The sequence below is a fragment of the Humitalea rosea genome (assembly GCF_003253705.1).
Lineage (GTDB): Bacteria > Pseudomonadota > Alphaproteobacteria > Acetobacterales > Acetobacteraceae > Humitalea > Humitalea rosea.
Genome location: NZ_QKYU01000031.1, coordinates 1 through 51,803, shown reverse-complemented (window position 1 = coordinate 51,803; position 51,803 = coordinate 1). Strand labels below are relative to the sequence as shown.

The window sequence follows — 51,803 nt, the reverse complement described above, 5'->3', positions numbered from 1 at the left end:
GCGGGGGCGCGCAGCGCCCGCCTTGAACCGAACCGGGATCCCGGCAAGCATCAAAAGGCAGAACGACCATTGACCAGCAAGACAGTCGCTTAGCCCTGGCGCGCCTTCAAACGGGGGTTCTTCTTGTTCAGGACATAGGTCCGGCCGCGACGGCGCACGACGATGCAATTCTTGTCCCGCAGCTTGGCGGTCTTGAGGCTGTTGCGGATCTTCATAACACCAGTCCGGATGCGCGTTTCGGGGCCGGCCCCAAAGTGGCGCCGTGCGGAGGCCGGGGTGTATGGGGCGGAAGGCCCGGAGTCAACCGCACCCCTACTCCGCCGCCGCCCGAACCGCCTGTTCGGCCGCCTCCGCCCGCATCCAGCCATCCCGCGTCTGCGGCATGCGGATGCCGAAGATCCGTTCCGCCACCTGCGTCCGCAGCACCTGGCCGGTGCCGCCGGCGATGGCGAACATCCGCGCGTCGCGCACATGCCGCTCCATCGGATTGTCGCGGGAATAGCCGGCGCCGCCCCAGACCTGCAGCGCCTGGTTGGTCACCTCGATCCCCACATCCGCCGCGATCACCTTGGCCTGGGCCGCCGCCATCCGGTCGGGGAAGCCATCCGGCCCCAGCATCCGCGCCGCCCGCCAGATCATCTGCCGCGCCGATTCCACCCGGATCGACATATCCGCGACCATCCAGGCGAGGCCCTGGAACTCCGCGATCGGCCGCCCGAACTGGCGCCGGGCGAGGGCATAGTCCCGCGCCTCGTCGAAGGCCCCTGCGGCGATGCCGAGGGCCGCCGTCGCCGCCCCGACCCGCTGGCTGTTGTAGGCATCCATCAGCCGGCCAAAGCCGCGCTGCCAGCCGCCGGGCCCGCGCAGCACCATCGAATCGGGCACCTCCAGCCCGCGCATATGGATCTCCGCCTCCGGCATCCCGCGCAGCCCCATGGTCGGGATGCGGCGATGGATGATGAGCCCCGGCGCGTCGGAAGGCTCGTCGCGCACCACGATGAAGCCGCCGATCCCCTGGTCCTGCCCATCCTCGATGACGCGGGCGAAGATCAGATGCAGGCGGGAGACGCCGCCGCCGGTGATCCAGGTCTTTTCCCCATCCAGCACCCAGGTATCGCCATGGCGCACCGCGCGCGTGGCCATGCCGGTCGCGGCGGAGCCGGCCTCGGGCTCGGTGATCAGGATCGCGGGCTTGTCGCCCGAGAGCACGGTGCGGGCGGCGATCTGCTTCTGCGCCTCGGTGCCATAGGTCATGATGGCGCCGATCGCGCCCATGTTGGCCTCGACCGCGATGCGGCCGCAGACGGCGCAGCCGGCGGCCATCGCCTCCACCACCAGCGCCGCCTCCATCCAGCTCGCCCCCTGGCCGCCATAGGCGCGGGGGATGGTCAGCCCCATCAGCCCGGCCTCGGTCATGCGGCGGACCATGGGCCAGGGGTAGGCCTCGGTGCGGTCGATCTCGGCGGCGCCGGCACGGGCCTCGGCGGCGACCTCGATCGCGCGGGCGCGCAGGGCGCGTTCGGCGGGGCTGAGGGCGGGGTCGTTGGTCATGGCATTTCGTCTCCGGACAGCCGCGCTTCGATCCTGGCAGCGGTTTGCGGGGCAAGATGCAACGCCGCGGCGAGCCGGTCGAGGAAGCCGCGCTCGGCCGGTGTCACATCGGCGGCGATGGCGGCCGCGGCGGCGTAGATCTGCGCGCCCAGCAGCGGGTCATCCACCTCGGCCGCCAGGGCCTCGGGCGTCGCGGGGCGGTCGAGGTCGGCGAGCACCAGATCGCGCTCCTCGGCCGAAAGCCCGGCGCCGTCGAGCTGCCTGGCGATGACCCGGCGTTCCTCGGCATCCACGGCGCCGTCCACGGCGGCGGCGGCGAGCATGGCGCGGATCAGCAGCAGCGCCTCGGCCTGTTCGGCCCGGGCGGCCGGGGGCGGGGCGGCGGGCGGGGCGGCGGGCGGGGCGGCGGGCGGGCGGATTTCGGGCAGGCGCCGGGCGGGGGCCGGGGCGTGGGTGGGGACACCCCAGGGCCCCGGTGCCGCGGTATCCCGGCGCAGATCGGTGACCTCACCCTTGGCCGGCTTGCGCGGCAGCGGCGCGCGCGTGGGAGCCGGCGCGCTCTGGTGTCCAGCCGTCTGGCGCCCTGCCGTTTGGCGCCCAGCCGTTTGGCGCCCACCCCCGAGGGCCTCCACCGCCAGACCGGCCAGCGAGGCCAGCGCCCGCACCGTCCGCGCCTCGGCCGAGCGGCTGCCGCCGAAGGGCGAGACGCTGCGGGTGCGGCGACGCGGGGGCCGCGCGGCGCCGCCAAGCAGCGCCTCGGCCAGGCGGTTCAGGTCGAATGCCATGGCGATTGCTCTCCCCGGGCCGGATCGGTCCATGAATTTTTTGCGCTGCCCGGGCCAGAACGGCAAGCGACCCGGCGCCGGTCTTCACCGGATGCTTACCTGTGGAACGGCAGGATCGCGGCATGCGCCTCCTGCTTCTCCTGCTGCTGGCGGCCCCCGCCCCGCTGGCGGCGCAGCCCGCCTGTGGCGCCGAAACCCGGGGCCAACTGGCCTGCATGGCCGGGCGCTCCTGCCTGTGCCGGCATGAACAGGGCGGCAGCCTGACCGGCATCCCCCCCGGCTGGGCCTGGGACTGCGGCGCGCTGCGCCCGGATTGCCCGCCCCCGGCAGCGGCGAAGCAAGCGGCGCCCAATCTCTTCCTCGGCCCCCTGAGCCGCCCGCAACGCAGCCCCGCGCGCTGAGCTTTTCCCTTGACCTGGGCGGCCGGGCGCCGCACGCGCTGCGGCATGGCACCACCCCTTCTGCTTCTCAGTGACATCACCCTCGGCTTTGGCGACACCAAGCTCCTCCAGGGCGCGACCCTCTCCGTCTCGACGGGGGAGAAAGTCGCCCTGGTCGGCCGCAACGGCTCCGGCAAATCCACGCTGCTGCGGATCGCCGCCGGCACCGTGCAGCAGGACAAGGGCACCCGCTTCGTCCAGCCCGGCGCGACGCTGCGCGTGCTGGCGCAGGAGCCGGACATGTCCGGTTTCGCGACCGTCGAGGACTATCTGCTGGCCGGGCTCGACCCAGGCGCCTCGCCGCATCGGATGATCGCGATGCTGCACGGCCTTGGCCTGGACGGCAGCGAGGACCCCAAGCGGCTCTCGGGTGGCGAGGCCAAGCGCGCGGCGCTGGTCCGCGTCATCGCCCCCAACCCCGACATCCTGCTGCTGGACGAGCCGACCAACCATCTCGACCTGCCCGCCATCGAATGGCTGGAGGAGACGCTGCTGGGCTTCCGCGGCGCGCTGGTGCTGATCAGCCATGACCGGCGCTTCCTCGAACGGCTGTCGCGCAGCATGGTCTGGCTGGACCGCGGCACCACCCGCCGCCTGGAACAGGGGTTTTCCGCCTTCGAGCCCTGGCGCGACCAGGTGCTGGAGGAGGAGGAAACCCAGGCCCACAAGCACGCCCGCAAGATCGCGCGGGAGGAGGACTGGCTGCGCTACGGCGTCACCGCCCGGCGCAAGCGCAATGTGAAGCGCCTCGCGGATCTGCACGAGTTGCGGAAGGTACAGAAGGAGCGGCGCGGCCCCACCGGCGTCGCCCGCATCACCGCCGCCGATGGCGCGGGATCGGGCAGCCTGGTGATTTCCGCCGAGGAGATCACCAAGGCCTTCGACGGCCGCAAGGTCATCGACCACTTCTCCACCCGCGTGCTGCGCGGCGACCGCATCGGCATCATCGGCCCGAATGGCGCCGGCAAGACCACGCTGCTGAACCTGCTGACCGGGCGCATGGCGCCGGATGAGGGGCAGGTGAAGCTCGGCACCGCGCTGGTGATGGTCACGCTCGACCAGACCCGCGCGGCACTGGACCCAAGCAAGGGCGTGGCCGAGACGCTGACCGGCGGCCAGGGCGACATGGTCGAGGTCGGCGACCAGCGCCGCCACGTCATCGGCTACATGAAGGACTTCCTGTTCTCCCCGGATCAGGCGCGCACGCCGGTCTCCGCACTTTCGGGCGGGGAACGCGGCCGGCTGCTGCTGGCGGCGGCGCTGGCGAAACCCGCCAACCTGCTGGTGCTGGACGAACCGACCAACGACCTCGACCTCGAAACCCTGGATCTGTTGCAGGAGGTGCTGGCCGAGCATCCGGCGACCATCCTGCTCGTCAGCCATGACCGCGACGTGCTGGACCGCGTCGCCACCAGCACCATCGCCTGGGAGGGCGAGGGCCATTGGCAGGAATATGCCGGCGGCTATTCCGACATGGTCGCCCAGCGTGGTGCCGGCGTGACCGCGCGCGGCGCGGTGACGCGGGAGAAGGCCGCCGCGGCCGCCCCGCCGCCGCCGCCACCGCCCTCGCGCCGCCGGCTCTCGCCCAAGGAGCAGCACGCGCTGGCCACTTTGCCCGCCCGCATCGCCGGGCTGACCGCGATCGTCGCGCGCCGCCAGGCGGCGTTGCAGGCCGCCAGGCCCGCCGAGATGGCCAAGGCCGCCATCGCGCTGAACGAGGCCCAGGCGGCGCTGGATGGGGCCGAGGAGGACTGGCTGCGGGTGGAGCTGGTGCGGGAGGAAGTCGAGGGGTAGCCACCGCACCCCGGCGCGCGCCCGTCTCGACACGGTTTCGGCGCGGTGGGACGATGGGCTGTCGCGGCTGCGCGGCTTTGGTGTTGCGCGGCACGGTCCCTGCATCAGCCGCGGCGCCAATGATCCCGGAGACGAGTTTATGCCCACACCCTTCCACCTCGGCTGGTTCCTGCAAGGCTCGTCGGTACAGGCCTGGGGCGAGCCCTGGACGGGCGATATCGGCCGCGACTGGAGGGTGCCGGACCTGTTCTGCGACATGGCCCGCAGCCTGGAACGCGCCCGCTTCGACTACATACTGATCGAGGACAGCAGCTACGTCGGCGAGAGCTACGGCGGCTCGCGCGAGATCTACCTCAAGCACGGCCTCTCGGTGCCGCGGCAGGACCCGTCGGTGATGGCGACGCTGATGGCGGCGGCGACCTCGCGCATCGGGATCGTGCCGACGCTCTCCACCTTCGCCTATCCGCCCTATCTGCTGGCCCGGCTGATCGCGAGCCTGGACCAGGTCTCGCAAGGCCGCATCGGCTGGAACATGGTCACCGGCAGCAGCGATGTCGCGGCGCGCAACTACGGCATGGACGGGCTGCCCGAGCACGACCTGCGCTACGACATGGCCGAGGACTACATGGCCGCGGTGAATGGCTTGTGGGACTCCTGGGAGCCCGGCGCCATCGTCAACGACCGCGCCGGCGGCATGCTGATCGACCACACCAAGGTGCATGCCGTGGACCATGTCGGCCCCTGGTACAGCACCCATGGCCCGCTGAATTCCGGCCCCTGCCCGCAGGGCCGGCCGGTCATCGCCCAGGCCGGCGGCAGCGCCCGCGGCAAGCAATTCGCGAGCCTGCATGCCGATACCATCGTCGCCGGCGTCAAGGGCACGCCCGGGATGCGCGCCTATCGCGAGGATGTCCGCGCCCGCGCCGTGGCCCAGGGGCGCGACCCGGACAAGGTGAAGGTGCTGTTCCTGGTCAGCCCCGTGCTCGGCGACAGTGCGGAGGAAGCGGCGCTGCGCCAGCGCCAGCGCATGGCACGGGCGGAGGCGCAGGTGCCGCAGTTGCTCGCCTTCTTCGGCAAGATCACCAACATCGATTTCGCCACCTACGATCTCGACACGCCGGTCAGCTCGCTGGAGCTGCACACCAACGGCCATCAGCAGTCGCTGGACGACTTCAAGCGCGTCGCCGGCAAGAAGTCGCTGCGCGAGGCGATGCTGTCCTATCGCGGCAATTCCGGCTCGGTCGAGCTGGTCGGCACGCCGGACACGGTCGCGGGCCGGATGGAGGAGGTGATGCAGGAGGTCGGCGGCGACGGCTTCCTGATCTCGGTCAACGACGTGAGCCGGCGCAGCATCGCCGAGGTCGCGGACGGGCTGGTGCCGGCGTTGCAGGCCCGCGGGCTGGTGCGGCGCGAGTATGAGCACGCGCAATTCCGGGACAATCTGCTGGCATTTTAAGCGGCAGGCTTCAGGCCAGGGCGTTCACCAGCCCGGCCAGTTCGCGCAGCGTGCGGGTGTCCGTCTTCATCAGCAGCACGCGGATCTGTGAGCGCACCGTCAGCACGCTGGTGCCCCGCCGCTCCGCGACCTCCTCGGCGGTGAGGCCCTGGGCGGTCAGCAGCGCGACCTCGGCCTCCGCCAGGCCAAGGCCGAAGGCCTGGCGCAGCGCGTCGGCCGAGGGCTGGCGGGTGCCGAGCAGGCGCAATTCGACGAGCACCGGATAGCGCCCGTAACGGTCCCGCGCCGCGGCCGTCTGCTCCGGCAGCCGGGTCGCCTGGAGGAAGAGGCGCCCGAGCGGGGTCGCCTGGGACAGCACCATCACGCCCCCCGGGCCGCCGCCGGCGGTGGCCGCGATCAGGGTCCGCAGCCGCGCCGCCGCCTCCGGCACGATGAAGCCAAGCCTGCCGCCGCCGAGGCGCAGCCCGACCTCCGGCGCCATCCGCTCGGCCGCGGGGCTGACCAGCAGCAGCCGCCCCTGGCCATCGACCACCAGCACCGCGCCCAGCGCGTCCCGCATCAGATTGGCGGCATCGGCCCGCGCCTCGGCCTCGGTCAGGCGGTGCCAGAGCCGCACGGCACTGGCGAAATGCGGGAAGATGGTGACGAGGGTCGCCTCATCCTCGGCGCTGAAAGGCAGTGCCTCCGGCGGCCGCAGCAGCCCGATCATGGCGTCGCCGCCGACATGGGTGCTGAGCCGGCTGCCGACCAGATGGAAGCCCCGCCCGTACCGGCCTGCGAAATCATTCCAGTATTCGGACCGCAGGACCAGCTCCTCGTCGAGCAGCTCGCCGCTGACCGTCACCGCCCCGACCGGACGCTCCTGCAAGAGGGTGGCGTAGGGGTCGACCTGCTTGAAATGCGCGACGTAAAGCGCCGCCTCCTCAAGGCTCGTGCCCGGGGCGGCCAACAGATTCGTGCCTTTGATATTGTGCGGATCGGCGATCTGGAACCCCGCCTGAGTGGCACCGACCACCCCGGCCAGGGAGGCAACCGCCCCCGCCCAGCCAACCTCGGGGTCAGCCGCCTGGTAGAGATTCCCGATCACGTCGGAGAGAACAGGCCGCATGCAAGGACTTCCATCGATGTGGCAGAAGCCTGGTTTTCAGGCAAAGGCCCAGGGGCGGCCTGGTGCGGGCGCGAGGACCATCGTCGCTGCGCGAGGCTCCCATGTTCGCACTGCATAATCAATGTTAACGAGAGGCGTTCAGGCAAGATCAGCCCCGACTCGGGTGGACTGACCGGCCCTCCGCAAAAATGCGGCGGGATAACCAACTAGAACGATGGAAATAAACCCTTGTCGCAAGGAAATTGCGCTAGCCCTCCACCCCATGCTGTTCGCGCAATTCCACGAAACGGAGCGCGGGGTGCTCCTCCTCGGCCCGCTTTCGCCGCCAGTCGCTGGTAAAAAAAGCAACGAGATTGCGATCATGGTCCTCGGCGATGTCATGACTGTTCGTTCGCCGAAATTTTTCTTCGGCGATACGATCCTCGGTCACCACCCAGCGCATCAGGTCAAAACCCGTGCTCTCGAACCGCGCCTTCACGCTGTATTCCGCCGCCAGCCGCGCGCCGAGTACATCGAGCTGCAAGGCGCCGACCACGCCGACCACGACACCCGCGCCATCCAGCGGGCGAAACAACTGCACGACGCCCTCCTCGGTGAGCTGTTCCAGCGCCTTGTTGAGCTTCTTCGCGGCCATGGCGTCGTCGATGATGACGCGGCGCAGGATTTCCGGGGCAAAACTCGGCACGCCGCGGAAGTTGATGTCCTCGCCCTCGGTCAGCGTATCGCCGATCCGCAGCACGCCATGGTTGGCGATGCCGACGACATCGCCGGGGAAGGCTTCCTCGGCCACCTGGCGGTCACGGGCGAAGAAGAACAGCGGCGCATTGACCGGCACCGCCTTGCCGGTGCGGACCTGCTTCAGCCGCATGCCCTTGAGCAGCCGCCCCGAACATATCCGCAGGAAGGCGACGCGGTCCCGGTGGTTCGGGTCCATATTCGCCTGGATCTTGAAGACGAAGCCGGTCAGCGCCGGCTCCTCCGGCTCGACCACGCGCAGGTCGGCCGCGCGGCTGCCCGGGGGCGGGGCGTAGCGAGCCAGCCCGTCCAGCAGATGCCCGACGCCGAAATCGCGCAGCGCCGAGCCGAAATACACCGGAGTCATGGTGCCCTGGAGGAAGGCCTTCTCATCGAAGGTGGAAAGCGCCGTGGCCAGCTCCGCCCCTTCGCGCAGGCCCTCGACCAGATTCTTCGGCACGGCGGCATCGAGCCTGGGATCGTCCAGCCCGCTCAACGCCAGCGGCTGCGAGCCATCGGCCATCAGATGCAGCGAGGGCCGCAGCAGATCATAGGTGCCGATGAACTCCCGCCCCAGGCCCACCGGCCAGGCGACCGGGGCGACATCCAGCGCCAGGGTCTTCTCGATCTCCTCCAGCAGCTCGAACACGTCCCGCCCGTCGCGGTCCATCTTGTTGATGAAGGTGACGATGGGGATGTCCCGCATCCGGCAGACCTCGAACAGCTTTCGCGTCTGCGCCTCGATGCCCTTGGCGGCGTCCAGCACCATCACCGCCGCGTCCACCGCGGTCAGGGTGCGGTAGGTGTCCTCGGAAAAATCCTCATGGCCCGGGGTATCGAGCAGGTTGAAGACGACATTGTCGCGCTCGAAGGTCATCACCGAGGTCGCGACCGAAATGCCACGATCCTGCTCGATCTTCATCCAGTCCGAGCGGGTGCGGCGGCGGTCGCCCTTGGCGCGCACCGCGCCGGCGAGCTGGATGGCACCGCCGCGCAGCAGCAGCTTCTCCGTCAGCGTGGTCTTGCCGGCGTCGGGATGGGCGATGATCGCGAAGGTGCGGCGGCGCGCGGCCTCACGCGCCACCTGGGCGGCGACCGCATCGGGGGGGGTGTTGTGGCCGGGTCCGGGGGGGATGGGCTGATCCATCCCCGGCTTCTGGCGCCCCGCGCCCCCGGGCGCAACCTCAGCTGCTGGGGGGCACGTCCGCCGGGCGCGGCGCCCGCATCATCGTGCCGGTCATCGGGATGAAATAGACGCCCACATCCTTGCGGCTGCGGACCCGCCCATCGGCATCCTTGGTATAGACATAGAGGAATTGCCCCCGGCGGAACGGCTGCCCGATCGGAATCACCAGCTTGCCGCCCGGCTTCAACTGCTGCACCAGCGCCGGCGGCACGTATTGCGCCGCACAGGTCACGATGATGGTGTCGAAGCCGCCCGCGACTTCCGGCCAGCCGAAGAAGCCATCGCCGACACGGGTTTCGACATTGGCATAGCCGAGCGGGCCGAAGATCGGGCGAACGCCGCGGCCCAAATTCTCGATGATCTCGATCGAATACTGCTTGGCCACGATCCGGGACAGCAAGGCCGACTGGAACCCCGAGCCGGTGCCGATCTCCAGCACCACATGCTCGGGCTTGGGGGCGCAGACCTGGGTCATATAGGCCTGCCCCAGATAATCGGAGAGGGCGGAGCCATAACCGATGGCCCAGGGCTTGGCATCGGCCTCATAGGCCGCATCGGCGAAGGAGCGGCGGCCTTCGTACATGTAGTGGAAATACTCGCGCGGGACCTCGGCGAAGGCGCGCATCACGACCGGGTCGGCCTCGGGGAAGCGGCGGCCGAGATAGGCGCCGATCCGCTCCATCATCGCCGGCTTGCGGGCCTGGATAGCGCGGAAGCCGGCCTCGGAGATCTCCACCGGGCGCCCGGAGTCGCGCATCGCCTTGAGGTAGGCCTCCCGCGTCCAGGCGTCGGGGGCGGTGGTCTCGGCCCGCGCCAGCGCGGGGGCGGCCAGGACGCCCAGAAGAATAGCGCGGCGATGCAGGCTCATGCGGGGCTCCGTGGCCATAGGATTCCTGCAAGGAAGTAACAGATCATGCCGGCAACAAGAACCGGCACCAGACCGAATCCATGCCCGAGCAGAGTCGCGAGCGGCGTCGCCAGCACCGAGAAGGCGCCGTTCAGCGACCAGGCCCAGGGCAACATCGCCGGACTCTCCCGCTGGAAGCGGTCCAGCCCCAATGGGAAAGGCAGGCCGAGCGCGAAGGACAGCGGCGCCAGCGCCACCACCACCAGCCCCGCCCGCGCCCACCAGCTGAGGCCAAGCCCCGCCAGCACCCCCGCATGCAGCCCCGCGACGCCCAGCGCGCAGCACAGCACCACCGCCAGCACCGCGAAGCCCAGCGCCCGGTCCGGCCGCGCCACCCGCCCCGCCAGCATCGCCCCGGCGCCGGAGAAGACCAGCATGGTAGTCAGCACCAGCGAGAAGCCCGCCGTGCGGTCGCCAAGCAGCAGGGCCGCCTGTTCGATGGCGACGATCTCGATCATCAGGAAGCCGAGACCGAGGGCCGGGAAATACACCAGCGCCCGGCCCATGATCCGCGCCGGCACCCGCAACGCCCCGCGCGCCACCAGCGGCAGCAGCATCACGATCAGCGCCAGCACCGCCGCCTGGGCCAGCACCGCGGCATTCACCAGCAGCCCGATCTCCGACTGCGGCAGCACCTCGATCCGCGCCAGCGCCAGGGGCAGTGCCGCGAAGCGCACGATCGGGCTCAGCCAGGGGCGGTCGGCGGTGATCGGGGAGCGGTCGAAGGCCGAGGGGGCGGCGGTGCCCTCCAGCAGCGCACGGATATCCTGCGCGACGCTGTCCACCGCCTCGCCGCCCGACTGCACCATCTCGCTCTCCAGCGAGACCGCCGGCACGTCGTTCCAGACCGAGGGCGCGGTGAACCCGGGGGCGTAGGAGAGATCGAAGGAGCGCGTCTCGGCGAAGTCCGCGAGCCGCGCCACCGCCTCGGGCGGGATCGGATCGCGCGCGATCAGCAGCCGCAGGTTCCAGGCCGAGCGCAGCACCGCCAGATGCGCCCCCGGCTCCGCCACCCCCGCCTCCCGCAAGGCGGCGACGGCGGTCGCGGCCAGGCGCAGCGCATAGGCCGGCAGTTCGCGGATGGTCACGGGGATGGAGATCATCCCGCCCGGCGGAAGCCGCGCGAGCCAGGCGGCGATCGCCTCGGCGGTATAAGCGTGGCGGTTCTGCTCCCGCGCCGCCAGGAAATCGCCGGAGATGTCGATGAGGTCATAGCCCTCGGCCGGCGCCAGCGGGTGCTGGTCGGACAGGGTCACGCGCGGATCGGCCGGCGGCGCGGGGGATGGGCCGAGGCCATCGGCGAGTGCGGCGCGCAGCACCGGCTCGGGCTCGATCACCGTGACGGCGGCGGCGCCCAGCGCCAGCGCCTCGGCGGCGCGGAAGCCGCCCTCCCCACCCAGCACCAGCACGCGGGGCGCGGTCAGCAGCGCATAGGGGGCGGCATCCAGCGCCGCGGGGGCATGGGCGGATTCGGGCGGCCCCATCGGCAGGGTCGCGATCCGCGCCCCATCCCGGTACAGCCCGTAGCCGCGCGGCGGCGCCGGCAGCCCCATCATCCCGGCATTGTTGGAGACATCCGTGTCCAGCCGCTCGGTGAAGTTGTCGAGCAATTGGTAGACGCCGCCAGGGGCCAGGATTTCGGCGCGCTGCTGCCCATCCGGCACATGAAGAGGCGCGTATATCGCTTTGTATTCGCTTATTTTTGGCGCCGCGAGCAGCAGCGCCGCGGCCTCCCCTCCGATCAGCACGGCAACTGCGGCCCAGCGCCAGCCCCCGCGTCCCGAGAGCCCCGCGGCCAGCGCCAGCAGCGGCAGCAGGGCCGGGATCATCCAGAACGGATGCAGCCCGCAGAGCAGCCCCAGCGCCAGCGCCGCCCCGGCCCCGGCGCCCAGCAGGTCATAGCCATAGACCCGCCCGACCTGCCCGGCATGGACCACGAAGTTCAGCGAGACCGCGAGCCCGGCCAGGAAGAAGAAGGGAAACAGCGCCCCGTAATAGCCGAGGATGTTCCAAAGCTGCGGCCCGGCTGTGGCCGGGTTCTGCAATTCCAAGGGGTTGAACGGATTGGCTGCCACGCCGACCCAGCCTAGCGCCCCGGCCACCAGCATCGCCAGCGGCAGCGCCGGCAGCATCCAGCCCGCCCAATCGCGAAACCGCGCCCGCCCCAGCACCATGACCACGCCGGAGACGGCGAAGCCGGTCATGGCGATGGAGATCACCCAGTAGCCATATTCGGACCAGGACCCGACGGCGAAGATCCGGGTCAGCGCGATTTCCACCCCCACCGCCGCGGCGGAGATGAGGAAGAGCGGCAGCAGCGCCCGCATCACCCCCAAACCGCCCGGCGATGCAGCAGGTCGGCGACCGCGTCGTTGAAGCGGGGGGCGGCATCGACGAAGAGCGCGTGCCCGGCCTCGGGGTAGAGGTCGGCGACCGCATCGGTGTGGCGCTGTTCGACCAGGGAGGCCTGTTCGCGGAACTTCGGCGTCACCGCGTAGAGCACCGGGCGCCGCGTCGAATACAGCGCATTGCGCCAGAATTCGCGCGGGCGGGGATAGGAAAGCAGGGCAATGGCGGACTCCACGGGCATGATCTGCGCGTCATGCGCCAAAGCGGCGAGATAGGCGGGCGATTGCGGCGTCTTGAACATGCTGGCGACGAAGCCGCGCGTCGTGCGGTCCCGCTGCCGGCGCAGGTTGGTGAAGAAGCTGGAGCCGCCGCCACCGGCCGGGGGGGTGCCCTCGCCCACCGAATTATCGATCAGCACCAGCCCGGCAAGCTGCCGGTCCCCGGCCGTCGCCAGCCAGGACAGCACATCCAGCACGCCGAGCGACCAGCCCGCCAGCACCATGCGGCCGGGCCCGAGGCGGGCCAGCAGCTCGGCGATATCCCGCCCCCGCCGCGCCGGCTCATAGCCCGAGCGCGCGACCTCAGACCGCCCCTGCCCGCGCGGGTCCAGCACCACGACGCGGGCGTAGCGCGACAAAGCGTCGATCTGCGGGGCAAAAATCCAGGCCGGCATGCACCAGCCGGGGACGAAGACGATAGTCGGGATCCCCGGTCCCTGGGCTCCGGCCATCACGTAATGCAGCCGCACCCCATCCGAGGTGGTGAAGAAATGGCTTGTGGCTGCCGCGACGGCGGGGGCGACGGCGAACCCCGCCGCCGCCCCCGCCAGCAGAGCGCGGCGGCCGAAGATCAGGCGGCTTCGACGCACATGGCGACACCCATGCCGCCGCCGATGCACAGCGTCGCCAGGCCCTTCTTGGCGCCGCGACGCTTCATCTCGAACAGCAGGGTGTTCAGCACCCGGGCGCCCGAGGCGCCAATGGGGTGGCCAAGGGCGATGGCGCCGCCGTTCACATTGACCTTGGCCGGGTCCCAGCCGAGGTCCTTGTTCACCGCGCAGGCCTGGGCGGCGAAGGCCTCATTGGCCTCGATGAGGTCCAGGTCGTCGATGGTCCAGCCGGCACGGGCCAGCGCCTTGCGGCTGGCCGGGATCGGCCCCGTGCCCATGATCGCGGGGTCCACGCCCGCGGTCGCCCAGGAGACGATGCGCGCCATCGGCGTGATGCCGCGGCGGGAGGCTTCCTTGCCCGACATCACCACGATGGCGGCCGCGCCATCATTGATGCCGCTGGCATTGCCGGCGGTGACGCTGCCGTCCTTGGCGAAGGCCGGGCGCAGCTTGGCGAGGATTTCGCGCGTGGTCTCGGGGCGGGGGTATTCGTCGCTGGTGACGATGGTGTCGCCCTTGCGGCCCTTCACAGTGACCGGGACGATCTCATCGGCAAAACGCCCGGCGGCCATGGCGGCACCGGCCTTGGTCTGGCTGGCGAAGGCGAAGGCGTCCTGGTCGTCGCGGGTGATCTGGAATTTTTGGGCGACGTTCTCGGCGGTATTGCCCATGTGGTAGCCGTGGAAGGCATCCATCAGCCCGTCGCGCAGCATGGTGTCGATCAGCTCGATGCTGCCCATCTTGGTCCCCGCCCGCATCTGCTGGCAGTGCGGCGCCTGGGTCATGCTCTCCATGCCGCCGGCGACCATGATGGTGGCATCCCCCGTCGCGATCTGCTGGGCTGCGAGCGCCACGGTGCGAAGCCCCGAGCCACACAGCTGGTTGATGCCGAAGGCGGTGCGCTCATAGGGAATGCCCGCGCCGACCGAGGCCTGGCGGGCGGGGTTCTGGCCCTCGCCGGCCGGCAGCACCTGGCCGAGGATGACCTCGTCCACTTCCTCCCCCGAGATGCCGGCGCGCTCCAGCGCGGCCTTGATCGCGACGCTGCCAAGGGCATGGGCGGAAAGGCTGGCGAAGGCGCCGTTGAAGGAACCGACCGGGGTACGGGCGGCGGAGGCGATGACGATGTCCTGCATGATCCGGTATCCTCGACTGGCTTTTGCGGCAGATTGGGCTTCGGTGTGCCTCAGGGCAAGGATCGGAGCCATGCCAGCAGCGGGCGCCAGAGCGCCGCTTCGGCCATCGGCCCGGCCACCATGCCGATATGCCCGGCCCCCGCCTCATGCAGCGTGACCTCGGCCCTGCCCTCCCGCGCCCGCAGCGCCAGGGCCAGCGCGGAGGCGGGCGGGACGATCCGGTCCGCCTTGGGCACCGCCACGAACAGCGGCCCGTCCCAATCGGCCGGGTCGATCACCTGCCCCGCCACACGCCAGGCCAGCCGCCCCGGATCGTTGCGGCCATACCAGTCGGTGAAGCAGGCGCGCGCGACCGGGGCGGCCAGCGGCACGCCATCGTTCAGCCAATCCTCCAGCGCCACGAACAGCGCGGCGCGAGCGGAATCGGCCGGTTCGCGGCCGAAGCGGCGGAACTTCCGGGCGATGCCCCAGGGGTCGATGGCCGCGAACAGCGCCTGCACCACATCCGTCGGCAGCGCGCCGGTCAACTCCATCGCCGGCTCCAGCGCCGGCAGCAGGGCGGCGAGCGAGCGCCCGCGCGCCGCCGCATCGGGCCCGGCATGGAAATCCCAGGGGGTCGCGAGCAGCGCCAGCCCTGCCACCCGTTCCGGCCGGCGCAGTGCCGCGGCCAGGGTCAGCAGCCCACCCATGCAATAGCCCACCAGGGTCACGGGCCCCGGCAATGCGACGAGTGCCCGCTCCAGCGGCCCCGCGATATGGTCGGTAAGGCTCAGCCCGCGTTCCGCCGGCCCCGGCGTGCCCCAGTCCAGCAGCAGCGGCCGCAGCCCCTTGCCCGCCAGATGCCGCAGCATGGAGGCCCCGGGCGCCAGATCCAGCACATAGGCGCGGTTGATCAGCGAGGGCACGAAGAGCACCGGGGGGCCGTCACCGCCATAATCCAGCACCCGCGCCGCGCCCTCGGCCCAGATCACCGGCGGCTCGGGCAGGTCGCGCCGCCAGGGATGGTGGCGGTAGGCGAGCACGCCGGCGGCGAAGCTCGCATCCTCCTCGGCCAGTTGCCGCAGCACCGCCTCGCGCAGCAGGCTGGCGCCGTCAGCCTCCGGCCGGTCAGCGTTTTGGGCGGCGGCCGCGTTGAGGATCCGGTCCCGCTCCACCCGCCCGGCCTTCGAGATCGGCCAGGCGTCGCTCAAGCTCGGCCAGGCGTTGTCGGAGGGCGGGATCGCCGCCAGCGCCAGGCTCCGGCGCAGCCCCGCCATCCCCAGGTGCAGCGGCAGCGGGCGCGGGCCCTGGCGGTGCGGGGGGGCGTTCATGCAGCCCGGGCCAGGTCTGCAAGGCGCGCGTCCAGGCCAGCAGCATCCCCGCGCCAAGCCCGGCGATCGCGGCCATGCCGTCGCGCCATTCCACATCCCGCGCGCGGGCGTCCAGCTCGGATTGCCACAGCGCCAGCCAGTCGGCGGCCAGGCGGTCGAGCGGCGGCATCGCCGGGCCAGGGGCCTCGGACGCCGGGGACGCATCGGTCTGGGGCGGCCTGACCCGCCCGCCCTCCTTCCGTCCTGCCAAGCCACCATCCGCCATGCAACGCCGCCAGCATCCCCTCAGACCCCGCCCCGGGCCGCATTGGCGCCCATCTGCGCGCGATGCGTTCGCACCGCAACATCACCGTGCTAGGCTTAACTCCGGGATTGCCAAAAAGGATGGGCGTCATGGCCGATCAAACCGCGGAAACGCCGAAAACCAACGACGCCGAGGCCGCCGCTCCGACCCCGCCGCTCTCCACGGTGGTGGTGAAGAAATACGCCAACCGGCGGCTCTATAACACTGAGTCCTCGTCCTATGTCACCCTTGAGGATCTGGCGGCCATGGTCCGCGCCGGGCGGGATTTCGTGGTGTATGACGCGAAATCGGGGGATGACATCACCCGCGGCGTGCTCACTCAAATTATCGTGGAGGAGGAGGCCAAGGGCAAACATCTGCTGCCCGAATCCTTCCTGCGCCATCTGATCGGCTTCTATGGCGACAGCCTGCAGGGCGTCGTGCCGCGCTACCTCGAATACACCATGAGCGCCTTCGCCCGGCAGCAGGAGCAGATGCGCCAGACGGTGCAGCAGACCATCGGCACGCTGACGCCCTTCAACGCGCTGGAGGAGATGGGCAAGCAGAACATGGCGATGATGGAGCGCGCCATGACGCTGTTCAGCCCCTTCGCCGGCCGCCCCGATCCCGCCGCGACGCCGCCCGCCCGCGATCCGCTGCGGGAGGTCGAGTTGCTGAAGGCCGAGCTGGAATCGCTGCAACGGCGCATGGCGCAGATGCAGACGGAGCAGAAGAAGGGCTGAGGACGGCTCAGCTCGGGCGGGCTTGAATCCCGCCCTGGCGCGCCGCGGCCCGCCAGGGACGCGCGCGGCGCAGCGCGACCTCGAAGGCCGGGGCGGCGGGATCGATCGGCCGCCGCGCCTCCCGCCCATTGGCGGCGACATCGGCGACCACGGCGCCACCCTAGCCGAGGAGGCGGAAGCGGGCCGCCACCACCCGGTCCTCCGTCAGCGCCGTGCGAAGCTGCGCATCCTCTTGCGCCAGCACCGCGCCGAAGAAGGGCACCTGCCCCCGCACCCGGTCCAGGAACAGCCGGTCCAGCGCCAGCGCTGCCGGGGACCGCCCCTCGCAGCAGGCGCAGCCGGGCTGGTGCGAGGGCGCGCCAAAAACCTGCCGCAGCACGAAGGCAGCCGGCGCCGCCGCCGCGGCCGCCGCCAGGGCGTGCTCATCCGCGACCAGGGTCACGGGGATGCGGGCATCGATCGACCAAGCCATCGCTGGACATAAGGATATGTTTATGCGATTGGCAAGCCATGGAATCCCTCCTGACCGCCCTGCGTGCCGCCGCCGAGCCGACCCGGCTGCGGCTGCTCGCCCTTTGCGCCCGCGGCGGCTTCTGCGTGACGGAACTCGTCGCCATCCTCGGCCAGTCCCAGCCGCGCCTGTCCCGCCACCTGCGCCTGCTGGTCGAGGCCGGGCTGCTGGAACGCGTGCCCGAGGGCGCCAATGCCTGGTTCCACCTCGCCGACCGTGACGCGCTGGCGCGGGATCTGATCGCCCGGCTCGGGCCGGACGACCCGCATCTGGCCGCCGATGCCCGCGCCGCCGCGCGCGTGCTGGCCGAGCGGGCCCGCGCGGCGTCGGAAGCGTTCCGGCGCTCCGGCACCGAATGGGACGAGGCAAGCGCGCTGGAGCTGCCCGCCGAGGCGATCGAGGCCGCCCTGCTCACCGCTTTGCCGCCGGGGCGGCTGGAGGCCGTGCTGGATATCGGCACCGGCACCGGGCGGCTGCTGGAACTGCTGGCGCCGCGCGCGGCATCCCTGCTCGGCGTCGATGCCAGCCGCGACATGCTGGCGCTGGCCCGCGCACGCCTCGCCGGGCTCGGCATCGGCCATGCGGCGCTGCGCCAGGCCGACATGTACCGCCTGCCGCTGCCCGATGGCGGCTTTGACCTCGTGGCGATGCAGATGGTGCTGCATTACGCCGAGGACCCCACCGCGGCCCTGGCCGAGGCCGTCCGCGTGCTGCGCCCCGGCGGCACCCTGCTGCTGCTGGACCTGGCACCGCATGACCGCGCCGACCTCGCGCAGCGCCACGCCCATCGCTGGCAGGGTTTTTCGGATGCGGAGATCGCGGGCTGGCTCGGGGGCTGCGACGTGGCACCCGCCATCGCCATTCCGGGGCCGCTCACGGCCCGCCTCTGGGCCGCGCGCAGCACCGTCCAGTCCTCGACCCTTGCCGCCTGAAAGCATGCCATGACCCGACCCCATCTGCTCGATGCCCTTGGCGATCGCGTGCTGCTCTGCGACGGCGGCATGGGCAGCCGCGTGCAGGCGCTGACGCTCGATATCGAGAAGGATTTCTGGGACAAGGAGAATTGCACGGAAGTGCTGACCCTCTCCCGCCCCGAGCTGATCCGCGAAATCCACCGCGGCTATTACGAGGCCGGCGCCGATATGGTGCTGACCAATACCTTCGGCGGCAGCCCGATCACGCTCGAGGAATTCCAGCTCGGCAGCCGCGCCTTCGAGATCAACAAGCTCGGCGTCGAATTGGCGCGCGAGGCCGCCGAGAGCTTCTCGGACGGCCGGCACCGCTGGGTGATCGGCGACATCGGGCCGGGCACCAAGCTGCCCTCGCTGGGGCACATCGCCTATGACGTGCTGGAGGCGGCGCTGACCACGCAATGCCTCGGCCTCATCGCCGGCGGCTGCGACGCGCTGCTGACCGAGACCAACCAGGACACGCTGTTCATCAAGGCCGCCGTCAACGCCGCCAAGGCCGCGATCCGGCAGACCGGGGTGAACATCCCGATCTTCGTGCAGGTGACGGTGGAGACCACCGGCACCCTGCTGGTCGGCCCCGACATCGCCGCCGCCGCGACCGTGATCCATGCGCTGGACGTGCCGCTGATCGGGCTGAACTGCGCCACGGGCCCGCAGGAGATGGCCGAACACGTCCGCTGGCTGGCGCAGAACTGGCCGGGCAAGATCTCGATCCAGCCGAATGCCGGCCTGCCGGAGCTGGTGGATGGCAAGACGCATTACCCGCTCGGCCCCGACGAACTCGCGACCTGGATGGAACGTTTTGTCGCCGAGGATGGCATCAACCTCATCGGCGGCTGCTGCGGCACCTCGACGCCGCATATCGCCGCCCTGGATGCGATGCTGAGGAAGCGCGGCGAGCGGCGCCCCGCGCCGGTGAAGCGCACGGTCCACTGGGTGCCCTCGGTCGCGAGCCTCTACGCCGCGACTGCGCTGCGCCAGGAGAATTCCTATTTCTCCATCGGCGAACGCTGCAACGCCAATGGCAGCAAGGCCTGGCGCCAGCGCCAGGAAGCCGGCGACTGGGACGGCTGCGTCGCCATCGGCCGCGACCAGGTGGCGGAGGGCTCCAACAGCCTCGATGTCTGCACCGCCTTCGTCGGCCGCAATGAGCTGGTGGAGATGAGCGAGGTCATCACCCGCTTCACCAGCAGCGTGAACAGCCCGCTGGTGATCGACAGCACCGAGACCCCGATCATCGAGGCCGCGCTGAAGCTGCATGGCGGCAAGCCCATCATCAACTCGATCAATTTCGAGGAAGGCGAGGGTGCCGCCACGGATCGCATGGTGCTGGCGAAGAAGTTCGGCGCCGCCGTCATCGCGCTGACCATCGACGAGGTCGGCATGGCCAAGACCGCCGAGGACAAGCTGCGCATCGCCGAGCGGCTGATCGATTTCGCCTGCACGAAACACGGCCTGCCGCAGTCGGATCTGATGATCGATCCGCTGACCTTCACCATCGCCACCGGCAATGAGGATGACCGCAAGCTCGGGTTGTGGACCTTGGAAGGCATCCGCATGATCCGGGACAAATTCCCCGATGTGCAGATCGTGCTGGGGCTGTCCAACATCTCCTTCGGGCTGAACCCGGCGGCGCGGCATGTGTTGAATTCGGTGTTCCTGGATCTGGCGGTGAAGGCCGGCATGACCGGCGCCATCGTGCATGTCAGCAAGATCAAGCCGCTGCACCAGATCCCGCCCGAGGAGGTCCAGGTCGTCGAGGACCTCATCTTCGACCGCCGCCGCGAGGGCTACGACCCGCTGCAAAAACTCTTGGAGATCTTCTCGGGCCGCAAGGCCGCCGATGCGGTCGCCAAGGTCGTGGCCGCGACGCCGGAGGGAAGGCTGAAGGACCGCATCGTGGACGGCAACCGCAAGGGGCTGGAGACGGACCTCAAGGATGCGATGGACGGCGGGATGCCGCCGCTCGACATCATCAACACCATCCTGCTGGACGGCATGAAGGTCGTCGGCGAATTGTTTGGCTCCGGCAAGATGCAATTGCCTTTCGTGCTGCAATCGGCCGAGACCATGAAGACCGCCGTCGCCTGGCTGGAACCCTTCATGGAGAAGATCGAGGGCCAGGAGAAGGGCACCATCGTGCTCGGCACCGTGCGCGGCGATGTGCATGACATCGGCAAGAACCTTGTCGACATCATCCTGACCAACAATGGCTACAAGGTCATCAACCTCGGCATCAAGGTGCCGCTGAAGGACATCGTCACCGCGGCGCGCGACCACAAGGCGCATGCCATCGGCATGTCCGGGCTGCTGGTCAAATCCACCGTGGTGATGCGGGAAAACCTGGAGGAGATGTCGCGCCAGGGGATCGATCTGCCGGTGATGCTCGGCGGCGCCGCGCTGACGCGCAATTATGTCGAGGATGACTGCGTCAAATCCTATGCCTGCGGCCGCGTCGCCTATGCGCGCGATGCCTTCGACGGCCTGCATCTGATGGACCGGGTGATGGGCAATGGCTTTGATGACTACCTCGCGGCCTTGCAGACCAAGCGCGTGGGCAAGTCGAAGAACGAGAAGCGGGTGCTCGGCCAGGCCGATGCCCGCGCCTTCGCCCCGGTCGATCTCGCCTATGCCCAGACGCGGCGCCGGCGGGAGACCGCGCCCTATGCCACCCCCACCCCGCCCTTCTGGGGGGCCAAGGTGATGCAGGCCGATCCCAAGGCCCTGGTGCCCTTCATCAACGAACGCAGCCTGTACCAGTTCCAATGGGGTTTTCGGAAGCAGGGCCGCTCGCTGGAAGAATTCCTGGGCTGGGCGAAGCAGGAGCTGCGCCCGGTGCTCAAGCGCATGCTGGCGATCGCCGAGGCCGACAAGATCCTGACCCCCAAGGCCGCCTACGGCTATTGGAAATGCGCCGGCCAGGGCAATGAGCTGATCATCTTCGACACCGATGGCACCACCGAGCTGACCCGCTTCAACCTGCCGCGCCAGCCGAAAGCCGATGGCGATTGCATCGCCGATTGGGTGCGCGATGTGGATGACGCCGAGCGCGACGTGATCGGGCTGCAAGTGGTCACCGTCGGCCAGAAGGCGTCGGACGTCGCCCGGGTGTGGTTCGAGGAGAACCGCTACCAGGACTACCTCTATCTGCACGGGCTCTCGGTCGAGATGGCCGAGGCGATGGCCGAATACGTCCATAAGCGCATCCGCGCCGAACTCGGCTTCGCGGCCGAGGATGCGCGGGACATCGAGAAGATGTTGCAGCAGGAGTACCGCGGCGGCCGCTATTCCTTCGGCTACCCCGCCTGCCCGAAGCTGGAGGACCAGGCCCCCCTGCTGAAGCTGCTCCAGGCTGAGCGCATCGGGGTGGACATCAGCGACGAGTGGCAGCTCCACCCCGAGCAATCGACCAGCGCCATCGTCCTGCATCATCCGCGGGCGAAGTACTTCTCGGTCTGAGGGCGGGCGGTGTAGACACGCCCGCATGAGCACCGCCACCCCACCCCGCCTGGGCCCCCGGGCGGAAACCCTGGCCCTTGGCAGTCTCCTCATCGCCATCGCGGTGCTGGCGATGAAGGCGGTGGCCGCCTGGCTCACCGGGTCGGTGGCGCTCTTCGCCGATGCGCTGGAAAGCGTGGTGAATGTCACCGCGGCCGGCGCGGCGCTGGCGGCAATCCGCTTCGCGGCCATCCCGCCGGACGCCAACCACCCCTATGGGCATGCGAAGGCCGAGTATTTCTCCGCGGTGCTGGAGGGGGCGCTGATCATCGCCGCGGCGCTGGCGATCATTCACCAGGCCTGGAGTTCGCTGTCCTCCCTGCATGTCCCGTTCTCCCCGGCCGCGGGCCTCGCGGTATCGGCGGTGGCGGCGTTGATCAACGGGATCTGGGCCACGGTCCTGACCCGTCGCGGGGCTGTGCTGAAATCCCCGGCACTGCTGGCCGATGCCCGGCATCTCTGGTCGGATGTGGTGACCTCGGTGGGGGTGATCCTGGGCGTCGGGCTGGTGGCGCTGACCGGCATCCTCTGGCTGGACCCGCTGCTGGCGGCGCTGACGGCGGTGAACATCCTGTGGTCGGGCTGGCATCTGCTGCGGGAAAGCGTCGGCGGGCTGATGGATGAGGCGGTGTCCGATGGCCCGCTCTCCCGCATCCGCGCCATCATCACCGCCGATGCCGAGGGCGCGATCGAGGCGCATGACCTGCGGACGCGCCATGCCGGGCGCTGGACCTTCGTCGAATTCCATCTGGTGGTGCCGGGGGAGATGAGCGTCAGCGACGCGCATGGCATCTGCGACCGGGTCGAGGCGGCGTTGAAGGATGAGCTCGGCAATGCCGTCATCACCATCCATGTCGAGCCGGATGTGAAGGCCAAGCACAAGGGCGTGCTGGTGCTGTGAGCCGAAGGCGCGGGCCCCGCGCCGCGGCACGGCAGGTGCCGATGGCCGGGGCGGTGCTCGCGGCGGCGCTGCTGCATCTGGGCGCCGTGGGGGTGGTGCTGGCCTGGCCCGAGGCGCGGCGGCTGCCGGAACCACAGCAGGGCGCGGTGCTGATCTGGGCGGAACCGGCCTCGGCCGCCGCGGGGGCCGAGGCCACGCCGCCATCGCCCGAGGCGCCCGCCCCGGAGTCTCCCGCCCCGGAGTCGCCGGCCCCGGAGTCGCCGGCCCCGGAACCACCGGCCCCGCCAGCCCCCGAACCGGCACCCTCGCCGCCCGAGCCCGCGCCCGCCCCCTCACCCGAGCCGCCACCGCCGCCCCCGCCGGCGCCCCCTGCCCCGTCGCGCCCGCCATCCCGTGCCGCCGCCCCGCCCCGCGCGGTCCCCGCTCCGGCCGCGCCAGCCGCGGCCCCGGGCCCACCCGCCCAGCAGCCCGCCTGGGCGGCCGAGGGCGCCACCACCCCGCCCGCGCCCCTGGCCGGGCACCGCAATGCCGATCCCACCTACCCCAACTACGCCCGCACGATGAGGCAGCAGGGCTCGGTCCGCCTGCGGCTGACGGTCGCGGCGGATGGGCTGGTCGCCGGGGCGGCGGTCGATCGCGGCTCGGGCTATTCCACGCTCGATGCCGCCGCGGTCGAGGCCGCGCTGCGCTGGCGGTTCCGCCCCGCGCAGCGCGATGGCCAACCGGTGACGGCCGAGGCCTTCACCACCGTCACCTTCCGCCTGGATGCCGGGCGGCAGGGATTTTAGGGGAACACGACCATGGTCAGGCTCGACATCATCACGACGCGTGGCGGCGATACCGGCCAGACCAGCCTCGGCGACGGCAGCCGGGTGGCCAAGGACGCGCTGCGGGTCGAGGCCTATGGCACGGTGGATGAGGCCAATGCCGCCATCGGCCTCATCCGCCTGCATGTGCAGGGCGAGGCCGATGCCATGCTGGCGCGGATCCAGAATGATCTGTTCGATCTCGGCGCCGATCTCTGCGTGCCGGGTGTGGCCGGGGACCGGCTGCGGGTCAGCGACAGCCAGGCGCTGCGGCTGGAGCAGGAACTGGCCGGGATGAACGCGACGCTGGCACCGCTGCGCAGCTTCGTGCTGCCCGCCGGCACCGCCGCTGCCGCGCATGCGCATCTGGCGCGGACCATCACGCGCCGGGCCGAACGCCTCGCCGTGGCGCTGGCCGCCGCCGAGCCGGTGAACCCCGCCGTGGTCCGCTACCTCAACCGGCTGTCGGACCATCTTTTCGTCTTCGCCCGCGCCCGCAATGCCGAGGCGGGCGGGGATGTCACCTGGACGCCGGGGGCGGGGCGCTGACGGCCTAAGCCACCGTTAGCCGGGCGATCACCAGAGGAAGGCGTGGCGAAGGAGAGCGCGAGCAGCCGCAGCGTCATCCCGGAGAGGCCGTTCAGCCCGGCGGGCCCGCGCGGAAACAGGGGTTGGACTGGGCATGCCGACGCAGTTCGGGCGGCAGCGGCGCCATGTCATCCCCGGCGGCAAGCTGGGCGCGGCCCTCGGCCGACCATTCCGCCGGGAGGATGCTGGGCGAGGCGAAGGCGCCCGAGACCCGCACCGGCACATCCAGCGCGAAAAATCCGGTGGTCTCGCTCTGGCTGCCGATCACCAGATCCATCTGCCTCGTGCCGAGGTCGAATTGCGCGCGGCCGGCGATCGTGCCGGCCTCCGCCCGCAGGCGCAGCGGGGCGACGGTGCCCCGGCCGCCGTGCATCTCGGCCACCGCCAGCATGCAGGCGATCGGGGTGCTGCCGCCGGCATCGCGGAACAAGGCGCGCACATCGGTCGAGGCCATCTCGATCGCCGCCTTCGCGATCTGCCCGCCGGTCATGGTCAGCACGGCTTGGACCTGCGCCGCCTCCCCCACCGCCCGCAGCGTCGCGGCCTCGGCGGTCAGGGCGAGCTTCCCCTCCAACCGCCCCGACATCGGCAGCGAACGCAGCCCGAGCAGCTTGCGGACATCGTCCAGGTCGCTGCGCTCCAGCGCCGCCTCGGCGGAGAGGCGCGCGCCGGTATCGGTCGCCGCCACCGCGCCCGAACCGGCCAGGCGGATGCCGGAGAGGGTCGCGGCCAGGTGCTGGACATTGATCCGCCCTGGTTCCTGGGTCGCGGTCAGCTCGACCACGCCGAGATCCTCGCCCGCGACATTCAGCGCGCCGATGGCGATCTGCACATCCAGCCGCGGATCGGGCCGCTGGCTGACCACCAGCGGCGTGTCCCCGCCGCCGACGCTGCCTGGGGCGGGCAGCAGCGGGTCCAGCGCCAGCTTCTCCAGGCTGAGGGCCAAAGCAATGGCATCGGGGCTCCCGTCGCGGCCCTCATCCAGTTGCAGCAGGCGCAGGGTCAGGGCTTGCCCGGCAAAGCTGCCGCTCGCCTCGCTGAGGCGCCAACGATCACCCTTGCGGGTCATCGGCCCGGCGAGGTCGAGCCGGGCCGGGATCTCGGCCACGACACCGGCGAGCGCGAGCAGGGTGCCAAGCCTCGGCGCCGTGAGGCTGAGCCGCCCCTCGGCGCCATCGACATCGAAGGGCGCGGTCATGCTGCCCTCGAAGGTCAGCGCGGTGTCCTCGCCGGCAACGAAACGCAGATCGGTGCCATAGGGCCGCGACGCATCGCGCAGCACCACGATCGGGTCGAGCGCCGCCTCCAGCGTCACCGCGGTGTCGTTGTAGGCGCCGGTGGCGCGCAGCCGCACCGGCTGGTCGGCGGCGGGGGTGGCCAGGGTCGCGGTCTCCAGCCTGGTGCGCAGCAGCAACCCGCCGGTGGTCCGCACCAGCACCTCGCCGCGGTGGAGTTCGACATCCAGCAGCGTCGGGACCCAGGAGCGGTCCCCGGCACCCTCCGGCACCGCCCGGCGCCGCGAAAAATGCCAGTTGGCGGTGCGGTCCGGCAGGCGTTCGAGCAGCAGCGAGGCTTCCTCGGCGCGGGCCTTGCGGACCACCACCGGCCCACGCAGCAGCGACAGCGCCTCGACCTCCAGGCTGAGCCGGCCGAGGGCCAGCATCTCCTCCCGGCTGCCACCGGGCAGGTTGCCGATCCGCAGCCCGGCCAGTTCGACCAGCAGCCAGCGCCCGGGGGTGACATGCAGCCCGCCGATCGCGACCGGGCGGCCGAGGGCGGCGGCCACGCGGCCGGCCACGATCGGGCCGAGGTCGATCCGCCTGAGGAAGAAGAACCCGGCGAGGCCGAGCCCCGCCAGCAGCAACAGGACGCAGCCGAGGCTCAGCAGCGCCCGGCGGGGCCAGCGCGATGGCCGGGAGGGGAGCGCCATGGCCTCCGGCTCCGGGCTCTGGTCCGGCACGCGCGTGGTGCCCCCCGGGTCGCGCCTGTCAGCCGGGCTCGACCTCGCCCCCGGCCTCGACCCAATCCTTGAAGGCACCGAGGTTGCGGACGTCGGAATAGCCCATGTCGCGCAGCGTCTTGCCCGCCAGCGCCGAACGCCCGCCCGAGGCGCAATAGACGAGGATCGTCTTGGCGCGGTCGAAGGCGGCCTCATGCGCCGGGGATTCGGGATCGGCGCGGAATTCGAGCAGGCCGCGCGAGACGGCCAGCGCGCCCTTGGCCTTGCCGGAGGTCTTCACCTCGGCCGCGTCGCGCACGTCCAGGAAGATCACCTGCGGCTCGCCGGAGAGGGCCTTGGCCTCGCTCGGGGAAATACGCGGCACGGCGGCATTGGCGGCGGCGAGCATGTCCTTGACGGTCACTGTCATGGTTCGGGTCTCCCTTTGGTCCGGGGCAAGCCTATGGCGAAGCCGCCGCTACCGCCAGCGCCGGTGCATCCAGAGCCATTGGCCGGGATGCTCCCGCACCCAGCCCTCGATGACGGTATTCACCGCCTGGGTCGCGGCCGCGACATCCACAGCGCCGGTCGCATCGCGCGGCATCGGGATGGCTTCCGTCAGCTCCAGCCGGATGCGGCCATCGGGCTGGCGGATCGCGCGGGTGCCATGCACCGGCACATCGAAGCGCCGCGCCAGATTGCCGAGCAGCGGATTGGCCGAGGCCTCGCGCCCCAGGAACATCACCCGCGGGCCGCGGCCGAAGCGCTGGTCCACCAGCATGCCGACATGCAGCCCCTCGGCCAGCGCCCGCGCGAGGCGGGAGGGGGCGAGCAGCCCCGCCGGGATCAGGCGGCCCATCATCGGCCCACGCAGCGCCAGGATATCGCCGGCCACGCGCTTGTTGTTGGGCGTGCGGTAGAGCACCGCCGCCGCCAGCCCCGCGCCATGCGCCGCGACCGCCGGCAATTCCCAGTTCGCGAGGTGGGCCGCGAAAATCAGCGCGCCACGGCCATCCTCGGCAAGCTCTGTGAAGCGGGCGGCGGTGGCGGCGTCGCAGTAGATACGACCGGCCTCCGGGCGCGCCACATCCAGGTCCCACAACGCCGCCAGATGCACATATTCGCAGGCGGTGCGGCCGAGGTTGTCCCAGGCCTGGCGCGCGACCTCCGCCTGCCAGGCGGGATCGCGCTCAGGGAAGGCCAGGCGGATGTTCTCGGCGGCGATGCGATGGGCCTTGGTCAGCGGCCCGACGGTGCGCGCGACCGCAGCCCCGATGCGCGGGGCGAGCTTCGGCCCCAACAGCCGCAGCAGCCCAAACCCCGCGCGCACCACTCCCGCGACCAGCGGTTCGGTGACGCGCAGCAGGACCAGGCGCTGCCTGAGGCTCAGCGCCATGGGGTCAGAGGGTGACGATGATCTTGCCGAAGACGCGGCGGCTTTCCAGCCGGTCGAGACATTCGGCGAAGCGCTCCAGCGGCACCACGGTATCGACCACCGGCAGCAGCCCCGCCTCCATCTTCGCATAGCCCGCCGCGATGTTGCGCATCGAGGCGCCGAAGGAGCCGAAGATGTGTAGCTGGCGCTGGAAGATCATCATGAGGTTGGTCTCGGCCGAGACGCCCGAGGTGCTGCCGCAGGTCACGAGCCGCCCGCCCATGCAGAGCGACAGCAGCGACCCCGCCCAGGTATCGGCCCCGACATGTTCGAACACCACATCGACGCCGCGCTTGCCCGTGAGCCGGCGCGCGATGGAAGCAAAATTCTTCTCGCGGTAGTTCACCGCATGGTCGGCGCCGAGGGCCAGCGACTGCGCGCATTTCTCATCCGAGCCCGCGGTCGCGATCACGGTGCAGCCCAGCGCCTTGGCCTGGCGGATGGCATAGCTGCCGATGCCGCTGCCGCCGGCATGGATGAGGATGGTTTCCCCAGGCTGCAGCTTGGCATTGTCGAACAGCATGTGCTCGACGGTGGAGACGGTGACAGCGCCGCAGGCGGCCTCCTCGATCGGGATCGACGTCGGCACGCGCACCATCAGCCGCGCCTGCACATTGCAAAGCTCGCGGGCAAAGCCGTCGACATGGAAGCCCATGATGCCGGAGACGTTTTCGCAGAGGTTGTCGCGCCCCTCGGTGCAGGCCCGGCAAACGCCGCAGGTCTGCGCGCCATAGGGGGCGACGCGGTCACCGGCCTCCCAGCCCCGCACGCCCTCACCCAACGCGACGATATCGCCGACGGCCTCGACCCCGACGCAGATCGGCAATTGGCGCTTGGCGAAGGCCATGCCGCGCCAGCCCCAGACGTCGATGTGGTTCAGCGCCATCGCGCGGATGCGGATCTGCACCTCGCCGGGGCCCGGCGGCGGCGGCGGGGGGATGTCGTCCAGCCGCAGGTCGCGATCGCCATGCAGACGCAGCGACCGCATCAGAGCGGTTCCGCCGCCAGCACCAGACAGACGTTCTGGCCACCGAAGCCGAAGGAGTTGGAGAGCACGTTCACGACCTTCGCCGCCCGCTTCACATTCGGCACCACATCGAGCGGGATGTTCGGGTCGGGCTCGTCATGGTTGATCGTCGGCGGCAGCATCTGGTCGCGGATGGTCAGCAGGCTGAACGCCGCCTCCAGCGCGCCGGAGGCCGAAAGCGTATGGCCGATCATGGATTTGTTGGAGCTGATCGGCGGCGGCGCCTCACCGAAGACGGCGCGCATGCCGAAGGTTTCCATCTTGTCGTTCTCGGGCGTGCCGGTGCCATGGCCGTTCACGTAGTCGATCTGCCCCGGCTCCAGCCCGGCATCGGCCAAAGCGTTCCGCATGGCGCCGAGGATGGCATTGCCATTGGGATTGCTGCGGGTGCGATGAAAGTTGTCGGCGCGTTCACCGCAGCCGAGCACGATGCCGATGATCTTTGCCCCGCGTGCGCGGGCGCTGTCGTAATTTTCCAGCACCAGCGCCGCCGCGCCCTCGGCCATGACAAACCCGTCGCGCGACTTCTCGAAGGGGCGGGAGGCGCGGGCGGGCTCGTCGTTGCGCGTGGACAGTGCGGAGAGCAGCGAGAAGCGCACCACCGCCTCCGGCTGCACCGAGCCTTCGGCGCCGGTCGCGATGCAGGCGTCGCATTCGCCGCGCTGGATCGCCTCGACGCCCAACTGGATCGCGCTGGCGCCGGTGGCGCAGGCGGTGGTCAGGGTGATCGGCGCGCCGCGCGTGCCGAAGCGGTCGGCCAGGCGCTCGGCGACACCGCCGAAGGCATAGGCCTCGAAGATGCCGGTCTCGGGCGAGGCGGCGGCGACCATGGCGGGGTAGCCCGCGGCATTGGCCCGGCGGGCGAGGTCAAACCGCGTCGGCCATTCGATATCGACCGGCGGCATGCCGAGGAACAGCGGCCCGGGGAAGCTGCCGAGGCTGCCGATGCCGGCCTCCTCCAGCGCCTCCTCGATCGCGAAAGCGGCCAGGCGCTCGGTGCGGGCCGGGCTGGTCAGCGGGGCCCCCGGCGCATCGGCGACGGTGCCGGCGATGGTGGTCCGCAGATGGTCGGTCGGGAAGCGCGTGATCCGGGTGATGCCGGATTGCCCGGCGCAGAGCTTCGACCAGTTCTCCTCCCGCCCCCAGCCGAGGGAGGTGACGGTGCCGATGCCGGTGACCGCCACCAGAGGCCGGCCGCGATGGTCGTTCATGAGGCTGCTCCGGACAGCAGGGCCAGGGATTCGCCCCGCCACTGCCCCATGCCGGTGACCAGCACGGCGGCAGGCACGACGTCGCCGGTATCGGCGGGGTCCAGCGGCGCCGGCAGCGCGCCGCGCTGCAAGGCCAGCGCCGCCAGCGCGACATGGACGAAGAATGTCGCCTCCACCCCATGCCCGATGCGGGAGGCGGGGGTGCGGATGGCATCGGCGCCGATGGTGTCGAGGAAGCCGCGTTCCTCGGCATGGGCCGCGCCCGCGCCGGTCGTGCCGGAGATCACCGCAAGCGGCCCCTCGGCCCGCATCGGCGCGAGGCGCTGCCAAAGGGCGGCCAGGGCCGCCTCGCTCTCGCCCGGGGCGCGGCGGCGGGCGGTATCGGTCGCGACCCCGTCCAGATGCGCGAGCACCCGGGCGCCGCGCGCCTCGGCATGGGCCTCGGTCTCCAGCACCAGGAAGCCGGCCATGCCGCCGAGGGCGATCCCGCCGTGCTCGCCGCGCGCCGAGATCGGGGCCCAGTCGCCCTGCATCAGATTGCCGCCGGGCCCGTAGAAGATCAGCAAATCCCACCGCGTGGCGATGAAGGCGCCGCCGACCAAAGCGATGCGGCCGCTGCCCTCGCCGAGCCGCGCCGCGGCGATCCGCAGCGCATCGGCGCCGGCCTGCTCCTCGCCCATGAAGGTGCGGGAGGAGCCGGTGACGCCATGCACGATGGAGATGTTGCCGGCCATCAGGTTCGAAAGCTGGGCCAGGAACAGGGTCGGGCGCAGGCCATTGGCCAGGCGCTCGTTCAGGATCGGCCCGGCGGCCTCGGCCGGCATCCCGGCCAACTCGCCCACGATCGCCTCATCCAGCGCCAGGTCGCGCTCGCCACCGCCGGCGGCGACGATCAGATGCATGTCGGCGACGAGATCCCGCGCGCCGGCATCGTCCAGTGCCAGGCCCGCGGCATAGGTGCCGAGGCGCTGCCAGGGCTCCATCTGGCGCTGGTCGCCTTTACGGGGGATCTGGGCGTCGAGCGGCAACGGCGGGACCGGATGCAGCGCGAAGGGCGCGCAGGTCGTGGTGTCCAGCACCGGGGCGCCGGCGGGGTCGGACATGGCGGCCCAGTTCGCCTCCGCCCCGTCGCCGAGGGAGGTGACCAGCCCGATGCCGGTAATCACGATGCGTTGGCGAGTCATTGGGGGCGAGTCATTGGGGCAATCCGATCTCGATCGCGCGGGCGCGCATGGAGGCGGCGATGGTGTCGTTGGGGAAGGGCATGGTGCGCAGGGTCAGCTCGGCATCGGCGATACGACGGCCCTCGCTCTCGATCCGGCCCGTGGTCACGGCGAAGCCCGAGCCGTCATGCGTGAGGCGCGCCGTCACCTCCAGCACCGCCCCGGGGCCGACGAAATGCCGGAACTTGGCCGAGCGGACGTTCATCAGGAAGGGCATGCGGTCGAAGCCGAGCGTGCCCAGCAGCAGCCAGCCGCTGGCCTGGGCCATGGTCTCGATCATCAGCACGCCGGGCACCAGCGGGTAGCCCGGGAAATGCCCCTCGAAGACCGGCGATTCGTCGGGCACCCGGGCGCTCACGGTGATGACGCCCTCGGCCAGCGAGATCACCCGGTCCACCATCTGGAAGTATTCGAGCCGCATGGCGTGGCCCGTCCTGGCGCTCTCAGCCCGCCTTCGCGGCGACCAGCTCCTCGACGCGGATCGCGAGGTTCTTCATGACGAAGTAGTGCTCGGGCGGGGCTTCGCCGGCGTTCACGTCCTGCGTCCACTTCTCGACCGGGACCTTGATGCCGAAGGCCTTGTCGATGGCGAAGACGATGTCGAGGAAGTCCAGGCTGTCGATGCCCAGATCGTCGATCACGTGGCTGTCCGGGGTGATCTTGTCGCGCGGCACTTCGCTGTTTTCCGCGATAATGTCGGCAATGCGATCGAACGCCGAGGCCATGGGCGGCTCCTGACAGAGAACGGGAAAGGTACGAAAGACGGCGGTGTCTGCCCCGTTCCGAAGGGGAAGGCAAGCCGGAAGGGCTGGCCGCAGCCGCGCGTGGCGCGCATCCTGGCCGTGGGGAGGGCAATCCGTGACGCAAAGCAACAGTTCGGCACGCCCGGTCGCGCTGGTGACCGGCGCCAGGCGGGGAATCGGGCGGGCAAGCTGCGCAGCACTCGCCGCCCGCGGCTATGATGTGCTCGGTTGTGACATCGAGGAGGCAGGGGCCGCGGAAACCGGGGCGGCGGTGGCGGCGGCCGGCGGGCGCTTCGGCTTCCTGGTCGCGGATCTGTCGGATCCGGGCGCAATCGCGCTGCTGCTCGACTGGGCCTGGGCCGAGTCCGGCGGGATCGAGGCGCTGGTGAGCAATGCCGGGGTCGGCGCGATGCGGCGGGGGGATCTGCTGGACCTCACCCTCGCCTCCTGGGACCGGGCGATGGATGTGAATGCGCGGGCGGCCTTCCTGGTCGCGCAAGGGGTCGCGCGGCGGATGGTGGCGGCGGATGCGCCCCGGCGCGGGATGCGCGGGATGGCCTTCGTCTCCTCGGTCAATGCCAGCATGGCGAGCCCGGACCGCACCGAATACAGCGCGAGCAAGGCCGCCGTCGCCATGGTCGCCAAATGCTTCGCGCTGCGCCTCGCGGAGGAGGGCATCCCGGTCTATGACATCCGCCCCGGCGTGATCCGCACCGACATGACCGCGGGCGTCGCCGCGCGCTACGAGACGCGCATCGCCGAGGGCCTCTCCCCGATCCGCCGCTGGGGCGAGGCCGAGGATGTGGCGACCGCCATCGCCGGGCTCATCACCGGCGTCATCCCCTTCTCCACCGGCGACGCCTTCCATGTCGACGGCGGGCTGCATCTGCACCAGCTGTGAGCATCGACCCCGCGCTGCTGCGCTTCGAGCAGATCGAGCCCGACCTCACCTACACCACCGGCGGGATCATGGTGACGGAGGCGCATATCGTGGCCTTCGCCGGGCTGACCGGGGATTTCTTCGACATCCACATGGATGACGACTACGCCCGCTCGCTCGGCTATCCGGGGCGGGTCGCGCATGGGCTGCTGGGGCTTGCCCTCTGCGACGGGTTGAAGAACCGGGCGTGCGTACGCCTCGCGGCCATCGTCTCGCTGAACTGGCGCTGGCGGTTTTCCGGGCCGATCCTGGTGGGCGACCGGATCGCGGCGGAGATCACCGTCCTCGGCAAGCGCGAGACGCGACAGCCGGACAGAGGCATCGTCACCCTCGGCTTCCGGCTGTTCAACCAATTGGAGGTGACGGTGCAGGAGGGTGAGAACGACCTGATGGTGCATCGTCTGCCGCCGGCCGGATGAAATGACGCAACGGTAACTGAATGGTTTTCTTTCCGTGCCGGGCTGGCTAGCCTGCCCCGGCAAGCCGGCACAAAGCCGGCGCAGGGAAGGAATTCATCCATGGACCGTCGCACCCTCTTGGGCGGTGTCGCCGCCGGCACCGCGCTGCTCGCCGCCCCGCATGTCGTCCGGGCGCAGGCCACCATCACCCTCAACGGCGCCAGCCAGTTCAATGACGAACACGTCTTCACCCGCGCCATGTCCCGCTTCGCCGATCTGGTGAAGCAGTACTACGGCCGGCCGGTGAATTTCGTGATGCACAACAATTCCGCGCTGGGGCTGGAGAAGCAGTATTTCGAGTACATGTCCGCCGGCCGCGCGGTGGATTACGCCATCGTCAGCCCGGCGCACATGTCCACCTTCAGCCGCGCCGCCCCCTTCATCGACGCGCCCTTCCTGTTCCGCGGCCTCGATCATTGGAACGCGGTGCTGGACAATGACATGTTCAGCCCGATCGCCGAGGAGATCGACCGCCGCGCCCGGGTCAAGCTGATCGGCTGGGCCGGCGGCGGCGTGCGCAACATCTTCAGCAGCAAGTCCGCCTCCAACATGGCCGAGCTGCGCGGCCTGCGCATCCGCGTCCAGGGCGCGCCGATCTGGAGCCGCACCTTCCAGGCCGTCGGCATGGCGCCGCAGGTCATCGCCTACAACGAGGTCTACAACGCCATCCAGAACGGCGTGATCGAGGCCGGCGAGAACGAGGCCGCCGGCGTCGAGCAGATGCGCTTCTTCGAGGTCGGCTCCAATCTGCTGATGACGCAGCACGCGATCACCGTGCGGCCGCTGTGCTTCTCGACGCAGACCTTCTCGCGCCTGCCGCGCGAGTTGCAGGCGGCCATCGTGCAGGCCGGCAAGGAAGCCGGCGCCTTCGGCCGCCAGACCGAAAGCAGCGAGGATTCGCAGAAGATCGCGGCCCTCGAAGCGGCCGGGCGCCTGCGCCGCATCGCATTCACCGAACGCCCGGCGATGCAGACCGCGGTCGAGCCGGTGATGGCCGCCTATGCGCGCGAGATCGATGCCGAGCGCATCTTCGCCCGCATCAACGCCCAGAACGCCTGACAGCCGGCCGCCTGACCACCCGACGGGGGCGGCCATGACGGCCGCCCCCTCCCCCCCCGATTGCTCTCCTGAGGACCACCGCCATGCCGCCATCGGGCGCGCGCGAATTCCTGCGCCGTTTCAACACGCTTTACAGCCGGGTTCTGGATGTCCTGCTGATCCTCACCGTCGCGGTGCTGCTGCTGCCGGTCACCATGCAGATCTTCGCGCGCTTCACCGAGCTCCTGCCGCGCTACATCTGGACCGAGGAGCTGTCGCGCTTCCTGCTGATCTGGATGATCATGATCGGCGCGATGATCGGCGTGCGGGAAGGCACGCATTTCACCGTCGACCTGTTCCCCTCGCTGAAGGGCCGGACGCGCGCGGCGCTGGACATCTTCTCCGGCATCTTCGTGCTGATCTTCGCGATGGTCTTCCTGGTCTATGGCTGGGAGTTCACCGACCTCGCCTGGTACCGCATCAGCGAACTCGCCGAATTGCCCTTGCCGATGATCCATCTCGCCTGGCCGGTCGCCGGCGCGACCTGGCTGCTGTTCCAGGGCGAACGCATGTGGGACGACCTGCGCGTCTTGCGCCACGGCGACGAGGAGCAGGTCTGATGGGTGCGAGCACGCTTTCCGCCACCCAGGCGGCCTGGATTCTTTTCGGCCTTTTCTTCGCGCAACTCGCCCTTCGCATTCCGGTCGCGGTGGCGCTCGGCGTCGCCTGCCTGCCGATCCTGTTCATCGAGGACCGGCTCTGGCCGATGATCCTCGTGCAGGAGACGTTCAACGCCTACAACTCCTTCATCCTGCTCGCGGTGCCCTTCTTCCTGCTCACCGCGAACCTCATGAACATCGGCGGCATCACCGATCGGCTGGTGCTGTTCTCGCGGGCCCTGGTCGGGCATTTTCCGGGCGGTCTCGCGCAGATCAACGTCGTGCTCTCGATCTTCTTCGCGGGCATTTCCGGCAGCAGCACCGCGGATGCGGCCAGCCAGTCCAAGCTGTTCATCGATGCCCAGCGCAAGGAAGGCTATGACGACAGCTTCTCCGTCGCGATCACCGCCGTCTCCTCGGTGATGGCGGTCATCATCCCGCCCTCGATCCTGATGATCGTCTGGGGCGGGGTGCTGACGGTCTCGATCGGCGCGCTGTTCCTGGCCGGCGTGCTGCCGGGGCTGATGATCGGCATCGTGCAGATGGCGACCGTGCATGTCTATGCGACGCGGCGCGGCTACCCGACCTATGCGCGTGCCACCTTCCGCGAGATCCTGGCGGGGTTCTTCGTCTCGATCCCTGCCCTGATCACGCCGGTCATCATCATCGGCGGCAAGATCTTCGGCTGGTTCACCGCGACGGAAAGTGCCTGCGTCGCGGTGCTCTACGCGGGCTTCCTGTCGATGATCGTGTACCGGGAGATGAATTTCAAAGGCCTGCTCAATGCCTTCTCGGAAACCGGGCGGCTGTCGGCCATCACCCTGTTCTGCGTCGGCACCGCCAGCGCCTTCGGCTGGCTGCTGGCCTACTACAAGATCCCCGAGGCGTTGCTGGCCGGGGTCTCGGCCTGGGAAATGGGGCCGATCGCGACCGGGCTGTTCATCGCCGGTGTCTTCCTCGTGGTCGGCTGTTTCCTCGATGCGATCCCCGCGATCATCATCGTCGGCACCATCCTGCAGCCCATCGCGGCGGTGGGCGGGCTGCATCCGGTGCATTTCGCGATGATCGGCATCGTCTCCCTGGCCTTCGGCCTGGTAACGCCGCCTTACGGACTTTGCCTGATGATTTCATGTGCAATTGCAAAAATGCGCATGGTTGATGTGCTGAAGGACACCTTCATCATGCTCATCCCCATGCTCATGGTGCTTTTGTTGCTGATTCTATGGCCAGGGATGGCCTTGACCTTGCCGGAATTGCTTGAGCCCGATTTCCTGAATTGAGCGGGGCCGCAGCCGGCATCCGCCAATCTTCGATGCGTCTGCGCTTTATGCTTGCCCTTCCGATCGGTCGGACCATATATGGCTCGTCAGCCTCTTTTGGTCCGGCCCGCTCCTCCGTTCTCTCATATGAGCGCCGAGCCTGCTGCCCGCCCCCTTTCGGAGAATGATCCGCTGCGCATGTCGTGCGGCGGCCTTTGTTATGTTATCGGAAAAAGTTATGGCCATCGGCACAGTCAAGTGGTTCAACGCCACCAAGGGTTTCGGCTTCATCCAGCCGCAGGACGGTTCGCAGGACGTGTTCGTGCACATCTCCGAGGTCCAGCGTTCGGGCCTCGTCGAGCTGCGCGAGGGCGACAAGATCGAGTTCGAAGTGCAGCCGGGCCAGCAGGGTAAGACCTCGGCCTGCAATCTGCGCCAGGCTTGATCCCGCTTCGCGGCCTTCTGGGCCGCGACGGTTAAAATGAAACGGGCGCTTCGGCGCCCGTTTCAGCATCTGCGTTTCTAGAATTTTCACATCAGGGCATCGCGACATCAGCCGCGGCCCACAGGAGTAGTCTTTGTTTTTGTCGCCTACCGGCCCTCTGGCCGATCACGCCTTCCGCCTGCCCGTCCCCACGCCGCGCACCACCCCGGATACGGTCGCTTTGACGACCGCCGAAATCCGCCGGATCGTGCTGGAGTTGATGGGCTAACACCAGCCCGCCTTACCATCGCGGAGCCGCCAGCATGAACCGAACGTTCCTCTTCGCTCCTGGCGATCATCCGCGACGGGTCCAAAAGGCCCTTACCCTCGACACCGATGCCGTAATCCTCGACCTCGAGGATGCCGTCGCCCCCGACGCCAAGGTTCTGGCGCGCGCGGCGGTTCGCTCGGTGCTCTCTCATCCCCGCCGCTGCCGCGCCTATGTGCGCGTCAACGCCTTCGATACCGTGCTCTGCTTCGGCGACCTGTCAGAGGTCGTCGTGGCGGGGCTCGACGGCATCATGCTGCCCAAGCTCGAAGACCCGGCCGAGCTGGTCGCGGTCGATTGGATGCTGAGCGCGCTGGAACGCGATCGCGGCCTGCCGCCGGGCGGCATCGACCTGCTCCCCATCATCGAAACCGCCCGCGGCCATACCGCCGTGCGTGCCCTGGCCCTGGCCGGGGCCGCCCTCGGCGGCCGCCTTCGCCGCATGGCCTTCGGGGCGGCGGATTACACGCTCGACCTCGGCATGGCCTGGACCTTGGAGGAGGCGGAGCTCACCCCCGTCCGCTCCGAAATGGCCCTGGCCAGCCGCGCCGCCGGGCTGGAGCCGCCGATCGACACCGTCTGGGCCGAGTTGCGGGAGGTCGAGGCCTTTGCGCGCTCCTGCGCCCGTGGCGCCGGCCTCGGCTTCCAGGGGCGGATGTGCATCCACCCCGACCAGCTCGCCGTCGCCAATGCCGCCTATTCGCCAAGCCCGGAGGCGGTCGCCTCCGCGCGGCGGATCGTCGAGGCCTTCGAGGCCGCGACCTCCGCCTCCATCCAGGTGGATGGCCGCTTTGTCGATGCCCCGATCTACGACCGCGCCCGCCGGGTGCTGGCGCGGGACGCGAAGATCGCGGCGAGCCGCTGCCGCCGATAGGCTACCTCGGCGCCGGGGGGCTCGCCTCCGTCGCCGGCGTGGTGCCACCGCCTTCGGAGGCAGCGCCCGGCGCCTGCGGCATCGCCGCCAGCGCCCGCTGCCGCTGCTCCAGCCGCGTCTGCGTCTCGGCCAGCAGGCTCGTCAGCTCGCCGCGCCGGGTTTCCAGCCCGGCCACCTCGGTACGCAGCGCCTCGGCCTGACCACGCAGCAGCGCCTGCTCGCGCCGCGCCGCATCGGCCCCGGCCGATGCCTGCACCACCTGCGTCTCCAGCCCGCGCACCCGGCCCGTGGTTTCCTCCGCGGCGCGTTCCAGCGCGGCCAGCCGCGTCTCCGCCTCCGTCAGCTCGGTGCGCCGGGCGGCCAAGGTGGTGCCGGCGGCGGCGGCCTCGGTCCGCAGCGCGGCGATGCGGGCCTCATCCTCGGCGATCGCGGCGCGGGCCTGGCCGGTGCGGCCCTCCAGGGTCCGCAGCCCGGATTCGGCATCGACGCGGGCATTGGCCAGCCGCGCCAGCTGGGCCTCGGTCTGCCCGACCGAGGCGCGGCGCTGGCCAAGCTCGGTCTCCGCGCTCGCCAGCGCCTCGCGCAGCCCGGACAGACGGCGCTCGGTCTCGGCGACGGAGCCGGTCAGCTCGGTGGAGCGGCCCTGCAAGCCGGCAAGCCGCGCTGCCGTGGCCTCGGCGCTGGTCGTGGTGCCGGCAAGGCGCGTCTCGGCCTCGGCCACCGCCGCGCGGCGGGTGGCGAGGTCGCGGGTCGCGGCCTCCATCTCGCCACGCAGGCTGGTGACGCGGGCCTCGGCCTGCTCGCCCGCCTGACGGCGTTCGGCGAGGCTGCTCTGCGCGGCGCCGATCTCGGTCTGCAAGCCGGCGAGGCGCTGCTGTGCCGCGCTGCCCTGTTGCTGCCGCTCGGCCAGCGCTGCCTGGGCCTGGGAAATCTCGGCGCGCAGCCCGGCGAGGCGGCGCTCCTCGGCGGCCCCGGTGTCGCGCAAACCCGCCAGGCGCTGGTCCTGGGAGGCGGCATCGCCGCGCAGCGCGGCGAGGCGGCGGTCGGTCGCCTCGGCCTGCTCGCGCAAGCCCGCGAGGCGGGCATCCTCCGCCCCCGCCTGCTGGCGCAGCCCGGCGAGGCGGGTCTCCTCCGCCCCCGCCTGCCCGCGCAGATCGGCCAGACGGCGGCCGGTGGCAGCGGCCTCTTCGCGCAAGCCCGCGAGGCGCTGGCTTTCCGCACCCGATTGCTCGCGCAGCCCGGCAAGGCGGCGTTCCTCGCTCGCGGCCTGTTCGCGCAGGCCCGCGAGGCGCTGGCCGGTCTCGTCCAACCCTTGTGCGGCGGCGGCAAGCGCGCCCTGCACACCGGAAATCTCCGTCCGCAGCTCGGCGAGGGTGCGTTCCTCGGTGACGATGCGGCCACGCAGGGTGGCGGCGTCGCGCTCGGCGCGGGCGCGGCGGCGCTGCGCGGTGGTCAGGCTGTCCTCGGCGACGGCAAGCCGGCCCTGGAGGGCGGTGAGGTCGCCGGCGGCGCTGCGCTCGGTGCCAAGCTGGCCCTCAAGCTCGGCGACGCGCTGGTCCAGCTGGCCGCCGCGGGCGGTGGCCGCGGCCAGGGCCTGCTCGACCGAGGCGATGCGCTCCCGGCTCTCGATCGTCAGGCCGCAGCCCAGCAATGGCAGGACCAGAAATGGCAGGACCAGAAATGGGGCCAGACGCCCCCGACCGTAGCGAAATGCGGCGTGCGACATGGTGGAGAGTCCCGCGTCCAGGGGTGGGCCAGTGCGCCGCATCGCGCCTGTTTCGGCAGGCTTGGTCAAGCCTTTGGTTTACACATCGTTTCACACCACCCGTTCGGTCGAGACCTCGTGCAGCGCCTGCCCGGTGGCGGCGAAGGCGCTGATATTGGCCAGGGTCGTCTCGGCGATGGCGGTCAGCGCCTCGGCGGTGAAGAAGGCCTGGTGGCCGGTGATCAGCACATTGGGGAAGGTCAGCAGCCGGGCGAAGACGTCATCCTGGAGCAGATGATCCGAAAGATCCTCGAAGAAGAGGTCGGCCTCCTCCTCATAGACATCCAGGCCGAGGTGGCCGATGGCCCCGGCCTTGAGCGCCTCGACCACCGCCGGCGTGTCCACGAGACCGCCACGGCTGGTGTTGATCAGCATCACCCCCGGCCGCATCCGCGCGATGGCGGCGGCGTCGATGAGGTGGTGCGTGGCCGGGCTCAGCGGGCAATGCAGCGAGATGATGTCGGACCCCGCCAGCAGCGCGTCGAGCGGCACGTAGCCGATGCCGAGCCCGGCACATGCGGGGTCCTGCACCGGGTCATGGGCCAGCACCTTGCAGCCGAAGCCCAGCATGATCCGCGCGAAGGCGATGCCGATCCGCCCGGTGCCGACCACCCCCACGGTGCGGCCATGCAGGTCGAAGCCCAGCAACCCGTCCAGCGCGAAATTGCCATCCCGCACCCGGGCATGGGCGCGGGGGATGTGGCGGTTCAGGCCGAGGATCATCGCCACCGTATGCTCGGCCACCGCCCGCGGCGAATAGGCCGGCACCCGCGCCACGGTCACGCCGAGCCGGCGCGCCGCCGCCAGATCCACATTGTTGAACCCGGCCGAGCGCAACGCCAGCAGCCGCACGCCGCTGCGGGCGAACTGCGCCAGCACCCCGGCATCGGCGCGGTCGTTGACGAAGGCGCAGACGGCCTGCGCGCCCTCGGCCAGCACGGCGGTATCGGCGGTCAGCCGCGCCTCCAGGAAGTGCAGCGCATGCGGGCTGCCGGCGGCGACATTGGCCGCGGTGAGGAAGGACTGGTCGTAGGGCTTGGTGCTGAACACCGCGATCTGCATGCGCTTCTGTCTCCCTGGCCGCCGTTATGGCGCAGAGGGCGGCGAAGGGTCACGCCCTGCCTTGAAGATGCCTTGGCTTTTAGGCGCCGCGCCTTGTCTTCGCCGTGCTGCGGCCATCTGGCGTGTGCATGGTCGCTTCCTGGCCAAGGAGGCCTTCGCGATGCGCCTGCTCCGCACCCTTGCTTTCACCTCCGCCCTCGCCCTCGGCGCCTGCCAGGCGCCGGATGGCTCCACCGATTGGGGCAGCACCCTGGCACTCGGCGCCGGCGTCGGGCTGGCGGCGGGGCTGCTGGCCGCGGCGGCCTCGGACAATGATGACGGGCACCGCCGTGGCTACGACCGCGGGGGCTATCGTCGGGGCGGGTACGACCGCGGCGGATACAGCCAGGGTGGCTACGGCCAGGGCGGATACAGCCAGGGTGGCTACGGCCGCGGCGGCCGCCAATCCTATTCCGAGGGCTATGGGCGCGGGGGGTACGGGCGATGATCCGCGTCCTGCCCCGCCTCCTGCCCCGCCTCCTGGCAGTCTTGGCGCTCGGCCTCGGCCTGTCGGCCTGCGTCGCCTATCCCTATGGGCCCGTGGGCCATGGCGGCGGGTATCACCGCGGCTACGACGGCGGCTATGGCCGTGGCGGCTACAACGGCGGTGGCTACGGCCGCGGCGGTTACGAGCACGGCGGCCGCGGCGGCTATGGGCGCGGAGGGTACGGGCGGTGATCCGCGCCCTGCCCCGCGTCGCGGCCGTGGCGGCGCTCGGCCTCGGGCTCGCGGGCTGCGTCGCCTATGTGGACCCCTATGACGGCGGCTATGGCGGGCCGGTCTATGCGCCGCCGCCACAGGTCTATGTGGCACCGCCGCCGGTGTATTACGCGCCGCCGCCGCGCCCCTATTACTACCGGCCCGGGCCGCCGACGTGGCGCGGCCGCCCGGGCTACGGCCCCTATCGCCCGCGCGGCGGCTGGTAGCACCAGCCTCCACGCGGCGCGCGTTACGCGAAGGTCTTGAACTCCGGCATCGCGCTGATCGGCCCGGCCTTGGTCAGGGCCGCGATATCCGGCACCGGCCGCGCCAGCAGCTCCATGCCCGCCGCCTGCGCCTCGATCGCCGCGGCCACGGCCAGCACCAGCGCATCGCCCCCGCGCGGTCCCACCACCTGCAATCCAAAGGGCATGCCAAGCTCATCCACGCCGAGCGGGATGCTGATCGCCGGATGCCCCACGGTGGTCGCCGCATAGGCCAGCGCCAGCCAGTGGAAGTAGGTGCGCGTCGCCACGCCGTCGATCTCGGCCGGGAACAGCTCCCGCCAGGGGCGCGGGCTGATGGTGATGGCGGGCGAGATGATCACGTCGTGATCGTCGAAGAAGCGCTGCCAGCGGCGATAGATCTGGGTCTGCGAGGCCAGCGCCTGGGCCACATCCTCGACGCCGTAGCCGAGGCCTTCCTCGACATTGGCGATGATGTTCGGGCCGACATCCTGCGGCCGTTCCCGCACCTTGGCGCCATGGCTCGCGACCATGCTCAAGGCCCGCAGCACCTCGAAGGCGCGGTCGGTGCCGGAGCAGTCGGGATGCGCCTCGACCGCCTGGCCGAACCAGGGCGCGATGGCGCGGGCGCGGGCCGAGAAGGCCCGGCGCACCAGCTTTTCCGTCGGCGCGAAGCCGAAATCCTCGGTGATGGCCAGCCGCAGCGTGCCGAGGTCCATGGCGCGCGGCGGGTGGAACAGCGCGCCCTCGCCGCGCACCGTCCGGTGCGGCAGCGTATAGGCCAGCGGATCGCGCGCATCATCGCCGACCATGCCGGCCAGCATCAGGCACAGATCCGGCATGTTGCGCGCCATGGGCCCGAGCACCGGCAGCGGCGACCAGCCGAAGCCGCGCGTCTCCGACGGCACCAGCCCCGGCGAGGGCCGGTAGCCGACGATGCCGTTGAAGGCCGCGGGGTTGCGCAGGGAGCCGCCGGTGTCGCTGCCGCTCGCGATCGGCACCATGTTGGTCGCCAGCGCCACCGCCGACCCGCCCGAGGAGCCGGCCGCCGAGCGCGTCGGGTCGAAGGCATTACCGGTCGCGCCATAGACGGTGTTGCGGGTATTCGCGCCCGCGCCGAATTCCGGGACATTGGTCTTGCCGAGCACGATGGCCCCGGCGGTCTTCAACCGCGTGACCATGCCGCAATCGGCTTGTGGCACATGGTTCGCGAAGATCGGGCTGCCCCAGGTGGTGCGCAGCCCCTCGGTTTCCTCCAGGTCCTTGATGCCGACCGGCAGGCCATGCAGCACGCCGAGATGCGCGCCCGACATCACCGCCGCCTCGGCGGTCCTGGCGGTGGCCAGCGCGCGCTCGAAATCGCGCGCGGGCATGGCGTTGACGGCATGATCCACCGCCTCGATCCGGGCGATGCAGGATTGGACCAACTCGACCGGGGAGAGCGCCCGGTTGCCAATCAGGCGGCGCGCTTGCAGCGCGGTGAGGTCGCAGGCTTCGGTCATCGTCTCAATACCCCAGGGCCAGGCCGTCTTTGCGCGGCTCGCTGCCGCCGATCAGGCAGCCGCGGTCGTAATCGATGAAGATCGCCTGGCCACCGCCATGCGGTTTTTCCACCACCTCGCAGACATGGCCGAGGCGGTTGAGCCGGTCCGCCATGGCCTGCGGGATGCCATGCTCGATCTGCACGCGGCCAGCCTGCGGGAACAGCCGCGGCAGGTCGATCGCCTGCTGGATGTCCAGCCCGAACTCGAAGTGGTTGGTCAGGAACAGCGTCTGGCCCATCGGCTGGAAATGCCCGCCCATGACGCCATAGGGCATGATGGCGCGGCCGTTCTTCATCACCATGCCGGGGATGATAGTGTGCATCGGGCGCTTGTCCGGCGCGATGCAGTTCGGATGGCCTTCCTCGATGCGGAAGCCATAGCCGCGGTTCTGCAGCATCACGCCGCTGTCCTCGGCCAGGATGCCGGAACCGAAGCCCTCGAACAGCGAATTGATGAAGGAACAGGCATTGCCGTCCTTGTCCACGACGCAGAGGTAGACGGTGTCCTTGTGCTTCTTCAAGTCGGACTCGCCGGCCAGCGGCAGTTCCTTCATCGCCGCATCGTCGCGGATCAGCCCGCGCAGCGCGTCCAGATACGGGCGCGAGATCAGTTTTTCCACTGGCACATCGACCTGCGAAGGGTCGGCCAGGAAGGCGTCGCGGTCGCGATAGGCGAGGCGCGCGGCCTCGATATGGCGATGGAAACGTTCCGGCGAAAACGCGCCTTCGGCGGGCGTGGAAAAACCCTCCATCATGCCGAGCAGCATCAGCACGATCATGCCCGAGCCATTCGGCGGGCATTGGAACACCTCCATCCCGCGCCAGGGGATCGAGATCGGCGTGACGAATTCCGCCACGGTCATGCCGCGGGCGAAATCCTCCAGGGTGTGCAGCCCGCCGGCGGCGTTCAGCGTCTTGACCATGTCGGCCGCGACCTCGCCCTCGTAGAACGCCGAGGGGCCGGATTTGGCGATGGCGCGCAAGGTCTTGCCCAGCGCCGGCTGCCTGAACAGATCGCCGGCCTTGGGCGCCTTGCCGTCGAACAGGAAGTGCCGCGCCGTCTGCGCATGCTTCGACAGCTTGGCGACCGAATTGTTCCAGTCGTAGGACACCTTGGAGCCGACCGGATGGCCTTCCTCGGCGAAGCGGATGGCGGGCTGCAACAGCTCGTCCAGCCCCTTGCGGCCATAGGTGCGGGACAGCAGGTCCCAGGCCGAGATCGCGCCCGGCACCGTCACCGAATGGGCGGAGGTCGGCTCCAGCTTGTTGACCTGGAGCGCGCGCAGCGCCTCCGGCGTCGCGGCGCGCGGGGCGCGGCCGGAGCCGTTGATCGCGATCACCTGGCCGGTGCCGGCCGGCGCATAGAGGCAGAAGTTGTCGCCGCCGATGCCGGTGCTCTGCGGCTCGATCACCGCCAGCACGGCGGCGGCGGCGATGGCCGCATCCATCGCATTGCCGCCGGCGCGCAGCACGTCGATCGCGGTCAGGGTCGCGGCGGGCATCGAGGTCGCGGCCATGCCGTTGGAGGCATAGACCGGGCTGCGGCCGGCCAAATGGAAGTCACGCATGGAGAAAAATCCTCATTGCACCAGAAAGCCGCCGTCGATCACCAAAGAGCAGCCCGAAACCATCGCACTCGCGGGGCTGGCCAGGAAGACGACCGCCCCCATCAAATCCTCGACCGTCAGGATGCGGCCCATGGGCATGCGCCGCGACTGGCTGATGCGGAATGTCTCATCCGCCAGCAGGCCCTTGGTCAGCGGCGTCTCGACGAAGCCGGGGCAGATCGTGTTCACCCGGATGCCATGGGGCCCGAGCTCGGCGACCATGCCCTTGGTCAGCCCCTCCAGCGCATGCTTGGTCGCGGTGTAGACGCTGCGGTTGATGCCTGCGACATGGCCGTTCACCGAGGACATGTTGATGATCGCACCGCCACGCCCGGCCGCGGCCATGCCCTGGGCCACCGCCTGGGCGACCGTGAAGGCCGCGCGCAGGTTCAGATCGATCAGCGCATCGAAGGAGTGGTCGCGGACCTCCAGGAAGGGTTCGCGGATATTGGTCCCGGCGTTGTTGACCAGGATGTCGAAGGGCTTTTGGGCCGCGACGGCCGCGCGCACGGCGGCGCGGTCGGTGACATCCAGCGCGATGGCGGTGGCCGCGTGTCCCTCGGCGCGCAGGGCGGCGGCGGTCGCCTCGGATTCATCCAGTGCCCGCGCGGCGAGGACGACCTCGGCCCCCGCGGCCGCCAGGGCGACGGCGGCGGCGCGGCCGATGCCGCGGCTGGCGCCGGTGACCAGGGCCCGTAGCCCATCGAGCCGGAAGCCGGGGGCGATCGGCAGGTCGGACATGCGGCGGTCTCCGTCAGTTTCAGGCTTTCACACCGGATCGCACAGAGGCCTGGGCGCGTCCATGCCCTGCCAAGCCCCTTTTCCGCGCCGCGCGCCCGGTCCATACCGTTGCGATGGAGACGATCCCCGACCCCGACTGCACCATCGAGGACTTCGACCGCGTCGCCATCCGCGCCGGTACGATCATCGATGCCCAACCCTTCCCCGAAGCGCGCAAGCCGGCGATCAAGCTCTGGATCGACTTCGGCCCGACGATCGGGACCAAGCAATCCTCGGCCCAGTTGACGGTGCATTACACGCCGGACCGGCTGATCGGGCGGCAGGTGATCGCGGTGGTGAACTTCCCGCCACGCAAGATCGCCGGCTTCACCAGCGAGGTTCTGGTGCTCGGCATGCCCGACCCGGATGGCGCCGTGGTGCTGCTGCGCCCGGATTTCGCCGTGCCGAATGGCGGGAGGATGTTCTGATGCCGCCGCGCTACTACACCGTGACCTGGGACCAACTGCACCGGGATTCCAAGGCGCTGGCCTGGCGGCTGTCGGAAACCGCCCCGGCGGGCGGCTGGCTCGGCATCGTCGCGATCACCCGCGGCGGGCTGATCCCGGCGGGCATCATCGCGCGCGAGTTGGATTGCCGCGTGGTCGAAACCGTCTCGGTCATCACCTATGACGAGGAGAAGCGCGGTGAGCCACGCATCGCCAAATCCCCGGTGGCGGCGGGGGATGGCGCCGGCTGGCTGCTGCTGGATGATCTGGTGGACACCGGCACCACCGCGCGGCTGGTGCGCGGGCTGCTGCCCCATGCCCATTTCGCGACCATCTACGCCAAGCCCGCCGGGCGGCCGGTGGTGGATGAATTCGTGACCGAGGTCAGCCAGGACACCTGGATCCTGTTCCCCTGGGACACCGAGCCGCAATTCATCGCCCCCATCGCCCGCAGCGCCCCCGTTAAGTGAAGCTGCAGCCGGCGCCGGGCTGGGTTCCGGCCGGCGAGCGCGTCTATGCCATCGGCGACATCCATGGTTGCGCCGAGCGGCTGCGGACGCTGCATGGGCTGATCGCGGCCGACCTCGCGGCGCGGCCGGCGAAGGCGACGCTGATCCATCTCGGCGATTACGTGGACAAGGGGCCGGACCCGGCGGGCGTCCTGGCCCATCTGGTCGCGGGCGATCCGGTGCCGGGCTGCCTGACGGTGTCGCTGGCCGGCAATCATGAGGCGCTGCTGCTCGGCGCGCTGGTGGGCGAGCCGCTGGCGCTGGCCGATTTCCTGGCCTGGGGCGGGCGGGAGACGCTGGCCTCCTACGGCTTCGACCCCGAGGCCGGGCCCGCCGCCTGGGATGCGGCCTTCCCCGACGCGCATCGCAGATGGCTGGAGCAGCGGCCGATGACCTATCGGCTGGGCGGGTATTTCTTCACCCATGCCGGCATCCGGCCCGGGGTGCCGCTCGACCGGCAGGATGCGCGCGACCTGACCGGCATCCGCCAGAGTTTTCTCGCCAGCGAGGCCGACCATGGCGTGGTGGTGGTGCATGGGCACACCGCGGCGCTGAGCGTGACGGTGCGGGCGAACCGGATCGGGCTGGATACGGCGGCCTGGTCGGGCGGACCGTTGAGCTGCGCGGTGCTGGAGGGGGAAGTGTTGGGGTTGCTGGAGGGGTAGCGGGCGGCTGCGCGGATGGGCAGTCGGGCTGCGCGGCGGCAAGCTGGCCTTCGGCCGCGATGTGCCAGCCGGTCACGCTCAATCTCCCGAGACGCTCACCTTGACTGCGGCGCTCTCGACCACCCCCAGATTACAGGGACGCTTCACCCTCGCCATCCAGCGTCTTCGACGGATTCAGCCGTTCGCGCAGCAAAAGAAACCCCACCAGCGCAAGCGCCGTAAATCCGGCGCCAGAGAGAAAGGTCCCGGCCGGGCCGATACCATCCCACAGGAGCCCCGCGATGAGGCTGGCGGCAAGCATGGCGATGCCGCTGACGAAGTGGAACGCGCCGAAAGCGGTGCCGCGCAGTTCCTTCGGCACGGTATCCGCGACCAGGGTGGTGAGGATGCCGGCAGTCAGACCCATATGAATCCCCCAGGCCACGACGCCGAGGGCGAGGCCGGCGAAGCTGGGCACCAGCGCCAGCAGCAGATCGGCCACAATCAGCCAGGCGAAGCCGATGAGCAGAATGCCCTGGCGGCCTAGCCGGTCCGACAGGAACCCGGCGGGTGTCGCGATGCCGGCATAGACGATGTTCATCAGCACCATGACGGCCGGCACCAATGCGATCGGCACACCGACATTCTGGGCGCGCAGCACCAGGAAGGCATCGCTGAAGCGCGCCAGCGTGAACAGGCCCGACACCGCGACGACCCACCAGAAGGTCGCCCCGAGTGCCTTCAACCCGCCGAGGCTCATCGGGTTTTCGGTCTTGCGTGGCCTGGTCGGGCGCGCGGGTTCCGGCACGGCGAAGATGATCAGCGCCAGCGACAGGAACGCCGGCGGCACCGCCCACCAGAAAACGGCCTTGATGTCGTTGGCCGTGGCCCACATCAGGCCGATGGCGAACAGCGGGCCGAGGAAGGCCCCGACCGTGTCGAGCGACTGGCGCAGACCGAAGCTCGCCCCGCGCATCTGGGCAGGGGCGAGGTCGGCGACCAGCGCATCGCGCGGAGCCCCGCGGATACCCTTGCCGATCCGGTCGACGAAGCGCGCGCCGACAAGCCAGCCGACGGAACTCGCCAGCGGAAACACCGGCTTGGTGAAGGCGGCCAGACCATAGCCGATGGCGGCGAGCAGCTTGCGCCGCCCCAGCCAGTCGGAGAGCGCGCCGGAGAAGATCTTGACGATCGAGGCGGTTGCCTCGGCGATGCCTTCGATCGCGCCGACCGTCACCATCGAGGTGCCGAGCACCGTGACGAAGTAGATCGGCAGCAGGGCATGGATCATCTCCGAGGAGATATCCATCAGCATCGAGACGAGGCCGAGCGCCCATATCCCTCGCGGCAGATCGCGCAGCCGGCCCTGTACTGCTTCCGGCTCGTCTATCTTGTTGCCGCGCCCCGCCATTCCCCTGCCCCTCGTCGTTCAGGTTTGGCCGAAGCCAGATGTCCGGTTCCTGGTTTCGATGGTGCCGTAATTTTCCGGGGATGGAAGGACGCGGTAGGGCGCGGCGGCCGGCCTCGGCGCGAGGGCCGAGGAACGCGCGGATCACCCCTCCTTGGGCGGGACCACCAGCTCGTCCCGGCTCGCCAAAATCTTGTCCACGCGGCGGCCGTCCATATCCACGATCTCGAACCGCCAGCCGGCCCAGGCGATGCGGTCGCCCTCCTTCGGCACGCGGCGCAGCAGCGCCAGCATCAGCCCGGCGACGGTGTGATAGGTGCCCTCGCCGGGCAGGTCGGGCAGGTCCAGCCGCGCCTTCAGCTCGTCGGACGGCATCATCCCGTCCAGCAGCAGGCTGCCGTCATGGCGCTTCACCGCGACCCCCTGGGCCGCCGCCGCCGTCTCGCCCAATTCGCCCACGATCGCCTCCAGCAGGTCGGAGGCGGTGACCACGCCCTCGAAAGACCCGTATTCATCCATCACCAGGGCCAGGCCGAACTGGTCCTCGCGCAGCCGCTCCAGTGCCGCCAGCGCCGAGAGCGTGTCGGGCAGGATGATCGGCTGGCGCAGCGCGCGGCCGAGCGACAGCGGCGCGCCCTCCAGCATCTGGTCCAGCAGATCCTTGGCCGCGACCACGCCCACGACATTGTCGATCCGGCCATCGGCCACGACAAAACGCGTCACCTCCGCCTGGCGCAGCACGGCCGCGATATCCTCGGGCGGATCGGTGCGGTCGATCCAGGCGACATCCGTGCGCGGCGTCATCAGCGCCCGCACCGGCTTGTCCGCGAGGCGCAGCAGCCGCTCGATCATGTGGCGCTCGCTCTCGTCCAGCGCGCCGTGTTCGGCGCCCTCGGCCAGCACGGCGCGGACCTCCTCCTCCGTCACCTGCTGGTCGCGCGGGGCGTGTTCGCCGAGCATCCGCATCACCAGCGAGGAGGAGCGCGACAGCAGCCACACCACCGGCGCCGCCCCGCGCGAGAGCGCCGACATCGGCCGGGCGACGAGCGAGGCGATCTCCTCCGGCGCGCGCAGCGCGAATTGCTTCGGCACCAACTCGCCCAGGATCAGCGAGGCGAAGGTGATCAGCAGCACCACGAGCCCCAGCGCGACCTCGGGCGCATAGTCGCCGAGGATCGGCTCCAGCACCGGGGCCAGCGACCCCGCCACCCGCGCGCCGCCGAACACCCCGGCCAGCACGCCGACCAGGGTGATGCCGACCTGCACCGTCGGCAGGAAGCGCTGCGGGTCCTCCGACAGGCGGATGGCGGCGGCGGCGCCGAGGCTGCCCTTGCGCGCCATCGCCTGTAGCCGCCCGCGCCGGGCGGAGACGACGGCCAGCTCGCTCATCGCGAAAACGCCGTTCACCAGCACCAGCACCAGGATCAAGGCGATTTCAAGCAGCACACCCACGAACAGGCCCCCCAAGGTTCATCGAGGCGGCATACATGGCGTGCGCGGCCTTGGATGACCATGGCGAAGCATGCCGCCATCGCCGTTAACCATTTCGATACGCATGCCTCAAAGCCGCGTTAGCGTCCGGTCAACACATGCCACCGGAGTGAACAGCATGGCCCAGATCATCGCCCTCCCCCTCTCCCCGCAGGACCGGCTCCGCGCCTCCCTGCGCCGGCTGGATGCGGCGCTGGCGGAACAGGCGGCGGCGGTCGCCGCCTTCCGCGCCGAACTGGCCGGGCTGCGCGCGGCGGCGGAAGGCCTGGAGGGCAGCCTCGGCGGGTTCCGCGAGGAACTGGCCGCCTGCGCCGGGGCGGCGGCGGGGGCGCGGGCGGCGGCGCTGCGGCTGGAGCGGACGGCCGAGCGCATTTGACCCCGTGTGCCTTCCGGCCAAAGACTTGGCCACCATGCACCCGATCCTCGATGCCCTCATCGCCGCCCGTGTCGTCCCCGTCATCCGGACCAGCACCCGCGCGCACGCCGCAACCGCCGTCGCCTGGCTGAAGGAGGCCGGGATGCGGATCGCCGAAATCACCTTGACCACCCCCGGCGCGACCGCGCTGATCGCCGATCTGGCGCGGGACCCGGAGCTTCTGGTCGGCGCCGGCACCGTCCCCGATGCCGAGGCCGCCCGCGCCTGCATCGCCGCCGGCGCGAAATTCCTGGTCACCCCCTGGGTGGACCCCGCGGTCTGCGCCATCGCGCGCGAGCACAAGGTCGCCATGCTCGCCGGCGCCTTCACCCCCACCGAAATCCGCGCCGCCCTCGCCGCCGGTGCCGATGCGGTGAAGATCTTCCCCGCCTCCACCGGCGGCACCGGCCATCTCAAGGCCCTGGTCTCGGTCTTTCCCGGCGTGAAATTCTGCCCGACCGGGGGCGTGGATGCCCGCAACATCCCCGACTGGATCGCCGCCGGCGCCGCCTTCGTCGGCATGGGCGGCAGGCTGGTGGATGAGACGGCGATCGCCCGTGGTGACAAGGCCTCGGTCCAGGCCGCCGCCTGGGCCGCCCTCGGGATCGAGCGCGCCTGATGCCGCAGCTTCTCTGCCTCGGCGAGCCGATGCTGGAGCTGAATCGCCAGCCCCCGGATGCCGCGGGCCGCGCGCTGTATCTGGAAGGCTTTGGCGGCGACACCTCCAACGCCGCCATCGCCGCCGCCCGGCAGGGGGCCAGCGCCGGCTACATCTCCGCCGTCGGCGAGGATGCCGCCGGCCGCGCTTTGCGCGCGCTCTGGACCGCCGAGGGCGTGGACCACGCCACCGTCCTCGCCGATCCCGCCGCGCCGACCGGCCTCTACCTCGTCACGCATGATGAGGCGGGGCACCACTTCGCCTTCTTCCGCAGCGGCAGCGCCGCGAGCCTGCTCGGCCCCGACCGCCTGCCCGAGGCCGCGATCGCCGCCGCCCGCATCCTGCATCTGTCGGGGATCAGCCAGGCGATCTCGACGGCGGCCTGCGATGCGGGCTTCCGCGCCATCGCGGTGGCGCGCGCGGCGGGGGTGCGGGTGTCCTACGACACCAATTTGCGCCAGCGCCTCTGGCCCGCCGCCCGCGCCGCCGCGGTGATCCATGCCGCCATCGCCCAGGCCGATATCGCGCTGCCCTCGCTGGAGGATGCGACCGCGCTGACGGGCCTCGCCAGGCCCGATGCGGTGGCGGATTTCTATCTGCGGCTCTGCCCGCTGGTGCTGGTGAAATGCGGGCGGGAGGGGGTGCTGGTCGCCACCCCCGGCCGGCGCGAGACGATCCCCGGCCATAGCGTGGATGCGGTGGACGCGACCGGCGCCGGGGACACCTTTGCCGGCGCCTTCCTGGCCCGGACCCTGGCGGGGGACGATCCCTTCCTCGCCGCCCGCTACGCCAATGCGGCGGCGGCGTTGGCGACCACAGGCTATGGCGCCGTCGCCCCGATCCCGCGGGAGGCCGCGGTGCGGGCGTTGCTTGTCTAGAGCGGGATGCGTTGGGGCTGAATCGAATTTTCTTCCCGACGCGGAGGGTGATCTGATTCAAGGTTCTGGCTGGGTAGGAGGCCAGCGTCGATGGGAGCACCCTATTCCC

The 51,803-nt window shown here is 70.5% G+C and carries 53 protein-coding genes; 26 read left to right on the top strand and 27 right to left on the bottom strand.

The window, feature by feature from the left end:
* Positions 1 to 89 precede the first annotated feature (89 nt).
* From ykgO to C8P66_RS20690, 3 genes are all read right to left on the bottom strand, one after another.
* Positions 90 to 215, bottom strand: coding sequence for a type B 50S ribosomal protein L36 (gene ykgO / locus C8P66_RS20700; RefSeq protein ID WP_111400186.1), 126 nt, complete (start codon positions 213 to 215; stop codon positions 90 to 92).
* Positions 216 to 312: 97 nt separating this feature from the next.
* Positions 313 to 1,551 carry a 3-sulfinopropanoyl-CoA desulfinase gene (gene acdA, locus C8P66_RS20695; RefSeq protein ID WP_111400185.1) on the bottom strand — a complete coding sequence of 413 codons (1,239 nt, stop codon included), beginning with the start codon at positions 1,549 to 1,551 and terminating at the stop codon, positions 313 to 315.
* A complete protein-coding gene (locus C8P66_RS20690; RefSeq protein ID WP_158537333.1) occupies positions 1,548 to 2,336 on the bottom strand; it encodes a DUF533 domain-containing protein in 789 nt (262 codons plus the stop codon). Before C8P66_RS20690 ends, acdA begins: the two co-directional genes overlap by 4 nt.
* Positions 2,337 to 2,458: 122 nt before the next feature.
* On the opposite strand from C8P66_RS20690, the gene C8P66_RS20685 reads away from it, so the two are divergent.
* The 3 genes from C8P66_RS20685 to C8P66_RS20675 all read left to right on the top strand — a co-directional run bounded on the left by C8P66_RS20685 (position 2,459) and on the right by C8P66_RS20675 (position 6,026).
* Complete coding sequence (locus tag C8P66_RS20685; protein WP_146423001.1) at positions 2,459 to 2,737, top strand: hypothetical protein; 279 nt, start codon at positions 2,459 to 2,461, stop codon at positions 2,735 to 2,737.
* 45 nt (positions 2,738 to 2,782) lie between these two features.
* Positions 2,783 to 4,570 (top strand): ABC-F family ATP-binding cassette domain-containing protein, encoded by a 1,788-nt coding sequence (locus C8P66_RS20680; RefSeq protein WP_111400192.1) that lies wholly within the window; start codon positions 2,783 to 2,785, stop codon positions 4,568 to 4,570.
* Between the two features lie 139 nt (positions 4,571 to 4,709).
* The gene (locus tag C8P66_RS20675) at positions 4,710 to 6,026 is read left to right on the top strand and encodes an NtaA/DmoA family FMN-dependent monooxygenase (RefSeq protein ID WP_111400182.1); all 1,317 of its coding nucleotides are present in this window, start codon (positions 4,710 to 4,712) and stop codon (positions 6,024 to 6,026) included.
* Between the two features lie 10 nt (positions 6,027 to 6,036).
* On the opposite strand, the gene C8P66_RS20670 is transcribed toward C8P66_RS20675, so the two are convergent.
* The 7 genes from C8P66_RS20670 to C8P66_RS20635 all read right to left on the bottom strand — a co-directional run bounded on the left by C8P66_RS20670 (position 6,037) and on the right by C8P66_RS20635 (position 15,646).
* Positions 6,037 to 7,134: a helix-turn-helix transcriptional regulator gene (locus C8P66_RS20670; RefSeq protein ID WP_146423000.1), complete on the bottom strand. Its 1,098-nt coding sequence runs from the start codon at positions 7,132 to 7,134 to the stop codon at positions 6,037 to 6,039.
* Positions 7,135 to 7,381: 247 nt separating this feature from the next.
* Positions 7,382 to 9,016 carry a peptide chain release factor 3 gene (locus tag C8P66_RS20665; RefSeq protein ID WP_111400180.1) on the bottom strand — a complete coding sequence of 545 codons (1,635 nt, stop codon included), beginning with the start codon at positions 9,014 to 9,016 and terminating at the stop codon, positions 7,382 to 7,384.
* A 37-nt stretch (positions 9,017 to 9,053) separates the two neighbouring features.
* Entirely contained in the window at positions 9,054 to 9,923 is an 870-nt protein-coding gene (locus C8P66_RS20660) for a protein-L-isoaspartate O-methyltransferase family protein (RefSeq protein ID WP_245903707.1), read from the bottom strand.
* Complete coding sequence (locus C8P66_RS23945) at positions 9,920 to 12,289, bottom strand: hypothetical protein (protein ID WP_158537332.1); 2,370 nt, start codon at positions 12,287 to 12,289, stop codon at positions 9,920 to 9,922. The genes C8P66_RS20660 and C8P66_RS23945 overlap by 4 nt, the downstream gene beginning before the upstream one ends.
* Complete coding sequence (locus C8P66_RS20645; RefSeq protein WP_111400178.1) at positions 12,289 to 13,179, bottom strand: alpha/beta fold hydrolase; 891 nt, start codon at positions 13,177 to 13,179, stop codon at positions 12,289 to 12,291. Before C8P66_RS20645 ends, C8P66_RS23945 begins: the two co-directional genes overlap by 1 nt.
* Positions 13,161 to 14,336 (bottom strand): acetyl-CoA C-acetyltransferase, encoded by a 1,176-nt coding sequence (locus tag C8P66_RS20640; protein WP_111400177.1) that lies wholly within the window; start codon positions 14,334 to 14,336, stop codon positions 13,161 to 13,163. The genes C8P66_RS20645 and C8P66_RS20640 overlap by 19 nt, the downstream gene beginning before the upstream one ends.
* 50 nt (positions 14,337 to 14,386) lie before the next feature.
* Positions 14,387 to 15,646: an alpha/beta fold hydrolase gene (locus tag C8P66_RS20635; RefSeq protein ID WP_111400176.1), complete on the bottom strand. Its 1,260-nt coding sequence runs from the start codon at positions 15,644 to 15,646 to the stop codon at positions 14,387 to 14,389.
* Between the two features lie 393 nt (positions 15,647 to 16,039).
* On the opposite strand from C8P66_RS20635, the gene phaR reads away from it, so the two are divergent.
* Positions 16,040 to 16,672, top strand: a complete 633-nt coding sequence (gene phaR / locus C8P66_RS20630; protein WP_111400191.1) for a polyhydroxyalkanoate synthesis repressor PhaR — start codon at positions 16,040 to 16,042, stop codon at positions 16,670 to 16,672.
* A gap of 7 nt (positions 16,673 to 16,679) precedes the next feature.
* On the opposite strand, the gene C8P66_RS23940 is transcribed toward phaR, so the two are convergent.
* Positions 16,680 to 16,823, bottom strand: a complete 144-nt coding sequence (locus tag C8P66_RS23940; protein ID WP_158537331.1) for a hypothetical protein — start codon at positions 16,821 to 16,823, stop codon at positions 16,680 to 16,682.
* 9 nt (positions 16,824 to 16,832) lie between these two features.
* Positions 16,833 to 17,144, bottom strand: coding sequence for a hypothetical protein (locus tag C8P66_RS20625; RefSeq protein ID WP_111400175.1), 312 nt, complete (start codon positions 17,142 to 17,144; stop codon positions 16,833 to 16,835).
* A gap of 38 nt (positions 17,145 to 17,182) precedes the next feature.
* Here C8P66_RS20625 and C8P66_RS20620 point away from each other — a divergent pair, with 38 nt between their 5' ends.
* Genes C8P66_RS20620 through C8P66_RS20600 form a run of 5 tightly spaced genes read left to right on the top strand, consistent with a single transcriptional unit; the run spans position 17,183 to position 23,908 of the window.
* Positions 17,183 to 18,115: an ArsR/SmtB family transcription factor gene (locus tag C8P66_RS20620; protein ID WP_111400174.1), complete on the top strand. Its 933-nt coding sequence runs from the start codon at positions 17,183 to 17,185 to the stop codon at positions 18,113 to 18,115.
* Positions 18,116 to 18,124: 9 nt separating this feature from the next.
* Positions 18,125 to 21,613: a methionine synthase gene (gene metH / locus C8P66_RS20615; protein WP_111400173.1), complete on the top strand. Its 3,489-nt coding sequence runs from the start codon at positions 18,125 to 18,127 to the stop codon at positions 21,611 to 21,613.
* 25 nt (positions 21,614 to 21,638) lie between these two features.
* On the top strand, positions 21,639 to 22,553 hold the full coding sequence (locus C8P66_RS20610) for a cation diffusion facilitator family transporter (RefSeq protein WP_211314225.1): 915 nt from the start codon (positions 21,639 to 21,641) through the stop codon (positions 22,551 to 22,553).
* On the top strand, positions 22,550 to 23,341 hold the full coding sequence (locus C8P66_RS20605) for an energy transducer TonB (RefSeq protein WP_146422999.1): 792 nt from the start codon (positions 22,550 to 22,552) through the stop codon (positions 23,339 to 23,341). The genes C8P66_RS20610 and C8P66_RS20605 overlap by 4 nt, the downstream gene beginning before the upstream one ends.
* A gap of 12 nt (positions 23,342 to 23,353) precedes the next feature.
* Entirely contained in the window at positions 23,354 to 23,908 is a 555-nt protein-coding gene (locus C8P66_RS20600; RefSeq protein WP_111400171.1) for a cob(I)yrinic acid a,c-diamide adenosyltransferase, read from the top strand.
* A 91-nt stretch (positions 23,909 to 23,999) separates the two neighbouring features.
* On the opposite strand, the gene C8P66_RS20595 is transcribed toward C8P66_RS20600, so the two are convergent.
* Genes C8P66_RS20595 through C8P66_RS20560 form a run of 8 tightly spaced genes read right to left on the bottom strand, consistent with a single transcriptional unit; the run spans position 24,000 to position 31,507 of the window.
* Positions 24,000 to 25,877 (bottom strand): AsmA family protein, encoded by a 1,878-nt coding sequence (locus C8P66_RS20595; protein WP_146422997.1) that lies wholly within the window; start codon positions 25,875 to 25,877, stop codon positions 24,000 to 24,002.
* Between the two features lie 58 nt (positions 25,878 to 25,935).
* Entirely contained in the window at positions 25,936 to 26,316 is a 381-nt protein-coding gene (locus tag C8P66_RS20590) for a rhodanese-like domain-containing protein (protein ID WP_111400169.1), read from the bottom strand.
* Between the two features lie 48 nt (positions 26,317 to 26,364).
* Positions 26,365 to 27,282 carry a lipid A biosynthesis lauroyl acyltransferase gene (locus C8P66_RS20585; RefSeq protein ID WP_111400168.1) on the bottom strand — a complete coding sequence of 306 codons (918 nt, stop codon included), beginning with the start codon at positions 27,280 to 27,282 and terminating at the stop codon, positions 26,365 to 26,367.
* A gap of 4 nt (positions 27,283 to 27,286) precedes the next feature.
* Positions 27,287 to 28,309 carry a zinc-binding dehydrogenase gene (locus C8P66_RS20580; protein WP_111400167.1) on the bottom strand — a complete coding sequence of 341 codons (1,023 nt, stop codon included), beginning with the start codon at positions 28,307 to 28,309 and terminating at the stop codon, positions 27,287 to 27,289.
* Entirely contained in the window at positions 28,309 to 29,559 is a 1,251-nt protein-coding gene (locus C8P66_RS20575) for a beta-ketoacyl-ACP synthase (protein WP_111400166.1), read from the bottom strand. Before C8P66_RS20575 ends, C8P66_RS20580 begins: the two co-directional genes overlap by 1 nt.
* Positions 29,556 to 30,743 (bottom strand): beta-ketoacyl-ACP synthase, encoded by a 1,188-nt coding sequence (locus tag C8P66_RS20570; protein WP_111400165.1) that lies wholly within the window; start codon positions 30,741 to 30,743, stop codon positions 29,556 to 29,558. The genes C8P66_RS20575 and C8P66_RS20570 overlap by 4 nt, the downstream gene beginning before the upstream one ends.
* Before the next feature lie 10 nt (positions 30,744 to 30,753).
* Positions 30,754 to 31,203: a 3-hydroxyacyl-ACP dehydratase FabZ family protein gene (locus C8P66_RS20565; RefSeq protein WP_111400164.1), complete on the bottom strand. Its 450-nt coding sequence runs from the start codon at positions 31,201 to 31,203 to the stop codon at positions 30,754 to 30,756.
* Positions 31,204 to 31,225: 22 nt separating this feature from the next.
* Positions 31,226 to 31,507 carry an acyl carrier protein gene (locus C8P66_RS20560; protein ID WP_111400163.1) on the bottom strand — a complete coding sequence of 94 codons (282 nt, stop codon included), beginning with the start codon at positions 31,505 to 31,507 and terminating at the stop codon, positions 31,226 to 31,228.
* Between the two features lie 133 nt (positions 31,508 to 31,640).
* On the opposite strand from C8P66_RS20560, the gene C8P66_RS20555 reads away from it, so the two are divergent.
* From C8P66_RS20555 to C8P66_RS20525, 8 genes are all read left to right on the top strand, one after another.
* Positions 31,641 to 32,426: a 3-ketoacyl-ACP reductase gene (locus C8P66_RS20555; RefSeq protein ID WP_111400162.1), complete on the top strand. Its 786-nt coding sequence runs from the start codon at positions 31,641 to 31,643 to the stop codon at positions 32,424 to 32,426.
* Complete coding sequence (locus tag C8P66_RS20550) at positions 32,423 to 32,884, top strand: MaoC family dehydratase (RefSeq protein ID WP_245903706.1); 462 nt, start codon at positions 32,423 to 32,425, stop codon at positions 32,882 to 32,884. The genes C8P66_RS20555 and C8P66_RS20550 overlap by 4 nt, the downstream gene beginning before the upstream one ends.
* A gap of 99 nt (positions 32,885 to 32,983) precedes the next feature.
* A complete protein-coding gene (locus C8P66_RS20545) occupies positions 32,984 to 33,982 on the top strand; it encodes a TRAP transporter substrate-binding protein (protein WP_111400161.1) in 999 nt (332 codons plus the stop codon).
* 83 nt (positions 33,983 to 34,065) lie between these two features.
* The gene (locus tag C8P66_RS20540; RefSeq protein ID WP_111400160.1) at positions 34,066 to 34,581 is read left to right on the top strand and encodes a TRAP transporter small permease; all 516 of its coding nucleotides are present in this window, start codon (positions 34,066 to 34,068) and stop codon (positions 34,579 to 34,581) included.
* Positions 34,581 to 35,900: a TRAP transporter large permease gene (locus tag C8P66_RS20535; RefSeq protein WP_111400159.1), complete on the top strand. Its 1,320-nt coding sequence runs from the start codon at positions 34,581 to 34,583 to the stop codon at positions 35,898 to 35,900. The genes C8P66_RS20540 and C8P66_RS20535 overlap by 1 nt, the downstream gene beginning before the upstream one ends.
* A gap of 217 nt (positions 35,901 to 36,117) precedes the next feature.
* Positions 36,118 to 36,324 (top strand): cold-shock protein, encoded by a 207-nt coding sequence (locus tag C8P66_RS20530; protein WP_111400158.1) that lies wholly within the window; start codon positions 36,118 to 36,120, stop codon positions 36,322 to 36,324.
* 133 nt (positions 36,325 to 36,457) lie between these two features.
* Positions 36,458 to 36,592: a hypothetical protein gene (locus C8P66_RS24780; RefSeq protein WP_281271365.1), complete on the top strand. Its 135-nt coding sequence runs from the start codon at positions 36,458 to 36,460 to the stop codon at positions 36,590 to 36,592.
* Positions 36,593 to 36,626: 34 nt separating this feature from the next.
* Positions 36,627 to 37,505 carry an HpcH/HpaI aldolase/citrate lyase family protein gene (locus C8P66_RS20525; RefSeq protein WP_111400157.1) on the top strand — a complete coding sequence of 293 codons (879 nt, stop codon included), beginning with the start codon at positions 36,627 to 36,629 and terminating at the stop codon, positions 37,503 to 37,505.
* Between the two features lies 1 nt (position 37,506).
* Here C8P66_RS20525 and C8P66_RS20520 read toward each other — a convergent pair whose 3' ends face one another.
* Positions 37,507 to 39,231 carry a coiled-coil domain-containing protein gene (locus tag C8P66_RS20520; RefSeq protein ID WP_146422995.1) on the bottom strand — a complete coding sequence of 575 codons (1,725 nt, stop codon included), beginning with the start codon at positions 39,229 to 39,231 and terminating at the stop codon, positions 37,507 to 37,509.
* A gap of 90 nt (positions 39,232 to 39,321) precedes the next feature.
* A complete protein-coding gene (locus C8P66_RS20515; RefSeq protein WP_111400155.1) occupies positions 39,322 to 40,332 on the bottom strand; it encodes a 2-hydroxyacid dehydrogenase in 1,011 nt (336 codons plus the stop codon).
* 160 nt (positions 40,333 to 40,492) lie between these two features.
* Between C8P66_RS20515 and C8P66_RS20510 the strand changes: the two genes are divergently transcribed.
* The 3 genes from C8P66_RS20510 to C8P66_RS20500 are packed head-to-tail and all read left to right on the top strand — an operon-like array spanning position 40,493 to position 41,297.
* A complete protein-coding gene (locus tag C8P66_RS20510) occupies positions 40,493 to 40,819 on the top strand; it encodes a hypothetical protein (RefSeq protein ID WP_146422993.1) in 327 nt (108 codons plus the stop codon).
* Positions 40,816 to 41,049, top strand: a complete 234-nt coding sequence (locus C8P66_RS20505) for a hypothetical protein (RefSeq protein ID WP_111400153.1) — start codon at positions 40,816 to 40,818, stop codon at positions 41,047 to 41,049. Before C8P66_RS20510 ends, C8P66_RS20505 begins: the two co-directional genes overlap by 4 nt.
* Positions 41,046 to 41,297, top strand: a complete 252-nt coding sequence (locus C8P66_RS20500; RefSeq protein ID WP_111400152.1) for a hypothetical protein — start codon at positions 41,046 to 41,048, stop codon at positions 41,295 to 41,297. The genes C8P66_RS20505 and C8P66_RS20500 overlap by 4 nt, the downstream gene beginning before the upstream one ends.
* A gap of 23 nt (positions 41,298 to 41,320) precedes the next feature.
* Here the strand turns inward: C8P66_RS20500 and C8P66_RS20495 are convergent, their stop codons facing one another.
* From C8P66_RS20495 to C8P66_RS20485, 3 genes are read right to left on the bottom strand one after another with little or no spacing between them, the layout of a single operon-like run.
* Entirely contained in the window at positions 41,321 to 42,817 is a 1,497-nt protein-coding gene (locus tag C8P66_RS20495; RefSeq protein ID WP_111400151.1) for an amidase, read from the bottom strand.
* A 4-nt stretch (positions 42,818 to 42,821) separates the two neighbouring features.
* Positions 42,822 to 44,426, bottom strand: a complete 1,605-nt coding sequence (gene ggt / locus C8P66_RS20490) for a gamma-glutamyltransferase (protein WP_111400150.1) — start codon at positions 44,424 to 44,426, stop codon at positions 42,822 to 42,824.
* Positions 44,427 to 44,438: 12 nt separating this feature from the next.
* The gene (locus C8P66_RS20485) at positions 44,439 to 45,206 is read right to left on the bottom strand and encodes an SDR family NAD(P)-dependent oxidoreductase (RefSeq protein WP_111400149.1); all 768 of its coding nucleotides are present in this window, start codon (positions 45,204 to 45,206) and stop codon (positions 44,439 to 44,441) included.
* Between the two features lie 113 nt (positions 45,207 to 45,319).
* On the opposite strand from C8P66_RS20485, the gene C8P66_RS20480 reads away from it, so the two are divergent.
* From C8P66_RS20480 to C8P66_RS20470, 3 genes are read left to right on the top strand one after another with little or no spacing between them, the layout of a single operon-like run.
* Entirely contained in the window at positions 45,320 to 45,673 is a 354-nt protein-coding gene (locus C8P66_RS20480) for a tRNA-binding protein (RefSeq protein ID WP_111400148.1), read from the top strand.
* Positions 45,673 to 46,161: a xanthine phosphoribosyltransferase gene (gene gpt, locus C8P66_RS20475; RefSeq protein ID WP_111400147.1), complete on the top strand. Its 489-nt coding sequence runs from the start codon at positions 45,673 to 45,675 to the stop codon at positions 46,159 to 46,161. Before C8P66_RS20480 ends, gpt begins: the two co-directional genes overlap by 1 nt.
* Positions 46,158 to 46,865 carry a metallophosphoesterase gene (locus C8P66_RS20470; RefSeq protein ID WP_111400146.1) on the top strand — a complete coding sequence of 236 codons (708 nt, stop codon included), beginning with the start codon at positions 46,158 to 46,160 and terminating at the stop codon, positions 46,863 to 46,865. Before gpt ends, C8P66_RS20470 begins: the two co-directional genes overlap by 4 nt.
* A 130-nt stretch (positions 46,866 to 46,995) precedes the next feature.
* Here C8P66_RS20470 and C8P66_RS20465 read toward each other — a convergent pair whose 3' ends face one another.
* Positions 46,996 to 48,255: an MFS transporter gene (locus C8P66_RS20465; protein ID WP_111400145.1), complete on the bottom strand. Its 1,260-nt coding sequence runs from the start codon at positions 48,253 to 48,255 to the stop codon at positions 46,996 to 46,998.
* 141 nt (positions 48,256 to 48,396) lie between these two features.
* Complete coding sequence (locus C8P66_RS20460; protein WP_211314224.1) at positions 48,397 to 49,704, bottom strand: hemolysin family protein; 1,308 nt, start codon at positions 49,702 to 49,704, stop codon at positions 48,397 to 48,399.
* Between the two features lie 157 nt (positions 49,705 to 49,861).
* Here C8P66_RS20460 and C8P66_RS20455 point away from each other — a divergent pair, with 157 nt between their 5' ends.
* From C8P66_RS20455 to C8P66_RS20445, 3 genes are read left to right on the top strand one after another with little or no spacing between them, the layout of a single operon-like run.
* Positions 49,862 to 50,119, top strand: coding sequence for a hypothetical protein (locus C8P66_RS20455; RefSeq protein WP_111400144.1), 258 nt, complete (start codon positions 49,862 to 49,864; stop codon positions 50,117 to 50,119).
* A gap of 34 nt (positions 50,120 to 50,153) precedes the next feature.
* Positions 50,154 to 50,777 (top strand): bifunctional 4-hydroxy-2-oxoglutarate aldolase/2-dehydro-3-deoxy-phosphogluconate aldolase, encoded by a 624-nt coding sequence (locus C8P66_RS20450; RefSeq protein ID WP_111400187.1) that lies wholly within the window; start codon positions 50,154 to 50,156, stop codon positions 50,775 to 50,777.
* Positions 50,777 to 51,694, top strand: a complete 918-nt coding sequence (locus tag C8P66_RS20445; RefSeq protein ID WP_111400143.1) for a sugar kinase — start codon at positions 50,777 to 50,779, stop codon at positions 51,692 to 51,694. Before C8P66_RS20450 ends, C8P66_RS20445 begins: the two co-directional genes overlap by 1 nt.
* Positions 51,695 to 51,803 lie beyond the last annotated feature (109 nt).

Excerpts from the sequence above, each read along its gene's own strand:
- C8P66_RS20575 (WP_111400166.1), bottom strand. The coding sequence starts at position 29,559 with ATGAACGACCATCGCGGCCGGCCTCTGGTGGCGGTCACCGGCATCGGC.
- C8P66_RS20685 (WP_146423001.1), top strand. The coding sequence starts at position 2,459 with ATGCGCCTCCTGCTTCTCCTGCTGCTGGCGGCCCCCGCCCCGCTGGCG.
- C8P66_RS20690 (WP_158537333.1), bottom strand. The coding sequence starts at position 2,336 with ATGGCATTCGACCTGAACCGCCTGGCCGAGGCGCTGCTTGGCGGCGCC.
- C8P66_RS20505 (WP_111400153.1), top strand. The coding sequence starts at position 40,816 with ATGATCCGCGTCCTGCCCCGCCTCCTGCCCCGCCTCCTGGCAGTCTTG.
- C8P66_RS20590 (WP_111400169.1), bottom strand. The coding sequence starts at position 26,316 with ATGACAGTGACCGTCAAGGACATGCTCGCCGCCGCCAATGCCGCCGTG.
- C8P66_RS20450 (WP_111400187.1), top strand. The coding sequence starts at position 50,154 with ATGCACCCGATCCTCGATGCCCTCATCGCCGCCCGTGTCGTCCCCGTC.
- C8P66_RS20495 (WP_111400151.1), bottom strand. The coding sequence starts at position 42,817 with ATGACCGAAGCCTGCGACCTCACCGCGCTGCAAGCGCGCCGCCTGATT.
- C8P66_RS20580 (WP_111400167.1), bottom strand. The coding sequence starts at position 28,309 with ATGCGGTCGCTGCGTCTGCATGGCGATCGCGACCTGCGGCTGGACGAC.
- C8P66_RS20570 (WP_111400165.1), bottom strand. The coding sequence starts at position 30,743 with ATGACTCGCCAACGCATCGTGATTACCGGCATCGGGCTGGTCACCTCC.
- metH (WP_111400173.1), top strand. The coding sequence starts at position 18,125 with ATGACCCGACCCCATCTGCTCGATGCCCTTGGCGATCGCGTGCTGCTC.
- C8P66_RS20540 (WP_111400160.1), top strand. The coding sequence starts at position 34,066 with ATGCCGCCATCGGGCGCGCGCGAATTCCTGCGCCGTTTCAACACGCTT.
- C8P66_RS20510 (WP_146422993.1), top strand. The coding sequence starts at position 40,493 with ATGCGCCTGCTCCGCACCCTTGCTTTCACCTCCGCCCTCGCCCTCGGC.
- C8P66_RS20535 (WP_111400159.1), top strand. The coding sequence starts at position 34,581 with ATGGGTGCGAGCACGCTTTCCGCCACCCAGGCGGCCTGGATTCTTTTC.
- C8P66_RS20520 (WP_146422995.1), bottom strand. The coding sequence starts at position 39,231 with ATGTCGCACGCCGCATTTCGCTACGGTCGGGGGCGTCTGGCCCCATTT.
- ggt (WP_111400150.1), bottom strand. The coding sequence starts at position 44,426 with ATGCGTGACTTCCATTTGGCCGGCCGCAGCCCGGTCTATGCCTCCAAC.
- gpt (WP_111400147.1), top strand. The coding sequence starts at position 45,673 with ATGCCGCCGCGCTACTACACCGTGACCTGGGACCAACTGCACCGGGAT.
- ykgO (WP_111400186.1), bottom strand. The coding sequence starts at position 215 with ATGAAGATCCGCAACAGCCTCAAGACCGCCAAGCTGCGGGACAAGAAT.
- C8P66_RS20530 (WP_111400158.1), top strand. The coding sequence starts at position 36,118 with ATGGCCATCGGCACAGTCAAGTGGTTCAACGCCACCAAGGGTTTCGGC.
- C8P66_RS20625 (WP_111400175.1), bottom strand. The coding sequence starts at position 17,144 with ATGGCTTGGTCGATCGATGCCCGCATCCCCGTGACCCTGGTCGCGGAT.
- phaR (WP_111400191.1), top strand. The coding sequence starts at position 16,040 with ATGGCCGATCAAACCGCGGAAACGCCGAAAACCAACGACGCCGAGGCC.
- C8P66_RS20600 (WP_111400171.1), top strand. The coding sequence starts at position 23,354 with ATGGTCAGGCTCGACATCATCACGACGCGTGGCGGCGATACCGGCCAG.
- C8P66_RS20445 (WP_111400143.1), top strand. The coding sequence starts at position 50,777 with ATGCCGCAGCTTCTCTGCCTCGGCGAGCCGATGCTGGAGCTGAATCGC.
- C8P66_RS20670 (WP_146423000.1), bottom strand. The coding sequence starts at position 7,134 with ATGCGGCCTGTTCTCTCCGACGTGATCGGGAATCTCTACCAGGCGGCT.
- C8P66_RS20560 (WP_111400163.1), bottom strand. The coding sequence starts at position 31,507 with ATGGCCTCGGCGTTCGATCGCATTGCCGACATTATCGCGGAAAACAGC.
- C8P66_RS20640 (WP_111400177.1), bottom strand. The coding sequence starts at position 14,336 with ATGCAGGACATCGTCATCGCCTCCGCCGCCCGTACCCCGGTCGGTTCC.
- C8P66_RS20545 (WP_111400161.1), top strand. The coding sequence starts at position 32,984 with ATGGACCGTCGCACCCTCTTGGGCGGTGTCGCCGCCGGCACCGCGCTG.
- C8P66_RS20525 (WP_111400157.1), top strand. The coding sequence starts at position 36,627 with ATGAACCGAACGTTCCTCTTCGCTCCTGGCGATCATCCGCGACGGGTC.
- C8P66_RS20620 (WP_111400174.1), top strand. The coding sequence starts at position 17,183 with ATGGAATCCCTCCTGACCGCCCTGCGTGCCGCCGCCGAGCCGACCCGG.
- C8P66_RS20565 (WP_111400164.1), bottom strand. The coding sequence starts at position 31,203 with ATGCGGCTCGAATACTTCCAGATGGTGGACCGGGTGATCTCGCTGGCC.
- C8P66_RS20455 (WP_111400144.1), top strand. The coding sequence starts at position 49,862 with ATGGCCCAGATCATCGCCCTCCCCCTCTCCCCGCAGGACCGGCTCCGC.
- C8P66_RS23945 (WP_158537332.1), bottom strand. The coding sequence starts at position 12,289 with ATGCGGGCGCTGCTGCCGCTCTTCCTCATCTCCGCCGCGGCGGTGGGG.
- C8P66_RS20465 (WP_111400145.1), bottom strand. The coding sequence starts at position 48,255 with ATGGCGGGGCGCGGCAACAAGATAGACGAGCCGGAAGCAGTACAGGGC.
- C8P66_RS20595 (WP_146422997.1), bottom strand. The coding sequence starts at position 25,877 with ATGGCGCTCCCCTCCCGGCCATCGCGCTGGCCCCGCCGGGCGCTGCTG.
- C8P66_RS20660 (WP_245903707.1), bottom strand. The coding sequence starts at position 9,923 with ATGAGCCTGCATCGCCGCGCTATTCTTCTGGGCGTCCTGGCCGCCCCC.
- C8P66_RS20665 (WP_111400180.1), bottom strand. The coding sequence starts at position 9,016 with ATGGATCAGCCCATCCCCCCCGGACCCGGCCACAACACCCCCCCCGAT.
- C8P66_RS20480 (WP_111400148.1), top strand. The coding sequence starts at position 45,320 with ATGGAGACGATCCCCGACCCCGACTGCACCATCGAGGACTTCGACCGC.
- C8P66_RS20675 (WP_111400182.1), top strand. The coding sequence starts at position 4,710 with ATGCCCACACCCTTCCACCTCGGCTGGTTCCTGCAAGGCTCGTCGGTA.
- C8P66_RS20585 (WP_111400168.1), bottom strand. The coding sequence starts at position 27,282 with ATGGCGCTGAGCCTCAGGCAGCGCCTGGTCCTGCTGCGCGTCACCGAA.
- C8P66_RS20515 (WP_111400155.1), bottom strand. The coding sequence starts at position 40,332 with ATGCAGATCGCGGTGTTCAGCACCAAGCCCTACGACCAGTCCTTCCTC.
- C8P66_RS20485 (WP_111400149.1), bottom strand. The coding sequence starts at position 45,206 with ATGTCCGACCTGCCGATCGCCCCCGGCTTCCGGCTCGATGGGCTACGG.
- acdA (WP_111400185.1), bottom strand. The coding sequence starts at position 1,551 with ATGACCAACGACCCCGCCCTCAGCCCCGCCGAACGCGCCCTGCGCGCC.
- C8P66_RS20610 (WP_211314225.1), top strand. The coding sequence starts at position 21,639 with ATGAGCACCGCCACCCCACCCCGCCTGGGCCCCCGGGCGGAAACCCTG.
- C8P66_RS20635 (WP_111400176.1), bottom strand. The coding sequence starts at position 15,646 with ATGAACGCCCCCCCGCACCGCCAGGGCCCGCGCCCGCTGCCGCTGCAC.
- C8P66_RS20680 (WP_111400192.1), top strand. The coding sequence starts at position 2,783 with ATGGCACCACCCCTTCTGCTTCTCAGTGACATCACCCTCGGCTTTGGC.